We start from the raw sequence: 44,661 nt of genomic DNA on the forward strand, positions 1-44,661 counted from the left end.
ATATTAACGCTAATTTTAGGGCTAAAAACATTTACATTACTGGAACCATCGGCAGCGGGAACGCTTGGGGGAGTGGAGGGAGCGCGAGTGTGTCTTTTGAAAGCGCGACAAATTTGGTGCTTAATCAAGCCAATATTGACGCTCAAGGGACTGATAAAATCTTTTCTTATCTAGGGCAAGGTGGCATTGAAAAGCTTTTTGGAGAAAAAGGCTTAGCGAATGCGCTTTCTAATATTGTTTATGAAGAGAGTTTGAACAATAACGCTATCCCTAAAGATTTAGCTAGCATGATCCCTAAAGATTTTGGATCTAAGACTTTAAGCTCTTTGTTTAGCCCTGCTGAAGTGAATAGCCTCTTAGGCGTGAGCGCTTTTAAAAACGCGATCATGGAAATTTTAAATTCTAAAACGGTGGGCGATGTTTTTGGTGAAAACGGGCTTTTAAACGCGCTAGATCCTATAAAAAGAAAAGAAATCGATCAAATGCTTTTAGAGCAAATCCAAGCCCATTCTTCAGGGTTTGAAAAATTCATCGTTAAAACTTTAGGGATTGAAAATGTAGAGAATTTCATCAATAACTGGTATGGCAAGCAAAGCTTGAGTTCTTTTGCCAATAATTTTGTGCCTGGAGGCTTGAATCAAGCCCTGGATAAAATAGGCTCTAGCTCTGATGCCAAAGACTTACAGAGTTTCTTGGATAAAACGACTTTTGGGGATATTCTCAATCAAATGATCAATCAAGCCCCCTTAATCAATAAGCTCATTTCTTGGCTAGGCCCACAGGATTTGAGCGTGTTAGTCAATATCGCTCTAAATAGCATCACTAACCCTAGCGAAGAGCTGACTAACACCATTTCTAGCATAGGCGAAAAAGCGTTAAATGACTTATTAGGCGAAGGCGTAGTGAATAAAATCATGAGCAATCAAGTCCTAGGGCAAATGATCAATAAAATCATCGCTGATAAGGGATTTGGAGGCGTTTATCATCAAGGTTTAGGATCCATACTCCCTAAATCCTTACAAGATGAGTTGAAACAATTGGGCATGGGCTCTTTACTCAAACCTAAAGGTTTGCACAATCTCTGGCAAAAAGGGAATTTCAATTTCGTGGCTAAAAACCATGTGTTTGTGAATAACAGCTCGTTTAGTAACGCCACAGGGGGGGAATTGAATTTTGTGGCGGGCAAGTCCATTATCTTTAATGGGAAAAACACGATTAATTTCACGCAATATCAGGGCAGGCTTTCTTTTGTATCTAAAGATTTTTCTAACATTTCATTAGATACCTTAAACGCTACCAATGGTTTAATTCTTAACGCGCCACGAAATGACATTAGCGTTCAAAAAGGTCAAATTTGCGTGAATGTTTTAGATTGCATGGGCGAGAAAAAAACTAATTCTTCAACTTCAAGCGCTCCAACCGACGAAACGCTAGAAGTGAATGCGAATAATTTCGCTTTCTTAGGCGCAATTAGAGCGAATGGCTTAGTGGATTTTTCAAAAGTCTTACAAAATACGACTATTGGGACTTTAAATTTAGAGCCAAACGCCGCTTTTAAAGCCAACAACTTGATCGTGAATAACGCTTTTAACAATAACTCTAATTACAGGGCTGATATTAGCGGTAATCTCAATGTGGTTAAAGGAGCGGCTCTCAGCACGAATGAAAATGGTTTGGATGTGGGGGGGGATTTCAAGAGCGAAGGGCCATTAATCTTTAATCTTAACAATAAAACCAATCAAACGATTATTAATGTGGCTGGCAATTCTACGATCATGTCTTATAATAATCAAGCTTTAATCCATTTTAATACTCAAAAGCAAGGCGCTTACACGCTTATAGACGCTCATCGCATGGTTTATGGCTATGATAACCAAACGATTCTTGGAGGGAGCTTGAGCGATTACCTCAAGCTTTACACCCTCATTGATTTTAACGGCAAACGCATGCAATTAAACGGCGATTCACTAAGCTATGACAACCAACCGGTCAATATTAAAGATGGGGGTCTTGTGGTGAGCTTTAAAGACAATCAGGGGCAAATGGTGTATTCATCTATCCTTTATGATAAGGTTCAAGTTAGCGTCTCTGATAAGCCCATGGATATTCATGCCCCTAGTTTGGAATACTATATCCAGCGTATTCAAGGTAGCGGAGGTTTGAATGCGATCAAATCTGCGGGCAATAATTCCATTCTGTGGCTGAATGCACTTTTTATGGCTAAGGGGGGTAATCCCTTGTTCGCTCCTTATTATTTGCAAGACACGCCCACCAAACACATTGTGACTTTAATGGAAGATGTGAGCAGTGCTTTAGGCATGCTTTCTAAACCCAATCTTAAAAACAATTCCACTGATGTTTTGCAGCTCAACACTTACACGCAACAAATGAGCCGTTTAGCCAAGCTTTCTAATTTCGCTTCTTTTGATTCAACGGATTTTAGCGAACGCTTGAGCAGTCTTAAAAACCAAAGATTTGCTGATGCGATCCCTAATGCGATGGATGTGATTTTAAAATACTCTCAAAGGGATAAATTAAAAAACAACCTTTGGGCGACCGGCGTTGGGGGCGTGAGCTTTGTGGAAAATGGTACAGGAACGCTCTATGGTGTCAATGTGGGCTATGACAGATTCATTAAGGGGGTGATTGTTGGAGGGTATGCGGCTTATGGGTATAGCGGGTTTTATGAACGCATCACTAATTCTAAATCCGATAATGTGGATGTGGGCTTGTATGCGAGAGCCTTCATTAAAAAGAGCGAGCTGACTTTTAGCGTCAATGAAACTTGGGGGACTAATAAAACCCAAATCAACTCCAACGACACTCTGCTTTCTATGATCAATCAGTCTTATAAATACAGCACATGGACGACGAACGCAAAAGTCAATTACGGGTATGATTTCATGTTTAAAAACAAAAACATCATTTTAAAACCTCAAATTGGTTTAAGGTATTACTATATCGGTATGACCGGTTTAGAAGGGGTGATGAATAATGCGCTTTATAACCAGTTTAAAGCGAATGCCGATCCGTCTAAAAAATCCGTTTTAACGATTGATTTCGCTTTGGAGAACCGCCATTATTTCAACACAAACTCTTATTTTTATGCGATTGGCGGCGTTGGTAGGGATTTGCTTGTGCGATCTATGGGAGATAAATTGGTGCGTTTCATTGGTAACAACACTTTGAGTTACAGGAAAGGCGAGCTTTATAACACTTTTGCGAGCATCACTACAGGCGGGGAAGTGAGGTTGTTTAAAAGCTTTTATGCGAACGCTGGGGTGGGGGCTAGGTTTGGATTGGATTATAAAATGATCAACATTACCGGGAATATTGGAATGCGTTTAGCGTTTTAAGGGGGAGCTAGGCTACCCAAAATAAGCGCTTTTAATATTAAATGGGGAGTGGTGGGACTAAGGGTTTAACGCATGCGTTCTTTTGGTGTTAGTAACATGCGATTAGCGCTTAGTAAAAATAAAATAATGCCACCAATAATGAAAAATGTTGAAGTTGCTAAAACCAGTATAGTATCAATCCCTTGAAAAGCTTTGATTAGAAGTTGATTAAGGTAGTAAAAAATAGATGTTTTGATAAATAATTGACCAATATTAGGTAGGTATTCTAAAGGAACAAAAACATTACAAGACATTAGCGCATAGAGATTGATGATATTACAAAATCCTAAGATGCTTTGTTCGTTTTGAAAAATTCTAGCGACAAAAATTGCCAAGCAAAAACAAAACAATGCGCTTGAAAAAACACTAACAAACCCCAAAATAAGCGCTTTAAAATTAAGAATAGTGATGATATTGAGCGCATAAAAAGAGAGAACAATAAAGATAAAAGCATATAGGATTACAACGATTAGTCTTGAAGCGATTAATGCTAGAGTTATTTGTTTGAAAGTTGCTGGTGATAGCATGTAGAACAAGAATATATTATGCGATCTAGAGCTTGTTATAGCTTGAGTGAGGCCAAAGATCGCGCTAGAAATAATAAGGAGTCCCATTAGACCTATAATATTATTAAAGTAAAAAATTTCAGTGGTATTTTTTGAAAAAACAAAAATTAGTAATAGAAGCATTAAAATAGGATAAATAAAAGTCCAAAATAACGCGCTTGTATTGGTGAGATAAGATTTGATTTCAAGTTTTAGGATAGATAGAATTGCTCCCACTAAATATCCTTTAGTAATGCTAATAAGTCTTTTGTGGTTGGTTTTTCTTTAAAGTTAAAAGTTTTAGCTACAGATTTTAATATAGAATTTAAAGGTTTGTATTGAGCAATGTTGCCATTCTTAAGGAGCAATACCCATTCGCAACTATCTAAGACAATAGGATCATGAGTGGCGATGATACTTGTAAGTTGTTGGGTGTTGCGCAAGCTTATGAGATTTGATAGTCTTATAAGAGCGTTTTGCTCTAAACTGGTTTCTGGTTCATCCATAATAATTAATTGGGGGTGGTGGCTAAGAGCTAAGTCAATCTTTAAGCGCTGTTTTTGTCCATCGCTTAGGTGTTCGTAGGTTTTATTCAAAAGATTTTTTTCAAATAGATTTGGAGTGCAGTTTTTGTGAAAAAATTGATAGAATTTAAAAAGGTCGTTTGCGTTTAATCCAGGTGGGTAGTTGAATAGGTTAGAGACAACTCCCAATTGCTTGCGTTGTGGTATAACATTGTCGTGGTATGGAATATTATTGTTTTGTGCTTTAAAATTATAGTCTGATCTAATGCCTAGAATAGTGTTGATAAGCGTTGATTTTCCAGCACCATTTGTGCCAATAATGGCTGTACTAGTATGACTTTTAAATGAAAAATCTTGTATATATTTAAAGCGTTTTTAAACATGGTTTTTGGGTGTATGCTGATGTTAGAAATCATAAAATCCCCTTATATAGAAATGGTTTAAAATCCCATTTAAGGTTATTATATTCAAATGATGGTTTTATTGAGTGCAGTGTTACTAAAAATTAACTGATATTTGTTAAAACAAGCCAAAAGCGTTACCGATAGACACGCTCTAATCGCATCAAACGACTTTAAAAAGCGTTCCAACCCCAAAAAATAGACAAAGCCAAGGCTTTAAATAAGAAAGACCCTAAAAGAGAAACGGAGCTTTTGATTTTCCATTCTCAAAACCCTAAATACTCTCTTGTTTTTTGTCCGCTATTGGCTTTATGGGTGTTTTAGCATATAAAATTCCAACGCTTTTTCAAAGAGAAGCGAGCGGTTAGGAAAACCTTTCTCTTTCATGTATTCATCCACTTTAACCATAAAACTGGGCGAAAGTAAAACGCTGTGATTGATTCTTCGCTCTTTACTTGTTTTTTCTTCGTATTCTATCTCTTCTATTTCAGCTAACAAACTGGGTGAGAGCGAAATGTTAAAACTGCTCCTTCGTTCGCTGCTTACCTTTATTTCTGCTTCTAGCTCGGCTAATTCGGTTAGCAACCTTTTGCGTTTGGCTTGTAAAGCTTGAATGGTTGTGTGCGCTTTATGGTGTTCCATTATTACTCCTTAAAGTGTCTTTATTTTTTTGCATTCTACTATAAAATAGGATTTTGTGAGTAAATTCATTAAGAATGAAAATTGGAATTTTTCTTTAGAATTTAAATGGGTATTAAACATAAAAACTTAAAACAAATGGTAAAGGAGCTTGATTTTAATAAGCGATGATTTTCAATCCAATTCCTTAAGGCGCCTTAACAATTCTTCTTCATTCAAAACGCTCACGCCATGTTTTTTTGCTAGAGCGAGTTTTGAGCCGGGGTTTTCTCCAGCGATTAAAAAATCGGTTTTAGCACTCACGCTTGAAGCAATTTTTGCCCCTAAATTTTCTAACATTTGAGCGTATTCTTGCCGTGGTTTAGAAAGCGTGCCGGTTAAAACAATCGTTTTATCACTGAAAACAGAAGAGCTTTTTTGCTTTTCTTCAGCCATATCGCTGTTTTTAGGGTTTAACAACTCAAATAACGATCGGATAAATTCCTGATTGCTCGCATAAAAATTGACTAAAGAACGCGCCATTTCCACCCCAAAGCCTTCCATTTCTAAAAACTCGGCTTCGCTTTTTTCTAACACATTTAAGCCGTATTTGGCTAGCGTTTTACTCGCTCCCTTACCAATATGCTCAATCCCTAAAGCGTTGATCAAACGCCATAAAGGAGGGTTTTTGCTCTTTTGAATAGCGTCTAATAGATTTTGAGCTTTTTTGATTTTGAATTTGTCTAGCCGCATTAAATCTTCTAATTTTAAAGCATACAAATCCAAGGCGTTAACAATGAGTTTTTCTTCAAAAAGTTGCTCTATGACTTTATCGCCCAATCCTTGAATGTTTAAAGCGTCCTTAGAAGCAAAATGAATCAAGCTTTCTTTCAACCTTGCCGGGCAATTAAGGTTTTGACAATAAGTAAAAACCTCTTCGCATAAAAGCTCATGCGAACATATGGGGCAAACTTTGGGGCGCATGATTTTTTGTTGCGAGCCGTCTCTATAAGATTCTAAAGGTTTGATGATTTTAGGGATCACATCGCCGCTTCTAATGACAACCACCCTATCATTGAGCATGATATTCTTTTTTTCAATTTCAGAATAATTGTGCAAGGTCGCTTTCGCAACCATAGCTCCAGCAATTTCTATAGGCTCTAAAAGAGCGACTGGGGTTATCGCCCCGCTACGCCCCACTTGGTTAATGACTCCTATGATTTTGGTGTGTTTTTCTAGAGCCGGGAATTTATAAGCGCAAGCGAATTTAGGGGATTTTTGCGTGTAGCCTAGCTCCTTTTGAATACCCAATTCATCCACAACGATCACCATGCCGTCTAAAAGGGCAAAAAAGCCCTCCCTTTCTTTAATCAGGGTGTGGTAATTTTCTTCTATTTCTTGGTGGTTTTTGTTTAGATTTAAATATTGAATAGCGCTAAAACCTAACGAGACGATAAAATCCAAACACTCCTTAAAGCTTAAAAAATTTAAAGAATGCTTGCCCACGCCCCAAGGGATGAATTGCAATTTACGCTTTTTAGTGATTTCACTATCAAGCTGCCTCAAACTCCCTGATGCGGCATTTCTAGGGTTAGCGAATAGAGATTCATTAGCGTTTAAGCGCTCTTTGTTCAAAGCGTCAAAATCCTTTTTAGAAATGATCACTTCGCCCCTGATTTCTATTTCTCCATTATAAGCGATAAAATGGGGGATATTAGCGATGTGTTTAGCGTTGTTAGTAACAAGCTCCCCTTCTAAGCCATTACCCCTAGTGGTCGCACTCACTAACTTGCCATGTTGATACAAAAGATTGAGCGAAACCCCATCAAGTTTGGGCGAGCACACGAACGAAGCGCTAGGGTAGGCTTTTAAAATGCGTTGCAACCACGCTTGCAATTCGTTTTGATTGAACACATCATCTAAGCTCCACATCCGCATTAAATGGAGGTTTTTATTGAACGAATTGGTGGCAGTAGCCCCCACTTTTTGGGTAGGGGAATTAGCTTGAATGTCATTAGGGTTTTTTTCTTCATAAGCTTTTAATTCTTGGTAAAGTTCATCATAGATCGCATCGCTTACGATTGACTCATCAAGGTTGTAATAATGGTGCGATAGGGTGTTTAAATATTCAATTCTTTCTAAATATTCTTTTTGGCTTTTTATCATTTTTGTAAAAACCTTTTAAACTAAATTAGGGTAGTATTATAACATTTAATCTTTGATAGGGCTTTAGGGGAAAATAGGTGGTAAGAGATATTGACAAAACGACTTCGTTACACTTAAACAACGAAGCGCAGTTTCTGTGCTTTAGATTAGATGAAAAAAAAGACGCCCAGCTTTATGGCATGAATATTTTTAAGATCCGAGAAATTATCCATTATGACGGAGAAGTTACAGAGATTCTTGGGGGGAGCGATGGCGTGATGCTTGGGTTTCTTAGCGTTAGGGGCGAATCCATTCCTTTAGTGGATGTGAAAAGGTGGTTGCATTATAACGCTAATGATCCGAGCCGTGATCTAAAAGAATGCAGCGTTAAAGATAACCATAATTTGGTGATCGTGTGCCATTTTTCTAACCATTCCATCGCTCTAAAGGTTTTAAAAATTGAAAGGATCATTCATAAAAATTGGAATGAGATTAGCGCCGGGGACAAACAAGGCATTAATGAAGAGGGCAAGCTTAGCGCTATCGCTCGTTTTGATGAAGAACGAGTGGTGCAGATCTTGGATGTGGAAAAAATGATTAGCGATGTTTTCCCTAGCTTGAAGGATTTAGACGATTTGACTTTGCGTTGCATAGAAGCCATTCAAAGCCAAAAACTCATTTTAATCGCTGAAGATTCCTTAAGCGCTCTTAAAACCCTAGAAAAGATCGTTCAAACTTTAGAATTGCGTTATTTAGCCTTTCCAAACGGGAGGGAATTGTTGGGTTATTTGTATGAAAAAGAACATTACCAACAAGTCGGCGTGGTCATTACGGATTTAGAAATGCCTGTTATTTCAGGGTTTGAAGTGTTAAAAACCATTAAAGCTGATCACAGGACTGAGCATCTTCCTGTGATTATCAATTCGTCCATGAGCAGCGATTCTAACCGCCAGTTAGCCCAATCTTTAGAAGCGGATGGTTTTGTGGTAAAATCTAACATTCTTGAAATCCATGAAATGCTTAAAAAAACGCTTTCATAAATTTAATTTTTGTTTTAATTTAAAGGGATAAAACATGCGAAGTCATTTCTGTGCAGAAATTAGTGAAAAAGATGTGGGTAAAACCATCAAAGTGGCCGGGTGGTGTAACACTTATAGAGACCATGGAGGCGTGGTTTTTATTGATTTAAGGGATAAAAGCGGTTTAGTGCAACTGGTCTGTGATCCTAGCTCTAAGGCTTATGAAAAGGCTTTAGAAGTTAGGAGTGAATTTGTGCTAGTGGCTAAAGGAAAAGCGCGTTTAAGAGGGCCCGGGTTAGAAAACCCTAAACTAAAGACCGGTAAAATTGAAATTGTTTTAGAAGAATTAGTCATTGAAAATAAAAGCGCTACCCCACCGATTGAAATTGGCAACAAACATGTGAATGAGGATTTGCGCTTGAAATACCGCTATTTGGATTTGCGCTCTTTGAACGCTTATGAAATCTTTAAATTGCGCAGCGAAGTGGCTTTAATCGCTCGTAACGCTTTAGCCCAAAAGGGTTTTTTAGAGATTGAAACCCCCATTTTGTCTAAAACCACGCCTGAGGGGGCTAGGGATTATTTAGTGCCAAGTAGGGTGCATGAGGGCGAATTTTTCGCACTCCCTCAAAGCCCGCAATTGTTCAAACAGCTTTTAATGGTGGGGGGAATGGATAGGTATTTTCAAATCGCTCGTTGCTTTAGAGATGAAGATCTAAGAGCGGACAGGCAGCCAGAATTCACGCAAATTGATGCGGAAATGAGTTTTTGTAGCGAAAATGATGTGATGGGCGTGGTGGAAGATTTGTTGCAAGAGATTTTTAAAGCGATTGGGCATACTATTTCTAAACCTTTTAAACGCATGCCCTATAAGGAAGCGATGGAAAATTACGGGAGCGATAAGCCGGATTTACGCTTTGAATTGCCTTTAATAGAAGTGGGGGATTGTTTTATGGACAGCTCAAACGCTATTTTTTCTAATATCGCGCAAGATCCTAAAAACAAACGCATTAAAGCTTTGAACGTTAAGGGGGCTGATGCGCTTTTTAGCCGCAGCGTTTTAAAAGAATTAGAAGAATTTGTGCGCCAATTTGGGGCTAAAGGCTTAGCGTATTTGCAAATTAAAGAAAATGAGATTAAAGGGCCTTTAGTTAAATTTTTAAGTGAAAAGGGGCTTAAGAGTATTTTAGAAAGGACTGATGCGCAAGTTGGGGATATTGTCTTTTTTGGAGCCGGGGATAAAAAAATCGTGTTAGATTACATGGGGCGCTTGCGCTTAAAAGTGGCTGAAACGCTTGATTTGATTGATAAAGACGCTTTGAACTTCTTATGGGTGGTCAATTTCCCCATGTTTGAAAAAACCGAAAACGGCTATCATGCCGCACACCACCCTTTTACGATGCCTAAAAATATAGAATGCGAAGATATAGAAGAGGTTGAAGCGCATGCGTATGATGTGGTGCTTAATGGCGTGGAGCTTGGTGGGGGGAGCATAAGGATCCATAAAGAAGAAATGCAAAAAAAAGTCTTTGAAAAAATCAATATCCATGAAGAAGAAGCGCAAAAAAAATTTGGCTTTTTATTAGAAGCGCTAAAGTTTGGCGCTCCTCCTCATGGAGGCTTTGCGATAGGATTTGATCGCTTGATCATGCTAATGACCAAATCCAATAGCATTAGAGATGTGATCGCTTTCCCTAAAACGCAAAAAGCTTCATGCTTATTGACTGATGCGCCTAGCCCCATTAATGAAGAGCAACTAAGGGAATTACACATTCGCTTGAGAAAATAATTTAAAAGGATATGATATGAAACAACTATTTTTGATCATTGGAGCCCCAGGGAGTGGTAAAACCACTGATGCAGAGCTTATCGCTAAGAATAACAGCGAAACAATCGCTCATTTTTCTACCGGGGATTTACTCAGGGCTGAGAGCGCTAAAAAGACCGAGCGAGGCTTATTGATTGAGAAATTCACTTCTCAAGGCGAATTAGTGCCTTTAGAAATTGTGGTAGAAACGATCCTTGCAGCGATTAAAAGCTCTAGTAAAGGGATCATTTTAATTGATGGCTATCCTAGGAGCGTGGAACAAATGCAGGCTTTGGATAAGGAATTGAACGCTCAAAACGAAGTGATCTTAAAAAGCGTGATTGAAGTAGAAGTGAGTGAAAACACCGCTAAAGAAAGGGTTTTAGGGCGCTCTAGGGGGGCTGATGATAATGAAGTCGTGTTTCATAACCGCATGCGGGTGTTTTTAGACCCTTTAGTTGCAATCCAAAACTTCTACAAGGCTAAGCGTTTGCATAAAATCATCAATGGCGAAAGAAGCATTGAAGAAATCGTGAATGAAATGCAAAAATATATTTTGTCTTTTGCGAATTAAAATGCGCTCTTAAGGAGAATAATCTGTGATTGGTGTCTATATCATTTCTTTAAAAGAAAGTCAAAGGCGTTTGGATACTGAAAGACTCGTTTCAGAATCCAATGAAAAATTTAAAGGCCGTTGCGTTTTCCAAATCTTTGACGCTATTAGCCCTAAACACGAAGATTTTGAAAAATTCGTTCAAGAGTTTTATGATGCACAAAGCATGTTAAAATCCGATTGGTTCCATTCTGATTGGTGTTGTGGAGAATTGTTACCCCAAGAATTTGGGTGCTATTTAAGCCATTATCTTTTGTGGAAAGAATGCGTTAAATTAAACCAACCGGTCGTTATTTTAGAAGATGATGTAGCGCTAGAGTCTAATTTCATGCAAGCCTTAGAAGATTGCTTGAAAAGCCCTTTTGATTTTGTCAAGCTTTTTGGGTGGTATTGGAATTTTCATAAAACCAATTTGTGCACGCTCCCCTTAGAGAGAGATGCTGTAGAATCTATGGGAGAGACACCCATTGAAGATCATGCAAAGACTAAAGAAGCTGAAGTGCCTATTGAAAATTATGAAGTTACCCCCCCCCCCCCAATCCCACGCAAGATGCGCAACAAGACTTTATTATGGAAACGCAACAAGACCCTAAAGAACTATCTGAGCCTTGCAAAATAGCGCCCCAAAAAACCTCTTTTAATCCAATGGTTTTTAGAAAAATTAAAAGAAAACTCAACCGCTTTATTGGAAATATTTTAGCTCGGACAGAAGTGTATAAGGATGTCGTGGCAAAATACGATGATCTCATGGGAAAATACGATGATCTCATGGGAAAATACGACGAACTCATGGGAAAATACGACGAACTCATGGGAAAATACGACGAACTCATGGGAAAATACGAATCCTTACTGGCAAAAGAAACAAACATCAAAGAGACCTTTTGGGAAAGGCGTGCTGATAATGAAAAAGAAGCGCTATTTTTAGAGCATTTTTACCTCACTAGCGTGTATGTGGCTTCTACGGCAGGATACTATATCACGCCTAAAGGAGCTAAAACTTTTATAGAGGCCACAGAGCGTTTCAAGATCATAGAGCCGGTGGATATGTTCATAAACAACCCCACTTACCATGATGTCGCTACTCTTACTTACTTGCCTTTGCCTGTTTCTTTGAACAAGCATTGCAAAATCAGCACCATCCAAAATCTAAAAAAATCCGACATTTCATTGAGCGGCCCTAAAAAGTCTTACTTGGATAATCTTCTTTATGATCAATTAAACACTAGAAAGTGCTTAAAAGCCTTTCACAAATACAGCAGACGATACGCTCCTTTAAAAACCCCTAAAGAGGTTTAAAAAGAGCGGGCTTTATGTTAGAATAAGTCTTTTTTATTATTCAAAGGAGATTGCAATGAATTTAGACCAATTAGAAGTGAGCCATGACGCTGATTCTTTGTGCGTGGTGATTGAAATATCCAAGCATTCTAATATCAAGTATGAATTGGATAAAGAAAGCGGGGCTTTAATGGTGGATAGGGTGCTTTATGGAGCGCAAAATTACCCCGCGAATTACGGCTTTGTGCCTAACACTTTAGGATCTGATGGCGACCCTGTAGATGCGCTGGTTTTAAGCGATGTGGCTTTTCAAGCTGGGAGCGTGGTGAAAGCGCGCTTGGTTGGGGTGTTGAACATGGAAGATGAAAGCGGAATGGATGAAAAATTACTCGCTCTGCCCATAGATAAGATTGATCCCACGCATTCCTATGTCAAAGATATTGATGATTTATCCAAACACACTTTAGATAAAATCAAGCATTTTTTTGAAACTTACAAGGATTTAGAGCCTAATAAATGGGTGAAAGTCAAGGGGTTTGAAAACAAAGAGAGCGCGATTAAGGTTTTAGAGAAAGCGATAAAAGCCTATCAAGGCTAAAGATTTTAAGGGTTTTGGCTCAATTGAGCTTAAACCCCTTTTTAACGCTCTTTTAAAAAGGCTTTGTCCTCATTGATCGTTGGTATAAAATGGCTTTAGGGTAGTTTAAAAGCGGATTTTTGTATCAATTCCAATCAAACAAGCACCAAAAACTACAATTTAACGATTTTAACCCCACTGCCGCCTAAATTAATGGGAGCGTCGCTAAAGCTCACCACTTTAGGGTGGTTTTTTAGAAATTCTTTCACAAACTTTTCTAAAATCCCGCTCCCCTTGCCATGGCAAATCAGCACTTCTTCAAAGCCCCCTAAAAGCGCATCGTTTAAAAAAGCGTCTAATAAATCCAGGGCTTCTTCGCTGCGTTGCCCTCTTAAATCAAGGCGCAAGCTCGCTTCTTTGGGTTTAGGAACGATGGTTTTAGGGGGTTTGAATTTGTTTTTAGAGGGTTTTTGGATTTTTTTCAACCAACTCCCATGCGCTTTCAAACGCATGCCAAGCTCGGTTTCTACCAAATAATAGCCCTTGTCTAAAATTTGTATAACCATCACGCTTTCATTTTTATAGCGCGCTTTTTCGTTAATTTGAAAGCTTGTTATGATTTGTGGGATTTCCTGGTCTGTTTTATGCCTGTTTAAAATCTCGCTCGCTTTATGGATTTCTTTATGCATGGAGCTGGTATCTTTTGAAGCGACTTCGCTTTTTAAGATATTTAGGGCTTGTTGGTAGGATTTTTCCAATTCCAATTTTTTATGGTGAAAGATTTCTTTTTGTTTTTCCATTTCCAAAAGCCATGCGTTTTTTAAATCTTCTTGCTCTTTTAAAGCGTCCTCTAAGCTTTCATTTTTTTGCTTCAATTCCCTTTCTAGCGCGCTGGAATTTTCAATCAAAACATTCAATTTTTCCTTATCTTCGCCATAGAAAGCTTTCGCTTTTTCAATCAAAAAATGCGGCACGCCATAGCGTAAAGCGGTTTCAAACGCATAGCTTTTGCCAATAACCCCTTTTAAAAAAGTGTAAGTGGGCCGTTCTTTTTCTTCGTCATAAAGAGCGGCCAGTAATTCCACTTCCTTGTTTTCTGCCATCAACACGCTCAAGCGTTTGTGGTGTGTGGTGATAATGATTTGGTTGTTTTGTTTGAGCAATTTTTCTAACAGGGTTTTATACAAGCTGCTCGCTTCATCAGCGTCAGTCCCTAGCTCAATTTCATCAACGCCTAAAAGCATGTTTTCTTTGGATAAAAGAGCGCTAAATTGCTTCATTCTGCCTGCAAAAGTAGAGATATTGTTCGCGCTGTTTTGAGGGTCATTAATAATGGCGTGGATTTCTTTGAAATAGGGGATAATGGAATGATGGGCGTTGATTTTCATAGGAATGAGGTGCTTGCTCAAAAAAGCCGCGCTTAAAAGCGATTTTAAGAGCATGGTTTTCCCGCCCGCATTCACGCCAGTAACAGCGAGCATGGATTTTTCAAACTTCAAATTTAAGGGCTTTGGCTCTTTCAAAATGGGGTGCGAAAAGTTTTCTAAAATCATTTTTTTTTGCGTAAAGCTTGGCATGACAAATTCTAAATTGTAGGTTTTAGCGAAATTGAGTCTGGCTTGCAAGCTGTCTAAAAAATCAAATTCTTTGAAAAGGAATTTTAAAAATAAAAGGTGTTTTTGCAAGCTACAGCTTAGAGTTTGACACATTTCAACAATACAGCAATCTATTTCATTACCAATTTGTGCGATTTTTTGGGCGATTTTTTGCGCGCTTTCAGGCAAAAGATAGAAATAACCATTAGCGCTCCTTTCTAGCACAACGCCTTTAATCGCACTAGAAAACCCGCTTTTCAATAAAAGGCATTCATAGCCATGCTTAAGGTGGCTTTGCGTATCCACTAAATAAGGAGCAAGCTCTTTAGAGCGAGCATAATGATGAATGATTTTTACGCTCTCTTTTTTAAGGCGGTTCAAGCTTTCATTCAAAGCGTCTAGGGTAGCGTTAGCCCCTTGTTTGATCTTTCCTTCATCATCTAATAAAGCGATCAAATCATTAAAAAAAGGGGGTAAAATAATGGCGTTAAGGCGTTCATGAAATTTTAAATGCGTGAAAGGTTTAAAAGCGTTTTGTAAAACGACAATGTAGCGCAATCGTTTGACAATCTCATCAATTTCATCTAAATGGAGCGTCCCTAATTTGGTGAGTTTGATGACAATAAGATCGCTTTCTTTCACGCTTTTAGGGGTAGGCAAACCGATCGCATCCACTTCGTTTAAATAAGTGAAAGTTTGCTTGAGATCGTTTTCTAAAGCAATAGTATCTCTTTCTTTGGCAAAAAAGGTTTTAAAAAGAGCGATAAACTCTTTTAAATCCAGGCTTTCTTCTAGGGGTTTGGGTAGGGTATTATTATTATTATTCATCGGGGGTTCATTGGGGGTTCATTGGGGGTTCATTGGGGGTTGGATTAAGGGATCTTTTTGAAGCGTCTGACAAGAATCCAAATCCACAAGAACGTCTTTCATAGGGGTTTGTTTTTTGCCTAAAAAGCTCAAAGTCCCGCTCACTAAATTAAAGGTTTGGTTATTCACTTTAATGCCTTTACACAACAAAGTTTCCCCCCTTAAAAACGCTCTTTGCAAAGCGATCTCTTGTTGGTTTTGCTGGTTTTGCTTGTAAGTATAAACGCTGATGCTCGCTCCTATAATCCCCACGATTACAAAAGCTAAAATCTTTTGTTTAGGGCTTGCTAAACCAAAATCCCTTAACACTAAAAACAATAAAATTAGCGTTAAAAATAAAACAACCGCTGCACCCATTACATTTCGCCTCTCAATTGATAGGTAATATCCCCCGCTCCAAAGCCTATCACAAAGCCTTTTTCAATCGTTTCTACCACATTATCATTGACTAAGAGCTCTAAAAAATCCCCTTTTTTACGCACCCTGTCTATAAAGGTGGGGTTATAATGCTTAAAATGGGCTTTCAAATCAATGTCTCTTTTAACTTCACTCGCGCTATAAACGGGTAAAATGATCAATCTGTCGCAATGCTCTAAAAAACATTTTTTAAATTCTTCTAAATTATCCATTAAGCGGGAATATTTGTGCGCTTGCCAGATCACAATAATTTTTTCTTGCGTGTTCAATAAGTTAGCATAAATCCTAGCGCTTTTTAAAGTGGCGTTAATTTCAGTAGGGTGGTGGGCGTAATCATCAATGAGGATGAGCGCGTTTTTTTGCAAAATATCAAAGCGTTTTTTAATGCCTTTGAAATTCAATAAATTATTTCTAATTTCTTCTAAATGCAATTCATCTAAAGCGCTTAAAATGGCCAAACTCGCATTCGTAGCGTTGTGTTCGCCTAACCCCCACACCAAAAAAGTCCCCAAATCTTTCAATTCAAATGAAGTGTAAGGCTCGCCGTCTTTTAAAATGTATTGGATATTATAAATGTCTTTTTTTTCTAAAGTAATAGCATCTTTAGAATAGTTTTTTAAAAAAGGATCTTCTTTATAGATCACTCTTTTTTGAGCATGGTCTAAAAAATATTCATAAGCGAAGAAAAAGCACTCTAAATCGTGATCATAATGTTCCAAATGTTCTGGCTCGGTGTTAGGCACAATCGCGCAAAAAGGGTTGGAAAATAAAAAACTTGAATCGCTTTCATCGGCTTCAAAAACCAAGCTCATATCCGCACTCTCTCGCACATTGGAATCAAACTCTTTAGAATGCGCCCCAATAATCGCTCCAAAAGCGGGGCAAATCGCGCTCAACATGGCCGTGATACTGCTTTTTCCATGAGCCCCGCACACGCTAAAAACACGCTTGTCTTTAAGGATAGAATACAAAGCGTCTTTACGAGACAAAATAGGGATTTCTAATTCCTTAGCCCTTTGTATTTCGGTATTGTCTTCTTTGATAATGGCTGAATGGATGATGACATCTTGATGGTTGATTGCCTTTGGATCATGCGGGATATTAATCTCTACGCCTAAAGCTTTCAAATACTTAACGCTAGGGCTTATGGCAATATCAGATCCGCTGATCTTAGCCCCTTGCGCTTTAAGGTATTTGGCTAAGCCTGAAATGCCAATCCCCCCTATACCGATAAAATGGATCTTGCAATCTTGTAAGTTTTTGAGTAAAACTTTTGGGGTTTCAAGCATGATTTTCTCGATAAGTTTCTATGATTTCTAAAGGCTTTTCTAAAAGGGGAGTGTCATAGACAAGGGCTAAACGCACATAGTCAGCGCCGATACGATTACGCCCTAAATACAAAGCCGGTAAAGTAATAATGCCTTCGTTTTGATAAAGTCTTTTGGCAAAATTTTCGCCATCTTTAACAGGCAGATACACATAAAAACTATAAGGATAAATGAGCGTGTCTTTAAAGATTTTTCGCGCCAGTTTCAAATTATTCGCATAAATATTGCGGAAAAATTCTGCATGCCTATCATCTAGCCAAGCCGCTTCACTAGCCTTTTGGATCGCATTAGCGCTCGTATAGCCTAAATAGGTGCGAAACGCTTTGTATTTTTCTAAAAGGCTGCTATCCCCAGCGATAAAACCACTCCTTAGGCCTGGAGCGCTAGATCGTTTGGAGAGCGAATGGATAACCAAAACATTTTTGAACGCTTCATTACCAGCCAGCATGCAAGCTTCTAAAAGCGAATGGGGAGGCGTGTTTTCATAAATTTCACTATAACATTCATCATTAATTAAAATAAAATCATGTTTTAAAGCGAGTCTGACCCAAGCGATCAATTCTTCTAAAGAAAGGGTTCTTCCGGTGGGGTTGTTAGGGGAATTTAAGATCACTAAATCCACTTCTTGCAACTCTTTTTCATTCAAGCTTGGAGTGAAATCATTTTCTTTAACTAAAGGCATTAAAAGGCTTTTAGCTCTAGCGAATTGGGCTGATCCTTCATAGATTTGATAAAAGGGGTTAGGGTAGGCGATAGTGGGGTTTGGATAATCAAATAAAACAAAACTAGGGAAATTGAATAACACTTCCCTAGATCCTAGCGTGGAAACTAATTCGTTTTCTTTCAATTCTATCTTAAAACGGCGTTTAAAAAAACCCTTTTGAGCCGCCCTCAAACCCTCTTCAAACGCGCTTTTAGGGTAGATATTGAGCGAATGGGCGTGATTTTTAAGAGCATCTTGAATGAATTTGGGCGTTTCAAATCGCGGCTCGCCGATGCCTAAATCCAACCCCTTTTTTTTAGGGGTGATCTCTTTAAACAAGGCTCTCAATCGTTCAAAAGGATATGGCTCAAAAGTCATAGGGCTACTTTAATTTAAAATGGAATGGTTAATCTTACCTAAAATTTAAGCGTTATGGTATGAAACCATTAAGAAAGAGTATAATAGCGCATAAGAATTTAACTGATGAAGAGGTTTGATGCTAGAAAATAGAGTTAAGACCAAGCAAATTTTTATCGGTGGCGTCGCCATAGGGGGTGATGCTCCCATAAGCACGCAAAGCATGACCTTTAGTAAAACCGCTGATATTGAAAGCACTAAAAATCAAATTGACCGACTCAAACTCGCCGGGGCTGATTTGGTGAGGGTGGCGGTGAGTAATGAAAAGGACGCCCTGGCCTTAAAAGAATTGAAAAAAGTGTCTCCTTTGCCTTTAATCGCTGATATCCATTTCCATTATAAATTCGCTCTCATTGCCGCTCAAAGCGTGGATGCGATAAGGATTAACCCCGGAAACATCGGCTCTAAAGACAAAATCAAAGCGGTGGTTGATGCTTGTAAAGAAAAAAACATTCCTATAAGAATTGGCGTGAATGCCGGGAGTTTAGAAAAGCAGTTTGATCAAAAATACGGACCCACCCCAAAAGGCATGGTAGAAAGCGCTTTGTATAACGCCAAACTTTTAGAAGATTTGGATTTTACTGATTTTAAGATTTCTTTAAAAGCGAGCGATGTGATGCGCACCATAGAAGCTTATAGAATGTTACGCCCTCTTGTGATCTATCCTTTCCATTTGGGGGTTACTGAAGCAGGGAATCTTTTTAGCTCCAGTATCAAATCCGCCATGGCTTTAGGGGGGCTTTTAATGGAGGGCATTGGGGATACGATGCGCGTATCCATCACAGGGGAATTAGAAAATGAAATCAAAGTGGCTAGAGCGATTTTACGCCATAGCGGGCGTTTGAAAGAGGGGATTAATTGGATTTCTTGCCCCACTTGCGGGCGCATTGAAGCCAATTTAGTGGATATGGCGAGCAAGGTAGAAAAACGCTTAAGCCACATTAAAACCCCTTTAGACATTAGCGTGATGGGCTGTGTGGTGAACGCTTTAGGTGAAGCCAAACACGCAGACATGGCGATCGCTTTTGGGAATCGCAGCGGTTTGATCATTAAAGAGGGTAAAGTCATTCACAAATTGGCTGAAAAGGATTTGTTTGAAACTTTTGTCATAGAAGTGGAAAATTTAGCTAAAGAAAGAGAAAAAAGTTTAAAGGATTAGGCATGATGAATAAATTTAAAAATTTTGTGAGCAACTACCAGCAATCTAGTAACTATAAAGAGCCTTTAGGTTTTGGCATTGCCAGAGTGGATATTGCCCCTATTTCCAAAAAGATTTTATGCGCCACTTACCCCGTTTTGAACTGGAAAGAGGAAAATCTAGGCTCTTATGCGGTGTTTTGTAACTCATTTTCTAAAGACAAAATCCTAAAAGAGAGCGCGAGCGAGCGCGTCGTTGAGATTGATGAAAGTTTTGTGTTAAAAGCGCTAGAGTTTTACACGCCCTTTTTGAATGAAGCCTACTCTAATAAAATGGCTCATAAGAATATCCAAGTGGTTTTAGAGCTTTTAAAGGCTTTAGAAGAAAATCGTTTGAAAAATAATAAGGGGGAGTCTTTTTATCGCTTGGTGATCTTGTATGAAGATAAGCCTTGCGAGAGCGTGGAGAGCGCGTATATGAAACTTTTAGCGCTTTCTTTAGGGAAAGCCCCTTTGAGGAGTTTGAATTTAGAGGGCATTTTTAACCAACTTTCTAATGCGGCTTGGAGCGGCAACAAGCCTTATGAATTAGAATGGCTTAGAACGAACGAAGTGGCTTTAAAAATGCGAGGCAATTTCCCTAGCATTGATTTTATAGATAAATTCCCGCGCTATTTGATGCAATTAATCCCTGAATTTGATAATATCCGCTTACTGGATAGCTCAAAAACGCGCTTTGGGGCGTATTTAGGGACCGGAGGTTATACCCAAATGCCCGGGGCGAGTTATGTGAATTTTAACGCAGGGGCTATGGGAGTGTGCATGAATGAGGGGCGTATTTCTTCATCAGTGGTGGTTGGAGCAGGCACTGATATTGGTGGGGGAGCGAGCGTTTTAGGCGTTTTAAGCGGAGGGAATAATAATCCTATTAGCATTGGGAAAAATTGTTTGCTAGGGGCTAATAGCGTTACCGGCATTAGTTTAGGCGATGGCTGTATTGTGGATGCAGGCGTTGCGATTTTAGCTGGGAGCGTGATAGAAATTGAAGAAAATGAGTTTAAAAAGCTTTTAGAAGTGAATAGCGTTTTAGAAAAGCATGCGAACAACCTTTACAAAGGCAAGGAGCTTTCGGGTAAAAATGGCGTGCATTTTCGTTCCAATAGCCAAAATGGCAAGCTGATCGCTTTTAGGAGCGTGAAAAAAATTGAGTTGAATCAAAACCTGCATTAAGGATTAAAAGAATGCTCAAAAAAAGTTTGTTATGGCTTGTTTTTTTAATCTTACAGCTTAGCGGCGCTGAAGAAAACAATCAAGCCCCAAAAAACACGCCCCCTGAATTAAACCCTGCTAACGCAAAGGGTGCGCCAAACCCTAACACCCAAATCACCCCTAAAAACGATAACTCCAATCTGTTAGACAAATTAGGATCGCCTGAAAACGCTCAAACCGAGCTTTCTGCCGGTATTGATTTGGCTAAAAAGGGCGATTATCAAGGGGCTTTTAAGCTTTTTTCCCAATCGTGCGATAACGGTAATGCGGCCGGGTGTTTTGCAGTGGGGGCGATGTATGCTAATGGGGTAGGGATCCAAACCAACAGACTAAAAGCCGCTCGCTATTATGAAATGGGTTGCAGTGGGGGCGATGCGACCGCTTGTGCGAATTTAGCGCAGATGTATGAAAATAAGAAAAACGCTGATTCAAACGATAAAGAAAACGCCTTGCAATTGTATGCGGTGGCTTGTCAAGGGGGGGACATGCTCGCATGCAATAATTTGGGGTGGATGTTTGCTAATGGGAGTGGGGTCCCAAAAGATTATTACAAAGCGATGGGTTATTATAAATTTTCATGCGAAAACGGGAATGATATGGGGTGCTACAATTTGGGCTTGATGTCTAACGTGAATAATATTTATGGTATTGATAAAGCCCAACTCAGTCAAGTGGATTTGAATTATTTGGCTTGTAACGCTGGGGACATGATGGGGTGCGCGAATTTAGGCTGGATTTATGCGAATGGGGATTTAGGGGCTCCGTTGAATAACCACTATGCGGCGAAGTATTTTCAAATGGCATGCGATGGGGGGATTTTGGGGAGCTGTAACAATTTAGGCGTGCTGTATCAAAAGGGCTTAGGCGTGCCTCAAGACGATCAAAGGGCTTTGGATTTGTTCTCGTATGCATGCGATAATGGTTTTGAGTCAAGCTGTCGTAATTACGGGAATTTCAAAGAGCATTTATTGCGCGTGAATCCTAATTACGGGCGCTTGTTCATGCCATACAATTCTTATGAGATACCCTAGCAGGGGTATTTTGAAATCATTCTCGCTCCCATTAACTAAACCCCCCTAAAGATCGCATTTTTAAGAGATTACTACTTGCTTTGCGCAAAGCTCTTTTGTCTTTTTGGGATAAATTCAGCCACAAATTGCGGTTTTTTCACAAATTTAAGCTATCTTTTTTTTTTGATTTAATACTCGGTGCAATGATAATCTCACTCAAAAGGAAAAGCGATGAAAGCGAAAGAAAGCACCATTAACGACTTTTTTGCCTTAACAGGCACGATATTTTCTATCCCTGTATACCAGAGGAACTACACTTGGGAAGAAGAAAATTGTGAAAAATTACTGCAAGATATTATCAATATCTCTCAAAATAAAAAAACGCATTTCATGGGTTCTATCACTTATATTTTGCATCATATTGATGATGAAAAGAGCTTAAGGAAACTGCAAGAATTTGTCATCATTGACGGGCAGCAAAGGATTACCACCATCATGCTTTTGCTTAAAGCCATAGAGACCAAGATACCAAATGAAGAGATAAAAAAAGAGATTGACGGATTACTCAATCTTACAGGACAAAGGCTACGCCTAAAGCCCATTAAAAGCGACAAAGAAGCCTTTGATCTTGTCATGCAAAATCGATCGCATGAACTGCAAGGCGTATCACACATTAGGGACAATTATAAATTTTTCACCAAAGATCTTGACAAGTATCTAGAAAAAGGGTATCGCATTGAAGAGATTTACGGCGCGTTTTTGCGGCTTAAAATCGTAGCTATAGGCTTAGAGCTAGGCGAAGACGATCCGCAAGTGGTGTTTGAAAGCATTAACGCCACGGGCGTGCAATTAAAAGGGCTGGATCTCATCCGCAACTACCTGATGATGGGGGAAAATTCTGACAGACAAAAACACCTTTATGAGACCTATTGGGTGCCTTTAGAAAATTGGCTTGGCGAAAAGGATTTGAATGATTTTATCAAAACCTATTTAAGAATCTATTTTGAAGATAGATTTAAGGAGGGAGAGCGTGAAGTGTATTACGCGCTAAAAGCCCACCACAGAGACAATTTCTCTGATGATATACAAGGTCTTATGAGCGATATGCGTGAATATGGCAGAATCTATCAAATCTTTTTAGACAGAGATCATTATTTTTTAGGGCGTGGGGATCCGCAGCAGTTAGCAAATTTACGCTTGCGCATTAAGGATCTTGTGAAAATCAAATTTGGCGTGGCAAAGCCCTTTATTTTGCGTTGCGCCAGAGATTTTGAAGAAGGCAAATTGGATTATGAAAACTTCCATGAAATTTTGCAAATCCTTACCAGCTACTATGTGCGCCGGAGCGTGTGCGGAGATTCTTCCCCCACGCTTACCAGAGTTCTTTATTCCTTATATAGACAGCTAGGGGAAAATGTTTCAGCCGATGCGTTGAAGCGGTATCTGGGCAAGAGCGTTGGACGAACGGCGTTCCCTAATGACGATCGCATTAAAGCGGCGTTTCTTGTGCGTAACGCTTATGCAACAAATTATGTGTGCAAATTCATCTTGCTTGAGATAGAAAAGCTAAGCAACGCCGAACCGCCAAGAGAAGAAAATCTAGAAGTGGAACATTTCTACCCCAAAACCCCCACCCAAGAATGGTGCGATAGGGTGGGGGATTATTTCACTTTTGAGCAAGACTACCTCCATAATTTTGGGAATCTAACCCTATCAGGGCAAAATCAAAAGCTTGGTAACAAATCCTACGATGAAAAAATTGCGCTTATGGAAGAATACAGCTCCTTGCATTTAAACGACTATTTTATCAATAACACCCATTCTTGGGGGATAGAGGAAGTGAGGGCCAGGAGCGAATATTTAGCGGATCAATTCTGTCAAGTGGGATTGTTTAAAGATTTGCCTAAAGAATACCGCATAAGAGAGCTTCACAAAACCCTTGATGATGACTTAACTAACCATAATCTTCAAAGCGTCAAGCTCCCCAATGATCAAAGGCGCATGGCAAGAAACGCTAAGGAATTGGCTAGCGTTGTCATAGACTACTTGCTAGAAAACGCCAGGGAAGCCTTTGAAAGCTACACAGATGAAGAGCCAAGATATATTTGTTGGGATAAGACAAAAGCGCAATTAAGGGATAGAGATGGCACTCTTGTTGTGCCTTTTGAAAAATACGGATTCTACTTTGTGAGCAATGCGAGTTACCAAACGGTGGGCAGTAATCTTAGGGATCTTATCTTAGGTTGCGAGCTTAATCCCAGAGACTTTATTGTGTAACAAACAAGCCCCCAAAAAATGGGGGGGTTAAAAAAATTTTAAAATCACTTGCCAAAAGCCTGGTGCAAATGCGTGGTTAGGGAGTTAAGATACTGCTCTACTTGGGGGTTTTTCACCACATCGTTGCAAATAAAAGTGGGCAACGCTGAAAGCCCTAAAAATTGGAACGCTTTATGCAAATGCAAATACACAACATCCACACCCACCCCTTCAAAAAATTCACTAGGATCATTAAAGGCTTCAATGGGAGCGTTCCAGGTCAAGCTCAACATGTATTTTTTGCCTTGCATCAAGCCCCCTTTCCCGTAGTTTTTAGTGGGGTTTTGCGAACTTCTGCCATCGCTAGCATAAAGCTTCCCATGCCCTAAAGTGAAGACTTCATCAATGTATTTTTTCACAATCCAAGGCTCTCCCATCCACCAGCCAGGCATTTGCCAAATCGTCGCATCAGCGCTAAAGAATTTCTCCACTTCTTGAGCATGTTCATAGCCTTTATCCACGATCGTTGTATCCACTTCTAGCCCTAAAGATTCTAGAGTCTTTTTTGCATGGTCAGTCAAGGTTTCATTGAGTTTCCCCCCAGAGCTCCCGAATGCTTTGGCCCCATTAATGATGAGTACTTTTTTCATTTTGTTCCTTTTTTAATAAAATTAGGGGGGAATTTTATCCAAATGAAACTTAATGTTAAAGAAATTTCTTTCATCTAAAATAAAAGTTAAAAAATAATCAATTGCCACTACATTATTTTTATTATGTTAAGATAATGAAAATTTCCAGTTAAGGAGTGGTCATGTTCTACGATGAAAAAAAGACCTATCAAAAGATTGAAGAACGCCTTGAGATAGTCAGCTCGTTTAACGCTCACAACGAGCATAAAAACTTGCAAGACGAGTTTAAAGGCGCGGGCATTTCCAGGCGCGATTTATTGAAGTGGGCGGGCATGATGAGCGCGACTCTAGCTTTGCCGGCTAGTTTTGCTCCCTTGACTTTGAAAGCGGTAGAAGTGGCTAACAGGTTGCCCGTGATTTGGTTGCACATGGCAGAATGCACCGGTTGCAGCGAAAGCTTGTTAAGAAGCGCAGACCCCACCATTGATAGCATTATCTTTGATTACATTAACCTAGAATACCATGAGACCATCATGGTAGGGAGCGGTTTTCAAGCTGAAAAAAGCTTGCATGACGCCATAGAAAAGCATAAAAACAATTACATTTTAATGGTAGAAGGCGGTATCCCCCAAGGCACCGAATACTTCCTCACTCAAGGCCCAAACGCTGAAACAGGGGCTGAAGAATGTAGGAAAGCCGCTCAACACGCAGCCGCTATTTTTGCCATAGGCACATGCTCAAGTTTTGGGGGCGTTCAAGCGGCTTACCCTAACCCCTCTAACGCGCAACCCTTACACAAAATCATTGATAAACCCGTGATCAATGTTCCCGGTTGCCCGCCTAGTGAAAAAAATATCGTGGGCAATGTGCTTTATTACTTGATGTTTGGGGCTCTCCCTAAATTGGATGCGTATAACCGCCCCTCTTGGGCTTATGGGAATAGGATTCATGATTTGTGCGAAAGGAGAGGGCATTTTGATGCGGGCGAATTTGTGGAGCATTTTGGCGATGAAAACGCTAAAAGGGGTTTTTGTTTGTATAAAATGGGCTGTAAAGGGCCTTACACTTTCAACAATTGCTCCAAACTCCGCTTCAATTCACACACTTCTTGGCCCATAGGTGCAGGGCATGGGTGCATAGGGTGTTCTGAGCCTAATTTTTGGGATACAATGAGTCCTTTTGAAGAGCCTTTAGCGAATCGTTCCATTAAAACCGCCTTTGACGGATTAGGGGCTGATAAAGTAGCGGATAAAGTAGGCACGACTTTGCTGAGCGCAACCGCTATTGGCATTGTCGCGCATGCGCTCCTTTCTAAAGCGATCAAAAACAAAGAGTAAGGGATTAACATGTCAAAAAAAATCGTAGTCGATCCTATCACTAGGATTGAGGGGCATTTAAGGATTGAAGTGATCGTAGATGATGATAATGTGATCACCGATGCGTTTTCTTCTTCTACGCTTTTTAGGGGGCTAGAGACCATTATTAAAGGCAGAGATCCACGAGATGCAGGCTTCATCGCTCAAAGGATTTGCGGGGTATGCACTTATTCGCATTATAAGGCTGGTATCACTGCAGTAGAAAACGCTCTAGGCATCACCCCCCCATTAAACGCGCAATTGGTGCGATCTTTGATGAACATGGCGCTGCTTTTTCATGATCATGTGGTGCATTTTTATACTTTGCATGGGCTTGATTGGTGCGATATTATGAGCGCTTTAAAAGCCGATCCCATTCAAGCGGCAAAACTCTCTTTCAAATACAGCCCTTATCCCATTAATACCGGTGCGGGCGAATTAAAAGCGGTTCAAAAACGCTTGAATGATTTCGCTAAAGGTGGATCTTTAGGGCCTTTTAGTAATGGCTACTATGGGCATAAAACCTATCGTTTAAGCCCAGAGCAAAATTTAATCGTTTTAAGCCACTACCTCAAGCTTTTAGAAATCCAAAGGGAAGCGGCGAAAATGACCGCTATTTTTGGGGCCAAACAGCCTCACCCACAAAGCTTAACGGTAGGGGGTGTTACGAGTGTTATGGATATATTGGATCCGACAAGATTGGCGGAGTGGAAGAGCAAGTTTGAAGTGGTGGCCAATTTTATCAACCATGCCTACTACCCTGATTTGGTGATGGCAGGCGAAATGTTCGCTAACGAACCATCCGTTATTAAAGGCTGTGGTTTAAGGAATTTTATCGCTTATGAAGAAGTGTTGCTTGGGAGGGATAAATACCTTTTGAGTAGTGGGGTGGTGCTTGATGGGGATATTTCTAAACTGCACCCCATTGATGAGAGTTTGATTAAAGAAGAGGTTACGCATTCTTGGTATCAATATGAAGACACTAAAGAAGTGCAACTCCACCCTTATGACGGGCAAACGAACCCGCATTATACCGGTTTAAAAGACGGCGAGAGCGTGGGGATTGAAAATAAAATAATCCCTGCTAAAGTGCTTGACACTAAAAATAAATATTCTTGGATCAAATCCCCCAGATACGATAGTAAGCCCATGGAAGTAGGCCCTTTAAGTTCCGTAGTGGTAGGTTTAGCGGCGAAAAACCCTTATATTACTGAAGTGGCTACTAAGTTTTTAAAAGACACTAAATTGCCTTTAGAGGCGTTGTTTTCAACGCTTGGGCGCACCGCTGCAAGGTGTATTGAAGCTAAGACTATCGCTGATAATGGTCTTTTGGCGTTTGATGCGTTAGTGGAAAATCTAAAAAGCGATCAAAGCACTTGCGCTCCTTATCACATTGATAAAAATCAAGAATATAAAGGGCGCTACATTGGTCAAGTGCCAAGGGGCATGCTAAGCCATTGGGTGCGTATTAAAAACGGCGTGGTGGAAAATTACCAAGCGGTGGTGCCTTCCACTTGGAATGCGGGGCCTAGAGATTCTCAAAATCAAAGGGGGGCTTATGAAATGAGCTTGATTGGCACTAAAATCGCTGATTTAACCCAACCTTTAGAGATCATTAGGACCATCCATTCTTTTGACCCATGCATCGCATGCTCAGTGCATGTGATGGATTTTAAAGGGCAGTCTTTGAACGAGTTTAAAGTAGAGCCTAATTTCGCTAAATTCTAAAAAAGGGACACGCATGGATAAAATGAATAAGGTCGTTTTACACAAAGAATATTCGGGTTTTGTGCGCTTTTTCCATTGGGTTAGGGCTTTGAGTATTTTTATTTTAATCGCTACGGGGTTTTATATCGCTTACCCTTTTTTGCAGCCTAATTCCAGCTTTTATAAAGGGGTGTATCTTTTACAAGCTTATGTGCGCTCTTTTCATGTCATGTTTGGGTTTTTACTCATTAGTGCATTAATCTTTAGAACCTATCTTTTTTTCACTAAAGAAAGTTTGATGGAACGCAGGAGTTTTGGCCAACTTTTAAGCCCAAAAGCTTGGATCGATCAGATGAAAGCGTATTTTCTTATCAGCGGAAAACCCCACACTAAAGGAGCGTATAACCCTATCCAACTCGTGGCTTATTTCACTTTGGTTGTTTTGATCGTATTGATGAGCTTGAGCGGGATAGTGCTGTATTATAATGTCTATCATGCGGGGCTTGGGGCGTTTTTAGCAAGCGCTTTTAAGTGGTTTGAAGCGCTTTGTGGGGGGTTAGCGAATGTTCGTTTTATCCACCACTTAGCGACTTGGGGGTTTATTTTGTTTGTCCCTGTGCATGTTTATATGGTGTTTTTCCATTCTATCAGGTATGATAGTTCGGGGGCGGATTCTATGATTAATGGCTATGGTTACACCAAAGAATGAGTCAAAAAATTCTAATTTTAGGCATTGGCAATATCCTTTTTGGCGATGAAGGGATTGGGGTGCATCTAGCCCACTACCTTAAAAAGAATTTTTCTTTTTTCCCTAGCGTGGATATTATAGATGGGGGGACTATGGCTCAGCAACTCATTCCTTTGATCACTTCGTATGAAAAGGTTTTGATTTTGGATTGCGTGAGCGCTAAAGGCGTTGAAATAGGATCGGTTTATGCTTTTGATTTTAAGGACGCCCCTAAAGAAATCACATGGGCTGGGAGTGCGCATGAAGTGGAAATGCTGCACACTTTAAGGCTCACGGAGTTTTTAGGGGATTTGCCTAAAACTTTTATCGTGGGGCTTGTGCCTTTTGTGATAGGGAGCGAGACCACTTTCAAGCTTTCAAGCGGAATGTTAAACGCTTTAGAAACAGCCTTAAAAGCCATAGAAACCCGACTCAACGCATGGGGAGTTAAAATGCAACGCACGGGTAATATCGCTTTAGAGTGTATCGCTGAACTCTCTTATAAGGGTTTTTGAATTGGTTTTTGTCTTTCTTTTTAAATGCGTTAATGAAAAAACAAGCCTGAATTTTATACCCCTTTTAGAGCAAATAGCGTTCCATTTGCAAGCGCGTTTTTATAGCGTTTATAAGGATAATACCACTTCTTTCTACCTCCAAGCGAGCGCTGAGATCACTTTAGAGTTCGCGCAAAAATTAAGCGAGATTTTGCCCTTTTCTTTAGATTTTAGCTTTTTGTCTTTAAAGGAAATCACAGAGCCTTTAGATGAAAATCTTTTCCAAACAACAAGCCTTTCAAAGCCCCTTTTTATGAACGCTAAAGAGCATCAAGATTTTTTAGACAAAAATTCATCTTTGTATGCCAATGCGTTAGGTTTTGTCAAAAACACCGCTTTTAAGGGGGATATAATCCATAGCCCTAAAGAGCTTATAGATTGCTTAACCCAATTAAAAGAGGCGCTCAAAACACAGGATTTTATCCCTATTTTCACTTCTAGGGGAGCATTATCCCTTTCTTTAAAAAAGCCCTCTATAAGCGTTATTTTTAGCGATCTTTCTAGCGTTTTGAGTTGCACTAAATTGCCTTTAGAGGACGCTAAATATTTGGCCAGTTTGGAAAAACCCTCCATCAAAGCCCCATTAAAAAGCGTGTTTAAGGACACTTTTAAAAACGATGAAATCATAGCCCAACTACCCTATGACCCCATATTGAATTTATTGTGCCGTATTTTACAAGATGAGGGGATAGAATTTATTTTTACGCATGAAAGCCATTCTTGTGAAGCGTTGTTACATTATGAAGTGCTTTTTAAAACCCCTAATCGTTTGATCACACCCGCTAAAAAATTCGTGCTAGAAAATAATTTTTCTACCTTTCCCTTTAAAGATGAATTAGAGTTTTTAAGCGCAACCCCCAATTCTATCGTTTTGTATTTTAGTTTCAAGCGCCCTACAAGGTTGTTATTGCATGCTAATGGTTCTTTAAAAACGCTCTTAAGCGTTAGTTTTGATTTCAATCAAATATTTAACCTCCTCAAACAAGATGAAAAAGCCTCCAGAATGCTACAAAACTACGCGGCTAAATTCCCTGATTTTTACGCGCGCATTGTAGAGCTTTCTCAATACAATCTAGGGGGTGCGAATGTATTGGATTTTTTTCGCATTTTGGGGTTTGTTTTGGGTTATAGCGAGGATTTTCATTCGCATAGCGTTATTTCTTTGGCTAAAGAATGCTTACGCCCTAAAGGCCCTAGGATTGATTATAAAATCCTTAAAGACGATTCTTTGAAAATGGCTTTAAACTTTTCAAAGATCATGCACAGCGCGATGAGTTTCAGGCTCGCAGGCGTAGAGAATGAAATTTTGAGTTTGGGGATTTTGGATTCTTTAGCGGAGTTTTTAGGGAATTTCATTTGGGATAACGCGCAAAATTTTAGCGTCCAAGAAGTAACGATCGTTGGGGATTTCTTTGGCGAAAAAGTGTTTTTGGATTTGTTTGTGCGGTATTTCCCTAAAACCCTCGCTCTTAAAACGCATGCATTTTTGGATTATGAATAAAGGCTTAAAAGCGGATGTGCATCATCAGCCCGCCGTCCATGTATTGGGTTTTTTTGCTTTTAGTCCTTTCAAAATAAGGCCCAAAAGACAGGGCTTTATTGAAATTCACAATCGGCATGCTCACCCCTTCAGCGATATTGTTTTTAGCGAGTTGTTTGTAAAACTTTTTGTCGCTTTTTTTATGGCTTTTAAGGTTAGGGCTTTTTTCTAAATCCACGCCTTCTAAGCCACTATTTTTAGTGAAATCATAAAGCTTTTTGTCGTTTTTAGTCTCGGTTTCTAACCCATGGTTTTTATGGAGTTTGTAAAACTTTTTACTACTTTTTTTTTCGCTTTTAGTCTCGGTTTCTAAATCCGCTGCGAACGCACTACTATAAGCCATAAGCGATACAAAAAATAAATTTCTAACTATACGCATAAGAATATCTCCTCTTAATATAGTCTTTTTCTATTACACCACCCTAGCATGTTAGAAATAACCATTAGAAAACACAAGCGTGTTTGAGTAAAAACACCAACACCACCACGCTTTCTAAAGCCACTCAATCAATAAAAAACATAAGGGAAGTATCCAGGCGCTCCATACCCATAAGGCCCATAAGGCATAAGACCTGACCCATAAGGCATGAAACCATAGGGCATGTAATAATAAGGCATGTAATAGCCTCCATACATCCCGTTTTGCATGGGCGAATTGAGGTTATCCACTGAATTGTAAAAGCCGTTTAAAGAGCCATAAGCGTTATAATTAGTGAAACGATTGATTAAAGGCGTGGTGCGTGCATCAATAGTGGCGTTTTCTTGCTGGATGGCGTTTTCTTCTCTGGCGACTTCTTGGGCTTTAGTCTCTTTAGGATCTTTAACTATCACTTCTTCTATAGGCACATTCGCCCCACAAGCGCTTAACAAATAGGCTAAAAGACCGGTGTTTAAAAAAAGAACGATTTTAGAGAGATGAGCGGATTGGCTGGGTAAAAAAGTTTTATTGTTTTGATGCATGGGTTTTCCTAAATTTAAAAATAACCAAAGATTAACATGTTTTTGATTTAATGTTGATTAAGCGGTGGTTTTTAGGGTTATTTCATTTTAACTTTGTTTTTCATTAAAACCCAATCTAAAATCTTATTTTTATGATAAAATACCTAACCATAATATCAAATCTTAAACCAAAGAAAAACCATGAAAAAAGCTCTCTTACTCTCTCTCTCTCGTTCTGGCTCCACGCTGAAAGGAATGGATTTTATTTAGGTTTAAATTTTGCAGAAGGAAGCTATATTCAAGGACAAGGTAGCATCGGCGAAAAAGCTTCAGCAGAAAACGCCTTAAATCAAGCGATCAATAACGCAAAAAATTCATTATTCCCCGAACAAAACACAAAAGCCATAAGAGATGCGCAAAACGCCTTAAATGCAGTGAAAGATTCAAACAAAATCGCTAACCGATTCGCAGGAAATGGCGGGTCGGGCGGTATTTTCAATGAACTCAGCTTTGGGTATAAATATTTTTTGGGTAAAAAAAGGATTATAGGGTTTAGGCACTCTCTTTTTTTCGGTTACCAACTTGGTGGCGTTGGTTCTGTTCCTGGCAGCGGTTTAATAGCTTTTTTACCCTATGGTTTCAATACGGATTTGCTCATTAATTGGACTAACGATAAGCGAGCGTCCCAAGAATATGTTGAACGAAGGGTAAAAGGGCTTTCTATATTTTACAAAGATATGACCGGCAGAACGCTAGACGCTAATACATTAAAAAAAGCATCAAGGCATGTATTTAGAAAATCTTCAGGGCTTGTGATTGGCATGGAACTAGGGGGTAGCACTTGGTTTGCGAGTAATAATCTCACCCCTTTCAATCAAGTCAAGAGTCGCACGATTTTTCAGTTGCAAGGAAAATTTGGCGTTCGTTGGAATAATGATGAATACGATATTGATCGCTATGGCGATGAAATCTATCTTGGAGGTTCTAGTGTTGAATTAGGGGTTAAAGTGCCAGCGTTTAAAGTCAATTACTATAGCGATAATTATGGGGATAAATTGGATTATAAAAGAGTGGTGAGCGTCTATCTTAACTATACATATAACTTTAAAAATTAAAGCGTGCTTCTTGCCAACGCCCCATAAACCAAACTTCACAGCTTAGTTTGGAACTCTTCATAGCCTTTTTTTCTCAATTGGCATGCCGGGCATTCATCGCAGCCATAACCATAAGCATGCAAAATTTTTCGCTCTCCTTGATAGCAGGTGTGCGTTTCTTTGATGACTAAATCCAAGACGCCCAAATCTTTAGCCATTTGAAATTCTTGTGCTTTATTCAAAAACATTAAAGGCGTTAGGATTTTAATCGCCGTGTTTGATCCTAAATTTAGGGCATGTTCGATGCTTTTAATAAAATCTTCTTTACAATCCGGATAGCCGCTAAAATCCGCTTGCGAAACTCCTAAAGCGATGTTACTAGCCCCTATTTTTTGCGCGTAAGAATGCAAAAGGGTGATAAAAATAGCGTTACGATTAGGCACAAAAGAGTTGGGTAAATCTTTATTTTGCGCATGCGAATACCCCATTAAATCGTTAGAGTTTTTAAAAAGCGCGGAGCGGGTGATATTCTCTAAAAAATCTAACGAGATGATTTCATAAGGGAGTTGTAAAAGAGAAGCGATTTTTTGAGCGCATTCTAATTCCACAGAGTGTTTTTGCATGTAATCAAACCCCACTAAACAGACTTTTTTAAAACGCTTTTTCGCCCATACGGCTAAAGTGGTGCTATCTTGCCCGCCGCTAAAACTGATCACGCAAATTTCTTGTTCCATCAAAATTCCTTAAAAATTCTAAAAAGATATAATAACACAAAGAAATTTTAAGAGTAAAAAGCGTGTTTGAGTTAGAAAAAGAATTAAAAGAATTGTTTGACATTTATGAAAAATCCCCTTATGAGCTTTACTTGGTAGGGGGGTGCGTGCGCGATTGTTTGATGGGCATTACGCCTAAAGATTACGATTTAACCTCAAACGCTTTAGTCAATGAAAGCAAAGAGCTTCTTTTAAAGCGCCATTTTAGGGTACTAGAAACCGGTATCAAACATGGCACGATCACGGCTCTTAAAAACCATCAAAGCTATGAAATCACAACTTTTAGAATGGAAAAGGGGCATATCAAGCACCGAAAGCCTAAAGAATTGGTTTTTAGCGCTCATTTAACAGACGATTTAAAGCGGCGCGATTTTAGCATGAATGCGATCGCTTATAGCCCTACAAAAGGGATTGTCGATCCTTTTAAAGGGCAGAATGCGATTGAAAATCAAACGATTGAATGCGTGGGGGAAGCGCGATTAAGGTTTTTTGAAGACGCTTTAAGGATTTTAAGAGCGTTGCGATTTAGCGCGACTTTAGGCTTTAAGATAGCGCCAAGCACTAAAGAAGCGGTTTTTTCGTGTAAGGATTTGTTAAAACACCTCTCCAAAGAGCGCTTACAAAGCGAGTTGAATAAGCTTCTTATGGGGAAAAACGCCTATGAAGTGGCTAAAGAATATCAAGAAATTTTGGAGTTGGTTATTCAAGAAAAAATAGAAAATTTAGGGTTTTTAAAAAACGCGCCTTTCAATCTGGAATTAAGATTATTGGGGTTTTTTAAGCATCAAAAAAGTTTAGAAAATTTACGCTACCCTAAAAAAACGATCGTTTTATTTTCCAAAGCTAAAGAATGCCATAAAGCTTTTTTAAATATTCATAACAAAACGGAATTAAAATTTTTATTGAAAAACTACGATTTAGAGCCTTTTAATTTGGCTTTAGATTTTTATGCACTCAAAAACCCCAAACACGCTTTAAAAATTAAAAGCTTGTTAAAAGAAATATTTAACGCTAACGAGCCTTTTAAAAAAGAACATTTAGCCCTTAAGGGCGACGCGCTTCAAAGCTTGGGCTACCAACACCAAAAAATCGGCGAAATTTTAAACGCATGCTTAGATTTAGTCATTGAAAATCCTAAAAATAACGCTTTAGAGTGGCTGATAAAATGGGTTAAAGATCATTATTTACCTAATGATGCTATAGATCTTTCGCCAATAGGCAGAAAAAATTAAAAACAGAGAAAACATGATAACGATGAATGCGATTCAATGGCCTGAAAAATGGATACCAGGAGAGACTGATAATTTTGTGTCCAATGAAGTCATTGTCAAAGGTTTGGATTTTAATAAAGTGGTGCAGCATTTAAGAGACGCGTCTTGTTGGGAAAAGTATTACAAAAATTCAGGGAATGTCCACATGCATAATCAAGACAATACCATTCTTAAAGACAAGACTCGTTTCCGCTTTGAAACTTTTGGCTTTTTAGTGGAGGCACAGGTGGAAGAGTTTGAATTGAAAGACACCATACTGCGTTTGGCTTGGAGAGGTTGGAATGAAGCTAAAGGCGATGAGTATCTTGAAGTCTATCACGCATGGAATGCGATGCTAAATGGCCATCAAGCTTGGTTAGATGGTTTAGTGGCGTATTCACGCTAATAAGTGAGGGTTAAATGAAAATCGGATGGATTGGACTTGGGGCTATGGGGACTCCTATGGTGGCTCGCTTGCATGATGCAAATTTAGAAGTGTCGGTTTATAACCGAACAGAGAGCAAAGCAGCCCCCTTAAAAGAAAAGGGCGTAGCGGTTTATACTAACCCTATAGATTTGGCCGCTAAAGTTGATCTGATTTTTATTATGCTTTCGGATAAAACGGCGATTGATGCTGTTTTAGCGCCAAAATTTTGGGAACAGATGTCTGAAAAAATCGTGGTGAATATGAGCACTATCGCTCCTTTGGAGAGCTTGGCTTTAGAAAAAATCGCTCAAAAGCATCAAGTAACTTACCTTGAAGCACCCGTTTCAGGATCGGTTGGCGCGGCTAAAGCCGGGGCGTTATTGATTTTAGCGGCAGGCGAAAAAGAAGTGGTTGCTCAACTCAAACCTGTTTTGGCGCATTTAGGGAGTCAGATTTTTTATTTGGGTAAGATTGGTCAAGGGGCAGGGGCTAAATTATCCATTAATAGCCTTTTGGCTCAAATGGGGGTTGCTTATTCAGAAGCTTTGCTATTAGCCAAACATTTAGGGGTTGATGCAGAGTCATTTTTGCAAATTATTGGCCAATCTGGCATGAATTCGCCTCTCTTTCAAGCTAAAAAAGGCATGTGGCTACAAGATAGCTATCCGGCCGCTTTTAGTTTGAAGCTCATGCTCAAGGATGTTCGTTTAGCCAACAATGAAGCAGGAGAGGCGATTGAATTGCCATTCTTATCTAAAGCAGAAGAGCTTTATTCTCAAGCGGAAAAATCCGGTTTGGGCGAATTGGATATGGCAGCCGTTTATCATTATTTAGAAAAAGGAGAACATTAAAATGGACAGAGAACAAGTGATTGCTTTACAACACCAACGATTTGCTGCAAAAAAGTACGATCCTAATCGTCGTATTTCCCAAAAGGATTGGGAAGCTTTGGTTGAAGTGGGGAGATTAGCCCCTTCTTCAATCGGGCTTGAACCATGGAAAATGCTTTTATTAAAAAATGAACGCATGAAAGAAGATTTAAAACCGATGGCCTGGGGGCACTTTCTAGCTTGGAGGGAGCGAGCCATTTTGTCATCTATCTTGCGCGAAAGGGCGTTACTTATGACAGCGATTACGTTAAAAAAGTGATGCATGAGGTTAAAAAAAGGGATTATGACACCAATTCCAGGTTCGCTCAAATCATCAAAAATTTCCAAGAGAACGATTTTAAACTCAATAGCGAACGATCTTTGTTTGATTGGGCTAGCAAGCAGACTTATATCCAAATGGCGAACATGATGATGGCAGCGGCCATGTTAGGGATTGATTCTTGCCCGATTGAAGGGTATGATCAAGAAAAAGTGGAGGCTTATTTAGAGGAAAAGGGCTATCTGAACACGGCGGAATTTGGCGTGTCGGTAATGGCTAGTTTTGGTTATCGCAATCAAGAAATCACCCCTAAAACCCGTTGGAAGACAGAAGTTATTTATGAAGTGATTGAATAAAAACGCTTTTAGCTTTTTGATAACCAACCATAAAGAGCTTGGCGTTAGCCAAGCGCTAATCTCTTAAATGATGCCCATTCATGTTTGATAAAAACAGAACTACCACAACACAATTAAGTATTCTTTAGGTATAATCAAAAACTATTTTTAAATAAAGGGTTTTTATGCTTCGTTTTGCGCCTTCGCCTACAGGGGATATGCACATAGGGAATTTAAGGGTAGCCATTTTTAACTACATTGTGGCCAAACAGCAACATAAACCCTTTCTCATTCGCATTGAAGACACGGACAAAGAGCGTAACATTGAAGGCAAAGACCGAGAAATTTTAGAAATTTTAAAGCTTATGGGGATAAGCTGGGACAAGCTCGTGTATCAAAGCCATAACATAGATTACCACAGAAAAATGGCAGAAAAATTACTGAAAGAACATAAAGCGTTTTATTGTTATGCGAGTGCGGAGTTTTTAGAAAGAGAAAAAGAAAAAGCCAAAAATGAAAAACGCCCTTTTAGGTATTTAGACGAGTGGGCCACTTTAGAAAAAGACAAAAACCATGCCCCTGTGGTGCGTTTGAAAGCCCCAAATCATGCGGTGTCTTTCAACGATGCGATTAAAAAAGAAGTGAAATTTGAGCCTTATGAATTGGATTCTTTTGTGCTTTTGAGAAAGGATAAAAGCCCGACTTATAATTTCGCTTGCGCATGCGATGATTTACTCTATGAAATTAGTCTCATTATTAGAGGTGAAGATCATGTGAGCAACACCCCTAAACAAATCTTAATCCAAGAAGCTTTAGGCTCAAACGATCCGATTGTTTATGCGCATTTGCCCATTATTTTAGATGAAGTAAGCGGTAAAAAGATGAGCAAAAGAGACGAAGCGTCCAGCGTGAAATGGCTTTTAAATCAAGGGTTTTTACCGGTTGCGATCGTGAATTACCTCATCACTATCGGTAATAAAGTGCCTAAGGAAGTTTTTAGCCTTGATGAAGCGATAGAATGGTTTAGTTTAGAAAACCTTTCTAATTCCCCGGCTCATTTTAATTTAAAATATTTAAAACACTTAAACCACGAGCATTTAAAGCTTTTAGACGATGAAAAGTTATTAGAACTCACTTTAATAAAAGATAAAAACCTCCTAGGGCTTTTAAGATTGTTTATAGAAGAATGCGGCACGCTTTTAGAATTGAAAGAAAAAATTTCGTTGTTTTTAGAGCCAAAGGATATTGTTAAAACTTATGAAAACGAAGATTTTAAAGAGCGTTGTTTAGTGCTTTTTAACGCCCTAAAAAGCATGGATTTTCAAGCGTATAAGGATTTTGAAAGTTTTAAAAAAGAAGCCATGCGATTGAGCCAGCTTAAGGGTAAGGATTTTTTCAAACCTTTGCGCATTCTTTTAACCGGGAACTCGCATGGCGTTGAATTGCCTTTGATTTTCCCCTATATCCAAAGCCATTCTCAAGAAGTTTTAAGGCTCAAAGCATGATCTTTTCCACTCTCCTTAACGCAGTAGCGGTGATTTTAAGCGCGCTCATTACGATTTATATGTGGGTGGTGATCATTTATTCGCTTATCAGTTTCGTGCAGCCTAACCCCAATAACCCCATCATGCAAATCCTCGCTCGCTTGTGTGAGCCAGTGTTTTATTTTTTGCGCTCTAGATTCAAGCTTGTGTTTAACGGGTTGGATTTCGCTCCTTTAGTGGTGGTTATTGTTTTGAAATTCTTGGATCTCACGCTCATTCAGTGGCTTTTCATGCTCGCTAAAAACCTTTAAAGAAAATAACCGCATGCGTTTTTTTACCTTGTTTTTTATCGGTATGCTTGGTGTTAGTTTTTCTCAAACCGAGTTGAGTTTAAAAGATTTAGAAAAAAAGCCCGCCGGGATCGTTAGGGATTATTATTTATGGCGTTATATTAGCGATAAAAAAACCACTTTAGAAAACGCTAAAAAAGCCTATGAATTGACCCAAAATAAAAACAGCGCCCTACAAAAGGCCATGCAAGAAAAAGGCGTGGAAAATTCAGAAAAAAGCCCTGATGCCAAAATGCCTGAAGATATTTATTGCAAGCAAATTACCCTAGAAAGCATGTTAGAAACAACAGACGCTTTCCAAGCGAGTTGTATCGCTATCGCTTTAAAATCAAAAATCAGAGATTTTGATAAAATCCCCCTTCAAACCTTTAAACCTTTACAAGAAAAAATCAAAGAGGCTTACCCCGTTCTTTATGAAGAATTAGAAATCTTGCAAAGTAAGAATGTGAGCGCTTCTTTGTTTAAGGCTAACGCGCAAGTGTTTAGCGCGCTCTTTAACCATTTGAGTTATGAAAAAAAGCTCCAAATTTTTGAAGAGCATATCCCGATTAAAGAGTTAAACCGCCTTTTAGATGAAAATTACCCAGCGTTTAACCGCTTGATCTATCAAGTCATCTTAGATCCTAAATTGGATCATTTTAAAGACGCTCTGGCTAAAAGTAACGCCACCCAAAACAACATACAAACCTTTTTTATCCTAGGGATTAACGAAATCTTGCGCAAAAAACCCTCTAAAGCGCTCAAGTATTTTGAACGCTCAGAAGCGGTTGTCAAGGACGATGATTTTTCAAAAGACAGAGCGATTTTTTGGCAGTATTTAGTTTCTAAAAAGAAAAAAACTTTGGAGCGCCTTTCACAAAGCCCAGCTTTAAACCTCTATAGTCTTTATGCGAGCCGAAAATTAAAAACCACGCCCAGTTATCGCATCATTTCTCACATCCAAAATTTAAGCCAAGAAGACCCTCCTTTTAACACTTACGATCCTTTTTCGTGGCAAATTTTTAAGGAAAAAACCTTGAGTTTGAAAGATGAGGGCGCGTTTAATGCGATGCTAAAAAGCCTATATTATGAAAAAAGCGCCCCTGAATTAACCTATCTTTTAAGCCAACGCAATAAAGACAAGATTTATTATTATTTATCCCCTTATGAGGGCATTATTGAATGGCAAAATACAGATGAAAAGGCTATGGCGTATGCGATCGCTAGGCAAGAAAGTTTCTTGCTCCCGGCAGTCATTTCGCGCTCCTTTGCTCTAGGGCTTATGCAAATCATGCCCTTTAATGTAGGGCCTTTCGCTAAAAGCCTTGGCATGGATAACATTGATCTAAACGACATGTTTAACCCCAATATCGCCCTCAAACTTGGCAATTATTACTTGAACCATTTGAAAAAAGAATTCAACCACCCCCTTTTTGTCGCCTACGCTTATAACGCTGGGCCTGGGTTTTTAAGGAGATGGCTAGAAAGCTCCAAACGATTTAAAGAAAAAAATCATTTTGAGCCATGGCTTAGCATGGAGCTTATGCCTTATAGCGAGACTCGCATGTATGGCTTTAGGGTCATGCTCAATTACTTGATTTATCAAGAAATTTTTGGGAATCTCATCCCCATTGATGCATTTTTAGAACAAACTCTTAACTCAAAGGACAAACCATGATTAAAAAATGCCTTTTTCCTGCCGCGGGCTATGGCACGCGCTTTTTGCCGATCACTAAAACCATTCCTAAAGAAATGCTACCCATTGTGGATAAGCCTTTAATCCAATACGCTGTAGAGGAAGCGATGGAAGCGGGCTGTGAAGTGATGGCGATCGTTACAGGAAGGAATAAACGAAGCTTAGAAGATTATTTTGACACGAGCTATGAAATAGAGCATCAAATCCAAGGCACCAACAAAGAAAACGCCCTAAAAAGCATTCGTAACGTTATAGAAAAATGCTGTTTTTCCTATGTGCGCCAAAAGCAAATGAAAGGCTTAGGGCATGCGATTTTAACCGGAGAAGCCCTGATAGGCAATGAGCCTTTTGCGGTGATTTTAGCAGACGACTTATGCATAAGCCATGATCACCCAAGCGTGTTAAAGCAAATGACTTCATTGTATCAAAAATACCAATGCTCCATTGTAGCTATTGAAGAAGTGGCGCTAGAAGAAGTTTCAAAATACGGCGTGATCAGGGGCGAATGGTTAGAAGAGGGGGTGTATGAGATTAAAGACATGGTGGAAAAACCAAGCCAAGAAGACGCCCCAAGCAACCTAGCCGTGATAGGGCGCTACATTCTAACCCCGGATATTTTTGAAATTTTAAGCGAGACGAAACCGGGTAAAAACAATGAAATCCAAATCACAGACGCTTTACGCACTCAAGCCAAAAGAAAGCGCATCATCGCTTACCAATTCAAAGGCAAACGATACGATTGCGGGAGCGTGGAAGGCTATATTGAAGCGAGTAACGCTTATTATAAAAAACGCTTATAAATCTTATCAACATGGGCAATTTGACTTATTACGCTTACATGTATTTGATCCTCTTTGTATGCTTGCTGCCTGTGTTATTGGTGGGGCTTGTTTGGAGGCTTACTCGCCCACCCTTAAAGCAAAATATTCCTAATAAAAGCCTTTCTTTAGAAGATTTGAGCGAACAAATCAAAAACCTTAAAAGCGCACCAGCTTTAGAAAAACTTAAAAGCAACTTCAATGAGCGTTTTAAAATTTGCCCCAAAGATAAAGAAACTCTGTGGTTAGAAACGATCCAAAAATTAGTCGCTTCAGAATTTTTTGAATTAGAAGACGCTATTAATTTTGGGCAAGAATTAGAAAACGCTAACCCTAATTACCAACAAAAAATCGCTAACGCTACCGGCTTAGCCCTTAAGAATAAAAAAGAAAAAGGATAGAATTGGACTTTTTAGAGATTGTAGGACAAGTCCCTTTAAAAGGAGAGGTAGAAATTTCAGGGGCGAAAAATTCCGCGCTCCCCATTTTAGCCGCCACGCTTTTAAGCCAACAAGAAGTTAAAATCAAATCCTTGCCCCAAGTGGTGGATATAAAGGCGATGGCGTTATTGTTGCAAAATTTAGGTGCAGAATTAGAATGGCTTGATCCTAACACGCTTCAAATCAGCGCTAAATCCCTGCACCACACCGAAGCCACTTACGATTTGGTGCGTAAAATGCGCGCTTCTATTTTGGTTTTAGGCCCTTTATTAGCGCGTTTTAAAGAATGTTTGGTGAGTTTGCCCGGTGGGTGCGCTATAGGAGCAAGGCCTGTGGATTTGCACTTAAAAGCGATGCAACAATTAGGGGCTGAAATCAAAATTGAGCAAGGCTATATCCATGCAAAAGCCCCTAAAGGCTTGAAAGGGAATGATATTTTATTTGATAAAATCAGCGTTACAGGCACAGAAAACGCCCTCATGGCAGCCAGTCTTGCTAAAGGGATCACGCGCATCATTAATGCGGCTAAAGAGCCAGAAATCACTCAATTGTGCGCGTTTTTACAGAGTGGGGGGGTAGAAATTGAGGGCGTTGGCAGCAGCGAGTTAAAGATTAGGGGGGTAGAAAGCGACGCTTTAAATTTAAAAGACATTCAAATCATACCGGATAGGATTGAAGCAGGCACTTATTTGTGCGTGGGGGCTATCACTAACAGCCAGCTTAAAATCAATCGTATCATCCCTAACCACCTCCAAGCGATCACCGACAAGCTCATAGAAATTGGTTTTTCGCTAGACATTCAAGAAAATTCTATAGAAATTCATCCGGCCAAAAAACGCCAAGCCTTTGAAATCACCACGAAAGAATACCCAGGCTTTCCCACAGACATGCAAGCGCAATTCATGGCACTAGCCACGCAGTGTTTGGGGACGAGTGTGATTGAAGAAACGCTTTTTGAAAACCGCTTCATGCATGCAAGCGAATTGCAACGCTTGGGGGCTAGTATTAGCCTAAAAACGAATGTGGCTACCATTAGCGGATCCACAGAGCTTACCGGGAGCGATGTGATGGCGACCGATTTAAGGGCCTCTTCGGCTCTCGTTTTAGCCGCTTTAGTGGCTAAGGGCGTGAGTAGGGTGCATAGGATTTACCACTTGGATAGGGGTTATGAGAGATTAGAGGATAAAATCAACGCCTTAGGGGCAAAAGTGTTGCGCTTAAAAGAAAAATAATCCAATATTTGGTTACAATAGCTAGAATATTTTTCAATTATTACACAAGGAGCTTTTATGCGTATTGAGCATGATTTCATTGGGCAAATGGAAATTAGCGATGAAGTTTATTACGGGATCCAAACTTTAAGGGCGAGTGAAAATTTTTTCATCACCAACGACAAGCTTTGCAGTTATCCTGTTTTTATTAAATCTTTTGCTCAAGTCAAAAAAGCGGCCGCTTTAGCGAACGTGCAATTAGGTTTGATTGATGAAAAGCTTAAAATTGCGATTTGCCATGCGTGCGATTTGCTCATTGATGGCAAATACCATGATCAATTCATTGTGGATATGATTCAAGGGGGGGCTGGCACAAGCACGAACATGAACATGAATGAAGTGATTGCTAATTTGGCTTTAGAATACATGGGGCATCAAAAGGGTGAGTATCAATTTTGCCACCCAAACGACCATGTCAACCGCTCTCAATCCACTAATGACGCCTATCCTAGCGCGTTAAAAATCGCGATTTATGAGCGCTTGAGCAATCTAGTCGCCCCCATGAAAGCCTTAAGGGACGCTTTCGCTCAAAAGGCTAAGGAATTCGCTCATGTGATTAAAATGGGGCGCACCCAGCTTCAAGACGCTGTGCCTATGACTTTAGGCCAAGAGTTTGAAACTTATGCGTTGATGGTTGATAGGGATATTGAGCAGGTTTTAGACGCTAGGAATTGGGTAAGAGAGCTTAATTTAGGCGGTACGGCTATTGGCACAGGGATCAATTCGCACCCGGATTATCGCAGTTTGATTGAAAAGAAAATTCAAGAAGTAACGGGCCGCCCTTTTGTCATGGCTAATAACTTGATAGAAGCCACTCAAAGCACGGGGGCGTATGTGCAAGTGAGTGGGGTGTTAAAGCGTATTGCGGTAAAACTTTCTAAGGTTTGTAACGATCTCAGGCTGCTCAGCTCAGGCCCTAGAGCTGGGCTGAATGAAATCAATTTGCCTAAAATGCAACCGGGCAGCTCTATCATGCCCGGTAAAGTCAATCCGGTGATCCCTGAAGTGGTCAATCAAGTGTGCTTTGCGGTAATTGGGAACGATTTGAGCGTGGCGTTAGCCGCAGAAGGTGGGCAATTGCAACTCAATGTGTTTGAGCCGGTTATCGCTTACAAGCTTTTCCATTCCTTTGTGATTTTAGGGCACGCGATTGAAACTTTAACGACTAAATGCGTGGAAGGCATCACGGCTAATGAAAAGATTTGCCACGATTATGTCTTTAACAGCATTGGCATTGTTACCGCGCTAAACCCACATATCGGCTATGAAAAATCCGCTATGATCGCTAAAGAAGCTTTAAAAAGCGATCGCTCTATCTATGACATCGCTTTAGAAAAGAAAATCCTAACTAAAGAGCAATTGGACGATATTTTCAAGCCAGAAAACATGCTAAGCCCTCACGCTTTCAAAAAGCATAAAGACTGAACGCTTTGCAACATTCACGCCTTCAAACTTTACGCTCCCTTTATATGGAGCGTCTTTTGGGCGAAACTTACACCAATACCAGCCTTACCACGCCCCAAAATAAGCCCCTTAACAAACAAGTTCATGAGGGTATAGAAAATTGCAATTTGTGCAAACGCTACCAACATTCAAAACCGGTGATTGGGCTTTTTAACCCCACTTCCAAGCTCGCTTTCATCACGCTCACCCCCATGCTGGATAGCCAATTACATTTCTTAAACAATTTAAAAGCGGCCATGTTAGAGAGCATTATCCAAAAAGTTTTTAACTACCCCTTAAAAGATTGCAGTATTTTATCGCTCCTTAAATGCGACTCTAACAGCCTCAATTTAGAAGAAGAAATCAACGCATGCCTATTTCATTTAACATGGCAATTAGACAACAGCGCTTCAAAAGTCATTGTGATATTTGGCGAGATTTTGCCCAAACGCCTTTTAAACCTTTCTAAAGAAGAGTCCTTTGGGCGCATCGTGTCTTTAAAAACAAAACATTTTTTAAGCACCCATGCTTTAGAGGACATGCTCAAAAACCCCACGCTCAAAAAAGAAGCGTTAGCGCATTTTAAAATAGTGCTCCAATTTCTTAATCAGTCTTAAAATACGCCTTATTTTTTAACCCATCTCCTTATGGTGCGCAACAAAGGCAAGGATTTTTGATAAGCTTTGCGATAGATTTTAAAAGTGGTGTTTTGAGAGAGTTCCAACAAAGGCGAAGCGTTTTGTAAAAGGCGATCATAATTAACCCTCAAATCATCATAAT

39 protein-coding genes and 3 pseudogenes (1 of these 42 cut by a window edge) are annotated in these 44,661 nt (G+C 39.5%); 29 read left to right on the forward strand and 13 right to left on the reverse strand.

All coding sequences use genetic code 11. The features are described 5' to 3' along the window. On the forward strand, positions 1-3,356 hold the end of the coding sequence (locus IC572_RS03570) for a vacuolating cytotoxin domain-containing protein (RefSeq protein ID WP_187855099.1). It extends 6,208 nt beyond the left edge of the window; only the last 3,356 of its 9,564 coding nucleotides appear in the window; its start codon lies off the left edge, out of view; it ends in the stop codon at positions 3,354-3,356. A 65-nt stretch (positions 3,357-3,421) separates the two neighbouring features. On the opposite strand, the gene IC572_RS03575 is transcribed toward IC572_RS03570, so the two are convergent. The 4 genes and pseudogenes from IC572_RS03575 to ligA form a co-directional block, all read right to left on the reverse strand. Then, the gene (locus IC572_RS03575) at positions 3,422-4,177 is read right to left on the reverse strand and encodes an ABC transporter permease (RefSeq protein ID WP_000500917.1); all 756 of its coding nucleotides are present in this window, start codon (positions 4,175-4,177) and stop codon (positions 3,422-3,424) included. Further along, positions 4,177-4,880 (reverse strand): annotated as a pseudogene (locus tag IC572_RS03580) (ATP-binding cassette domain-containing protein). The gene IC572_RS03575 and the pseudogene IC572_RS03580 overlap by 1 nt, the downstream one beginning before the upstream one ends. A gap of 294 nt (positions 4,881-5,174) precedes the next feature. Further along, positions 5,175-5,507, reverse strand: coding sequence for a hypothetical protein (locus IC572_RS03585; protein WP_187855100.1), 333 nt, complete (start codon positions 5,505-5,507; stop codon positions 5,175-5,177). A gap of 171 nt (positions 5,508-5,678) precedes the next feature. Beyond that, positions 5,679-7,649: an NAD-dependent DNA ligase LigA gene (gene ligA / locus IC572_RS03590; RefSeq protein ID WP_187855101.1), complete on the reverse strand. Its 1,971-nt coding sequence runs from the start codon at positions 7,647-7,649 to the stop codon at positions 5,679-5,681. Positions 7,650-7,726: 77 nt separating this feature from the next. Here ligA and IC572_RS03595 point away from each other — a divergent pair, with 77 nt between their 5' ends. From IC572_RS03595 to ppa, 6 genes are read left to right on the forward strand one after another with little or no spacing between them, the layout of a single operon-like run. Beyond that, on the forward strand, positions 7,727-8,668 hold the full coding sequence (locus IC572_RS03595; protein WP_187855102.1) for a chemotaxis protein CheW: 942 nt from the start codon (positions 7,727-7,729) through the stop codon (positions 8,666-8,668). A gap of 34 nt (positions 8,669-8,702) precedes the next feature. Further along, a complete protein-coding gene (gene aspS, locus IC572_RS03600) occupies positions 8,703-10,436 on the forward strand; it encodes an aspartate--tRNA ligase (protein WP_187855103.1) in 1,734 nt (577 codons plus the stop codon). A 16-nt stretch (positions 10,437-10,452) separates the two neighbouring features. Continuing rightward, positions 10,453-11,028 carry an adenylate kinase gene (locus IC572_RS03605; protein WP_100976785.1) on the forward strand — a complete coding sequence of 192 codons (576 nt, stop codon included), beginning with the start codon at positions 10,453-10,455 and terminating at the stop codon, positions 11,026-11,028. 25 nt (positions 11,029-11,053) lie between these two features. Then, the gene (locus tag IC572_RS03610; RefSeq protein WP_187855104.1) at positions 11,054-11,686 is read left to right on the forward strand and encodes a glycosyltransferase family 25 protein; all 633 of its coding nucleotides are present in this window, start codon (positions 11,054-11,056) and stop codon (positions 11,684-11,686) included. Continuing rightward, the gene (locus IC572_RS03615) at positions 11,638-12,366 is read left to right on the forward strand and encodes a glycosyltransferase family 25 protein (RefSeq protein WP_187855105.1); all 729 of its coding nucleotides are present in this window, start codon (positions 11,638-11,640) and stop codon (positions 12,364-12,366) included. Before IC572_RS03610 ends, IC572_RS03615 begins: the two co-directional genes overlap by 49 nt. A gap of 55 nt (positions 12,367-12,421) precedes the next feature. Further along, positions 12,422-12,943 carry an inorganic diphosphatase gene (gene ppa / locus IC572_RS03620; RefSeq protein ID WP_001047002.1) on the forward strand — a complete coding sequence of 174 codons (522 nt, stop codon included), beginning with the start codon at positions 12,422-12,424 and terminating at the stop codon, positions 12,941-12,943. A 152-nt stretch (positions 12,944-13,095) separates the two neighbouring features. Here ppa and IC572_RS03625 read toward each other — a convergent pair whose 3' ends face one another. From IC572_RS03625 to IC572_RS03640, 4 genes are read right to left on the reverse strand one after another with little or no spacing between them, the layout of a single operon-like run. After that, positions 13,096-15,345: an endonuclease MutS2 gene (locus tag IC572_RS03625; RefSeq protein WP_187855106.1), complete on the reverse strand. Its 2,250-nt coding sequence runs from the start codon at positions 15,343-15,345 to the stop codon at positions 13,096-13,098. An 18-nt stretch (positions 15,346-15,363) separates the two neighbouring features. After that, positions 15,364-15,741 (reverse strand): hypothetical protein, encoded by a 378-nt coding sequence (locus tag IC572_RS03630; RefSeq protein ID WP_187855107.1) that lies wholly within the window; start codon positions 15,739-15,741, stop codon positions 15,364-15,366. Beyond that, a complete protein-coding gene (gene murC / locus IC572_RS03635) occupies positions 15,741-17,090 on the reverse strand; it encodes a UDP-N-acetylmuramate--L-alanine ligase (protein WP_187855108.1) in 1,350 nt (449 codons plus the stop codon). The genes IC572_RS03630 and murC overlap by 1 nt, the downstream gene beginning before the upstream one ends. Continuing rightward, on the reverse strand, positions 17,083-18,210 hold the full coding sequence (locus IC572_RS03640; RefSeq protein ID WP_187855109.1) for a succinyldiaminopimelate transaminase: 1,128 nt from the start codon (positions 18,208-18,210) through the stop codon (positions 17,083-17,085). Before IC572_RS03640 ends, murC begins: the two co-directional genes overlap by 8 nt. A 118-nt stretch (positions 18,211-18,328) precedes the next feature. Between IC572_RS03640 and ispG the strand changes: the two genes are divergently transcribed. The 4 genes from ispG (at position 18,329) to IC572_RS03660 (ending at position 23,942) form a co-directional block, all read left to right on the forward strand. Next, the gene (gene ispG, locus IC572_RS03645; protein ID WP_000892456.1) at positions 18,329-19,408 is read left to right on the forward strand and encodes a flavodoxin-dependent (E)-4-hydroxy-3-methylbut-2-enyl-diphosphate synthase; all 1,080 of its coding nucleotides are present in this window, start codon (positions 18,329-18,331) and stop codon (positions 19,406-19,408) included. A gap of 2 nt (positions 19,409-19,410) precedes the next feature. Continuing rightward, positions 19,411-20,616: a 2,3,4,5-tetrahydropyridine-2,6-carboxylate N-succinyltransferase gene (locus tag IC572_RS03650; protein ID WP_187855110.1), complete on the forward strand. Its 1,206-nt coding sequence runs from the start codon at positions 19,411-19,413 to the stop codon at positions 20,614-20,616. An 11-nt stretch (positions 20,617-20,627) separates the two neighbouring features. After that, positions 20,628-21,686, forward strand: coding sequence for a tetratricopeptide repeat protein (locus IC572_RS03655; RefSeq protein WP_000914916.1), 1,059 nt, complete (start codon positions 20,628-20,630; stop codon positions 21,684-21,686). Positions 21,687-21,896: 210 nt separating this feature from the next. Then, entirely contained in the window at positions 21,897-23,942 is a 2,046-nt protein-coding gene (locus IC572_RS03660; RefSeq protein WP_187855111.1) for a DUF262 domain-containing protein, read from the forward strand. A 44-nt stretch (positions 23,943-23,986) separates the two neighbouring features. Here IC572_RS03660 and mdaB read toward each other — a convergent pair whose 3' ends face one another. After that, positions 23,987-24,571, reverse strand: a complete 585-nt coding sequence (mdaB, locus tag IC572_RS03665; RefSeq protein WP_156583858.1) for an NADPH:quinone oxidoreductase MdaB — start codon at positions 24,569-24,571, stop codon at positions 23,987-23,989. A gap of 161 nt (positions 24,572-24,732) precedes the next feature. Between mdaB and IC572_RS03670 the strand changes: the two genes are divergently transcribed. From IC572_RS03670 to hydE, 5 genes are read left to right on the forward strand one after another with little or no spacing between them, the layout of a single operon-like run. After that, positions 24,733-25,887: a hydrogenase 1 small subunit gene (locus tag IC572_RS03670; protein WP_033765381.1), complete on the forward strand. Its 1,155-nt coding sequence runs from the start codon at positions 24,733-24,735 to the stop codon at positions 25,885-25,887. Between the two features lie 9 nt (positions 25,888-25,896). Next, positions 25,897-27,633, forward strand: coding sequence for a nickel-dependent hydrogenase large subunit (locus IC572_RS03675; RefSeq protein ID WP_187855112.1), 1,737 nt, complete (start codon positions 25,897-25,899; stop codon positions 27,631-27,633). A gap of 13 nt (positions 27,634-27,646) precedes the next feature. Further along, positions 27,647-28,321: a Ni/Fe-hydrogenase, b-type cytochrome subunit gene (gene cybH, locus IC572_RS03680; protein ID WP_187855113.1), complete on the forward strand. Its 675-nt coding sequence runs from the start codon at positions 27,647-27,649 to the stop codon at positions 28,319-28,321. Continuing rightward, entirely contained in the window at positions 28,318-28,854 is a 537-nt protein-coding gene (gene hydD, locus IC572_RS03685) for a hydrogenase biosynthesis protein HydD (RefSeq protein WP_187855114.1), read from the forward strand. Before cybH ends, hydD begins: the two co-directional genes overlap by 4 nt. A gap of 1 nt (position 28,855) precedes the next feature. After that, positions 28,856-30,394 (forward strand): hydrogenase biosynthesis protein HydE, encoded by a 1,539-nt coding sequence (gene hydE, locus IC572_RS03690; RefSeq protein ID WP_187855115.1) that lies wholly within the window; start codon positions 28,856-28,858, stop codon positions 30,392-30,394. A gap of 4 nt (positions 30,395-30,398) precedes the next feature. Here hydE and IC572_RS03695 read toward each other — a convergent pair whose 3' ends face one another. Both IC572_RS03695 and IC572_RS03700 read right to left on the reverse strand, forming a co-directional pair. Next, positions 30,399-30,812 (reverse strand): hypothetical protein, encoded by a 414-nt coding sequence (locus IC572_RS03695; protein WP_187855116.1) that lies wholly within the window; start codon positions 30,810-30,812, stop codon positions 30,399-30,401. Between the two features lie 128 nt (positions 30,813-30,940). Continuing rightward, positions 30,941-31,393, reverse strand: coding sequence for a hypothetical protein (locus tag IC572_RS03700; RefSeq protein ID WP_187855117.1), 453 nt, complete (start codon positions 31,391-31,393; stop codon positions 30,941-30,943). A 131-nt stretch (positions 31,394-31,524) separates the two neighbouring features. Here IC572_RS03700 and oipA point away from each other — a divergent pair, with 131 nt between their 5' ends. Then, positions 31,525-32,487 carry an outer inflammatory protein OipA gene (oipA, locus tag IC572_RS03705; protein ID WP_232263325.1) on the forward strand — a complete coding sequence of 321 codons (963 nt, stop codon included), beginning with the start codon at positions 31,525-31,527 and terminating at the stop codon, positions 32,485-32,487. A gap of 35 nt (positions 32,488-32,522) precedes the next feature. Here the strand turns inward: oipA and queC are convergent, their stop codons facing one another. Continuing rightward, positions 32,523-33,200 (reverse strand): 7-cyano-7-deazaguanine synthase QueC, encoded by a 678-nt coding sequence (gene queC / locus IC572_RS03710; RefSeq protein ID WP_187855118.1) that lies wholly within the window; start codon positions 33,198-33,200, stop codon positions 32,523-32,525. A 62-nt stretch (positions 33,201-33,262) separates the two neighbouring features. Here queC and IC572_RS03715 point away from each other — a divergent pair, with 62 nt between their 5' ends. The 12 genes and pseudogenes from IC572_RS03715 (at position 33,263) to IC572_RS03770 (ending at position 44,498) form a co-directional block, all read left to right on the forward strand. Next, on the forward strand, positions 33,263-34,471 hold the full coding sequence (locus IC572_RS03715) for a CCA tRNA nucleotidyltransferase (RefSeq protein WP_187855119.1): 1,209 nt from the start codon (positions 33,263-33,265) through the stop codon (positions 34,469-34,471). Between the two features lie 13 nt (positions 34,472-34,484). Beyond that, positions 34,485-34,895: an SRPBCC family protein gene (locus IC572_RS03720; protein WP_187855120.1), complete on the forward strand. Its 411-nt coding sequence runs from the start codon at positions 34,485-34,487 to the stop codon at positions 34,893-34,895. Between the two features lie 14 nt (positions 34,896-34,909). Then, positions 34,910-35,767 carry an NAD(P)-dependent oxidoreductase gene (locus IC572_RS03725; protein ID WP_187855121.1) on the forward strand — a complete coding sequence of 286 codons (858 nt, stop codon included), beginning with the start codon at positions 34,910-34,912 and terminating at the stop codon, positions 35,765-35,767. Position 35,768: 1 nt separating this feature from the next. Further along, positions 35,769-36,421, forward strand: a pseudogene (gene frxA / locus IC572_RS03730) (NAD(P)H-dependent flavin oxidoreductase FrxA). Between the two features lie 164 nt (positions 36,422-36,585). Then, positions 36,586-37,905, forward strand: coding sequence for a glutamate--tRNA ligase (gene gltX / locus IC572_RS03735; protein ID WP_187855122.1), 1,320 nt, complete (start codon positions 36,586-36,588; stop codon positions 37,903-37,905). Next, on the forward strand, positions 37,902-38,195 hold the full coding sequence (locus IC572_RS03740; RefSeq protein ID WP_128058002.1) for a YggT family protein: 294 nt from the start codon (positions 37,902-37,904) through the stop codon (positions 38,193-38,195). The genes gltX and IC572_RS03740 overlap by 4 nt, the downstream gene beginning before the upstream one ends. A 13-nt stretch (positions 38,196-38,208) precedes the next feature. Continuing rightward, entirely contained in the window at positions 38,209-39,891 is a 1,683-nt protein-coding gene (locus IC572_RS03745; protein ID WP_187855123.1) for a lytic transglycosylase domain-containing protein, read from the forward strand. Next, positions 39,888-40,709, forward strand: a complete 822-nt coding sequence (gene galU / locus IC572_RS03750) for a UTP--glucose-1-phosphate uridylyltransferase GalU (protein ID WP_078261924.1) — start codon at positions 39,888-39,890, stop codon at positions 40,707-40,709. Before IC572_RS03745 ends, galU begins: the two co-directional genes overlap by 4 nt. An 11-nt stretch (positions 40,710-40,720) precedes the next feature. Beyond that, positions 40,721-41,128, forward strand: coding sequence for a hypothetical protein (locus IC572_RS03755; RefSeq protein WP_187855124.1), 408 nt, complete (start codon positions 40,721-40,723; stop codon positions 41,126-41,128). Positions 41,129-41,130: 2 nt separating this feature from the next. After that, a complete protein-coding gene (gene murA, locus IC572_RS03760) occupies positions 41,131-42,399 on the forward strand; it encodes a UDP-N-acetylglucosamine 1-carboxyvinyltransferase (RefSeq protein WP_187855125.1) in 1,269 nt (422 codons plus the stop codon). A gap of 57 nt (positions 42,400-42,456) precedes the next feature. After that, positions 42,457-43,863 carry an aspartate ammonia-lyase gene (gene aspA / locus IC572_RS03765; protein WP_187855126.1) on the forward strand — a complete coding sequence of 469 codons (1,407 nt, stop codon included), beginning with the start codon at positions 42,457-42,459 and terminating at the stop codon, positions 43,861-43,863. A gap of 44 nt (positions 43,864-43,907) precedes the next feature. Beyond that, on the forward strand, positions 43,908-44,498 hold the full coding sequence (locus IC572_RS03770) for a uracil-DNA glycosylase family protein (protein ID WP_187855130.1): 591 nt from the start codon (positions 43,908-43,910) through the stop codon (positions 44,496-44,498). Positions 44,499-44,506: 8 nt separating this feature from the next. On the opposite strand, the pseudogene IC572_RS03775 reads toward IC572_RS03770, so the two are convergent. Beyond that, a pseudogene (locus tag IC572_RS03775) lies at positions 44,507-44,661 on the reverse strand (glycosyltransferase family 10 domain-containing protein); the annotation flags it as partial.

Origin of the sequence: Helicobacter pylori, from assembly GCF_014496485.1 — a bacterium.
GTDB lineage: Bacteria > Campylobacterota > Campylobacteria > Campylobacterales > Helicobacteraceae > Helicobacter > Helicobacter pylori_DD.

What these genes read in the sequence shown, in the direction of transcription:
- IC572_RS03585 (WP_187855100.1), bottom strand. Translation starts at nt 5,507, where the DNA reads ATGGAACACCATAAAGCGCACACAACCATTCAAGCTTTACAAGCCAAA.
- ligA (WP_187855101.1), bottom strand. Translation starts at nt 7,649, where the DNA reads ATGATAAAAAGCCAAAAAGAATATTTAGAAAGAATTGAATATTTAAAC.
- aspS (WP_187855103.1), top strand. Translation starts at nt 8,703, where the DNA reads ATGCGAAGTCATTTCTGTGCAGAAATTAGTGAAAAAGATGTGGGTAAA.
- IC572_RS03605 (WP_100976785.1), top strand. Translation starts at nt 10,453, where the DNA reads ATGAAACAACTATTTTTGATCATTGGAGCCCCAGGGAGTGGTAAAACC.
- IC572_RS03615 (WP_187855105.1), top strand. Translation starts at nt 11,638, where the DNA reads ATGGAAACGCAACAAGACCCTAAAGAACTATCTGAGCCTTGCAAAATA.
- ppa (WP_001047002.1), top strand. Translation starts at nt 12,422, where the DNA reads ATGAATTTAGACCAATTAGAAGTGAGCCATGACGCTGATTCTTTGTGC.
- IC572_RS03625 (WP_187855106.1), bottom strand. Translation starts at nt 15,345, where the DNA reads ATGAATAATAATAATAATACCCTACCCAAACCCCTAGAAGAAAGCCTG.
- IC572_RS03630 (WP_187855107.1), bottom strand. Translation starts at nt 15,741, where the DNA reads ATGGGTGCAGCGGTTGTTTTATTTTTAACGCTAATTTTATTGTTTTTA.
- murC (WP_187855108.1), bottom strand. Translation starts at nt 17,090, where the DNA reads ATGCTTGAAACCCCAAAAGTTTTACTCAAAAACTTACAAGATTGCAAG.
- IC572_RS03640 (WP_187855109.1), bottom strand. Translation starts at nt 18,210, where the DNA reads ATGACTTTTGAGCCATATCCTTTTGAACGATTGAGAGCCTTGTTTAAA.
- ispG (WP_000892456.1), top strand. Translation starts at nt 18,329, where the DNA reads ATGCTAGAAAATAGAGTTAAGACCAAGCAAATTTTTATCGGTGGCGTC.
- IC572_RS03650 (WP_187855110.1), top strand. Translation starts at nt 19,411, where the DNA reads ATGATGAATAAATTTAAAAATTTTGTGAGCAACTACCAGCAATCTAGT.
- IC572_RS03655 (WP_000914916.1), top strand. Translation starts at nt 20,628, where the DNA reads ATGCTCAAAAAAAGTTTGTTATGGCTTGTTTTTTTAATCTTACAGCTT.
- IC572_RS03660 (WP_187855111.1), top strand. Translation starts at nt 21,897, where the DNA reads ATGAAAGCGAAAGAAAGCACCATTAACGACTTTTTTGCCTTAACAGGC.
- mdaB (WP_156583858.1), bottom strand. Translation starts at nt 24,571, where the DNA reads ATGAAAAAAGTACTCATCATTAATGGGGCCAAAGCATTCGGGAGCTCT.
- IC572_RS03670 (WP_033765381.1), top strand. Translation starts at nt 24,733, where the DNA reads ATGTTCTACGATGAAAAAAAGACCTATCAAAAGATTGAAGAACGCCTT.
- IC572_RS03675 (WP_187855112.1), top strand. Translation starts at nt 25,897, where the DNA reads ATGTCAAAAAAAATCGTAGTCGATCCTATCACTAGGATTGAGGGGCAT.
- cybH (WP_187855113.1), top strand. Translation starts at nt 27,647, where the DNA reads ATGGATAAAATGAATAAGGTCGTTTTACACAAAGAATATTCGGGTTTT.
- hydD (WP_187855114.1), top strand. Translation starts at nt 28,318, where the DNA reads ATGAGTCAAAAAATTCTAATTTTAGGCATTGGCAATATCCTTTTTGGC.
- IC572_RS03695 (WP_187855116.1), bottom strand. Translation starts at nt 30,812, where the DNA reads ATGCGTATAGTTAGAAATTTATTTTTTGTATCGCTTATGGCTTATAGT.
- IC572_RS03700 (WP_187855117.1), bottom strand. Translation starts at nt 31,393, where the DNA reads ATGCATCAAAACAATAAAACTTTTTTACCCAGCCAATCCGCTCATCTC.
- oipA (WP_232263325.1), top strand. Translation starts at nt 31,525, where the DNA reads ATGATAAAATACCTAACCATAATATCAAATCTTAAACCAAAGAAAAAC.
- queC (WP_187855118.1), bottom strand. Translation starts at nt 33,200, where the DNA reads ATGGAACAAGAAATTTGCGTGATCAGTTTTAGCGGCGGGCAAGATAGC.
- IC572_RS03720 (WP_187855120.1), top strand. Translation starts at nt 34,485, where the DNA reads ATGATAACGATGAATGCGATTCAATGGCCTGAAAAATGGATACCAGGA.
- IC572_RS03725 (WP_187855121.1), top strand. Translation starts at nt 34,910, where the DNA reads ATGAAAATCGGATGGATTGGACTTGGGGCTATGGGGACTCCTATGGTG.
- gltX (WP_187855122.1), top strand. Translation starts at nt 36,586, where the DNA reads ATGCTTCGTTTTGCGCCTTCGCCTACAGGGGATATGCACATAGGGAAT.
- IC572_RS03740 (WP_128058002.1), top strand. Translation starts at nt 37,902, where the DNA reads ATGATCTTTTCCACTCTCCTTAACGCAGTAGCGGTGATTTTAAGCGCG.
- IC572_RS03745 (WP_187855123.1), top strand. Translation starts at nt 38,209, where the DNA reads ATGCGTTTTTTTACCTTGTTTTTTATCGGTATGCTTGGTGTTAGTTTT.
- galU (WP_078261924.1), top strand. Translation starts at nt 39,888, where the DNA reads ATGATTAAAAAATGCCTTTTTCCTGCCGCGGGCTATGGCACGCGCTTT.
- IC572_RS03755 (WP_187855124.1), top strand. Translation starts at nt 40,721, where the DNA reads ATGGGCAATTTGACTTATTACGCTTACATGTATTTGATCCTCTTTGTA.
- aspA (WP_187855126.1), top strand. Translation starts at nt 42,457, where the DNA reads ATGCGTATTGAGCATGATTTCATTGGGCAAATGGAAATTAGCGATGAA.
- IC572_RS03770 (WP_187855130.1), top strand. Translation starts at nt 43,908, where the DNA reads ATGGAGCGTCTTTTGGGCGAAACTTACACCAATACCAGCCTTACCACG.